Origin of the sequence: Actinopolyspora mortivallis DSM 44261 (assembly GCF_000384035.1) — a bacterium.
In the GTDB taxonomy this organism is placed as follows: Bacteria; Actinomycetota; Actinomycetes; order Mycobacteriales; family Pseudonocardiaceae; genus Actinopolyspora; species Actinopolyspora mortivallis.
Genome location: NZ_KB913024.1, coordinates 113,605 through 169,524, shown reverse-complemented (window position 1 = coordinate 169,524; position 55,920 = coordinate 113,605). Strand labels below are relative to the sequence as shown.

The 55,920-nt window shown below is 68.4% G+C and carries 54 protein-coding genes and 4 tRNA genes (2 of these 58 cut by a window edge); 14 read left to right on the top strand and 44 right to left on the bottom strand.

The genetic code is table 11. The annotated features are described in order from the left end of the window. Both secE and ACTMO_RS0100925 read right to left on the bottom strand, forming a co-directional pair. Window positions 1-298 carry the 5' portion of a preprotein translocase subunit SecE gene (secE, locus tag ACTMO_RS0100930; protein WP_026448747.1) on the bottom strand. 92 nt of this gene lie to the left of the window's left edge, so 298 of the gene's 390 nt are visible here — the first part of the coding sequence; its start codon is at window positions 296-298; the stop codon falls past the left edge of the window. Window positions 299-411: 113 nt separating this feature from the next. Next, window positions 412-484: transfer RNA gene (locus ACTMO_RS0100925), tRNA-Trp, on the bottom strand. A 206-nt stretch (window positions 485-690) separates the two neighbouring features. Between ACTMO_RS0100925 and ACTMO_RS0100920 the strand changes: the two genes are divergently transcribed. Next, on the top strand, window positions 691-1,923 hold the full coding sequence (locus tag ACTMO_RS0100920) for a pyridoxal phosphate-dependent aminotransferase (RefSeq protein ID WP_019852769.1): 1,233 nt from the start codon (window positions 691-693) through the stop codon (window positions 1,921-1,923). 445 nt (window positions 1,924-2,368) lie between these two features. Here the strand turns inward: ACTMO_RS0100920 and ACTMO_RS0100915 are convergent, their stop codons facing one another. From ACTMO_RS0100915 to ACTMO_RS0100885, 7 genes are all read right to left on the bottom strand, one after another. Continuing rightward, the gene (locus ACTMO_RS0100915) at window positions 2,369-2,791 is read right to left on the bottom strand and encodes a MaoC family dehydratase (RefSeq protein WP_019852768.1); all 423 of its coding nucleotides are present in this window, start codon (window positions 2,789-2,791) and stop codon (window positions 2,369-2,371) included. Further along, window positions 2,788-3,252, bottom strand: coding sequence for a MaoC family dehydratase N-terminal domain-containing protein (locus ACTMO_RS0100910; protein ID WP_019852767.1), 465 nt, complete (start codon window positions 3,250-3,252; stop codon window positions 2,788-2,790). The genes ACTMO_RS0100915 and ACTMO_RS0100910 overlap by 4 nt, the downstream gene beginning before the upstream one ends. 130 nt (window positions 3,253-3,382) lie before the next feature. After that, window positions 3,383-3,553 (bottom strand): 50S ribosomal protein L33, encoded by a 171-nt coding sequence (gene rpmG / locus ACTMO_RS0100905; protein WP_019852766.1) that lies wholly within the window; start codon window positions 3,551-3,553, stop codon window positions 3,383-3,385. 100 nt (window positions 3,554-3,653) lie between these two features. Continuing rightward, a tRNA-Met gene (locus tag ACTMO_RS0100900) sits at window positions 3,654-3,725 on the bottom strand. A gap of 83 nt (window positions 3,726-3,808) precedes the next feature. After that, window positions 3,809-3,884 (bottom strand) — tRNA-Thr (locus ACTMO_RS0100895). Window positions 3,885-4,081: 197 nt separating this feature from the next. Continuing rightward, window positions 4,082-6,739 carry a putative bifunctional diguanylate cyclase/phosphodiesterase gene (locus tag ACTMO_RS0100890; RefSeq protein ID WP_019852765.1) on the bottom strand — a complete coding sequence of 886 codons (2,658 nt, stop codon included), beginning with the start codon at window positions 6,737-6,739 and terminating at the stop codon, window positions 4,082-4,084. Between the two features lie 321 nt (window positions 6,740-7,060). Further along, entirely contained in the window at window positions 7,061-8,044 is a 984-nt protein-coding gene (locus tag ACTMO_RS0100885; RefSeq protein WP_019852764.1) for an alpha/beta hydrolase, read from the bottom strand. 28 nt (window positions 8,045-8,072) lie between these two features. Here ACTMO_RS0100885 and ACTMO_RS0100880 point away from each other — a divergent pair, with 28 nt between their 5' ends. Together ACTMO_RS0100880 and ACTMO_RS0100875 are read left to right on the top strand one after the other, a co-directional pair. After that, window positions 8,073-8,498, top strand: a complete 426-nt coding sequence (locus ACTMO_RS0100880) for a TIGR03668 family PPOX class F420-dependent oxidoreductase (protein ID WP_019852763.1) — start codon at window positions 8,073-8,075, stop codon at window positions 8,496-8,498. 318 nt (window positions 8,499-8,816) lie between these two features. Then, the gene (locus ACTMO_RS0100875; protein ID WP_019852762.1) at window positions 8,817-9,146 is read left to right on the top strand and encodes a hypothetical protein; all 330 of its coding nucleotides are present in this window, start codon (window positions 8,817-8,819) and stop codon (window positions 9,144-9,146) included. Window positions 9,147-9,254: 108 nt separating this feature from the next. Here ACTMO_RS0100875 and ACTMO_RS0100870 read toward each other — a convergent pair whose 3' ends face one another. Genes ACTMO_RS0100870 through ACTMO_RS0100855 form a run of 4 tightly spaced genes read right to left on the bottom strand, consistent with a single transcriptional unit; the run spans window position 9,255 to window position 14,380 of the window. Continuing rightward, window positions 9,255-9,857 (bottom strand): ATP/GTP-binding protein, encoded by a 603-nt coding sequence (locus ACTMO_RS0100870; RefSeq protein ID WP_019852761.1) that lies wholly within the window; start codon window positions 9,855-9,857, stop codon window positions 9,255-9,257. Then, window positions 9,838-10,476 (bottom strand): DUF742 domain-containing protein, encoded by a 639-nt coding sequence (locus ACTMO_RS0100865; protein ID WP_019852760.1) that lies wholly within the window; start codon window positions 10,474-10,476, stop codon window positions 9,838-9,840. The genes ACTMO_RS0100870 and ACTMO_RS0100865 overlap by 20 nt, the downstream gene beginning before the upstream one ends. Before the next feature lie 7 nt (window positions 10,477-10,483). Beyond that, the gene (locus tag ACTMO_RS0100860) at window positions 10,484-10,924 is read right to left on the bottom strand and encodes a roadblock/LC7 domain-containing protein (protein WP_019852759.1); all 441 of its coding nucleotides are present in this window, start codon (window positions 10,922-10,924) and stop codon (window positions 10,484-10,486) included. A 57-nt stretch (window positions 10,925-10,981) separates the two neighbouring features. Continuing rightward, entirely contained in the window at window positions 10,982-14,380 is a 3,399-nt protein-coding gene (locus ACTMO_RS0100855) for a nitrate- and nitrite sensing domain-containing protein (RefSeq protein ID WP_019852758.1), read from the bottom strand. A gap of 882 nt (window positions 14,381-15,262) precedes the next feature. Here ACTMO_RS0100855 and ACTMO_RS0100850 point away from each other — a divergent pair. Beyond that, entirely contained in the window at window positions 15,263-15,685 is a 423-nt protein-coding gene (locus tag ACTMO_RS0100850) for a DUF485 domain-containing protein (RefSeq protein ID WP_019852757.1), read from the top strand. Next, window positions 15,682-17,292, top strand: a complete 1,611-nt coding sequence (locus ACTMO_RS0100845; RefSeq protein ID WP_019852756.1) for a solute symporter family protein — start codon at window positions 15,682-15,684, stop codon at window positions 17,290-17,292. Before ACTMO_RS0100850 ends, ACTMO_RS0100845 begins: the two co-directional genes overlap by 4 nt. 41 nt (window positions 17,293-17,333) lie before the next feature. On the opposite strand, the gene ACTMO_RS0100840 is transcribed toward ACTMO_RS0100845, so the two are convergent. After that, the gene (locus tag ACTMO_RS0100840; RefSeq protein WP_019852755.1) at window positions 17,334-18,248 is read right to left on the bottom strand and encodes a haloalkane dehalogenase; all 915 of its coding nucleotides are present in this window, start codon (window positions 18,246-18,248) and stop codon (window positions 17,334-17,336) included. Window positions 18,249-18,661: 413 nt separating this feature from the next. On the opposite strand from ACTMO_RS0100840, the gene ACTMO_RS0100835 reads away from it, so the two are divergent. The 3 genes from ACTMO_RS0100835 (at window position 18,662) to ACTMO_RS0100825 (ending at window position 21,353) form a co-directional block, all read left to right on the top strand. Next, window positions 18,662-20,038 (top strand): SUMF1/EgtB/PvdO family nonheme iron enzyme, encoded by a 1,377-nt coding sequence (locus ACTMO_RS0100835; RefSeq protein ID WP_084791986.1) that lies wholly within the window; start codon window positions 18,662-18,664, stop codon window positions 20,036-20,038. A 32-nt stretch (window positions 20,039-20,070) separates the two neighbouring features. Continuing rightward, the gene (locus ACTMO_RS0100830) at window positions 20,071-21,051 is read left to right on the top strand and encodes a hypothetical protein (protein WP_019852753.1); all 981 of its coding nucleotides are present in this window, start codon (window positions 20,071-20,073) and stop codon (window positions 21,049-21,051) included. Window positions 21,052-21,140: 89 nt separating this feature from the next. Continuing rightward, complete coding sequence (locus ACTMO_RS0100825; RefSeq protein ID WP_019852752.1) at window positions 21,141-21,353, top strand: hypothetical protein; 213 nt, start codon at window positions 21,141-21,143, stop codon at window positions 21,351-21,353. A gap of 222 nt (window positions 21,354-21,575) precedes the next feature. Here ACTMO_RS0100825 and ribD read toward each other — a convergent pair whose 3' ends face one another. The 10 genes from ribD to ACTMO_RS0100770 form a co-directional block, all read right to left on the bottom strand. Continuing rightward, window positions 21,576-22,427 (bottom strand): bifunctional diaminohydroxyphosphoribosylaminopyrimidine deaminase/5-amino-6-(5-phosphoribosylamino)uracil reductase RibD, encoded by an 852-nt coding sequence (ribD, locus tag ACTMO_RS21790; RefSeq protein ID WP_342670116.1) that lies wholly within the window; start codon window positions 22,425-22,427, stop codon window positions 21,576-21,578. Between the two features lie 170 nt (window positions 22,428-22,597). Then, window positions 22,598-22,954 (bottom strand): MazG nucleotide pyrophosphohydrolase domain-containing protein, encoded by a 357-nt coding sequence (locus ACTMO_RS0100815; RefSeq protein ID WP_019852750.1) that lies wholly within the window; start codon window positions 22,952-22,954, stop codon window positions 22,598-22,600. A 9-nt stretch (window positions 22,955-22,963) separates the two neighbouring features. Further along, window positions 22,964-24,463, bottom strand: coding sequence for a bifunctional lysylphosphatidylglycerol synthetase/lysine--tRNA ligase LysX (gene lysX, locus ACTMO_RS0100810; protein ID WP_019852749.1), 1,500 nt, complete (start codon window positions 24,461-24,463; stop codon window positions 22,964-22,966). Window positions 24,464-24,496: 33 nt separating this feature from the next. Continuing rightward, complete coding sequence (locus ACTMO_RS0100805) at window positions 24,497-24,790, bottom strand: PqqD family protein (RefSeq protein WP_019852748.1); 294 nt, start codon at window positions 24,788-24,790, stop codon at window positions 24,497-24,499. A gap of 4 nt (window positions 24,791-24,794) precedes the next feature. Beyond that, window positions 24,795-25,793, bottom strand: coding sequence for a radical SAM protein (locus ACTMO_RS0100800; protein ID WP_019852747.1), 999 nt, complete (start codon window positions 25,791-25,793; stop codon window positions 24,795-24,797). Between the two features lie 64 nt (window positions 25,794-25,857). Next, window positions 25,858-25,980 (bottom strand): hypothetical protein, encoded by a 123-nt coding sequence (locus tag ACTMO_RS23840; protein WP_019852746.1) that lies wholly within the window; start codon window positions 25,978-25,980, stop codon window positions 25,858-25,860. 248 nt (window positions 25,981-26,228) lie between these two features. Beyond that, window positions 26,229-26,552: a hypothetical protein gene (locus tag ACTMO_RS0100790; RefSeq protein ID WP_157062758.1), complete on the bottom strand. Its 324-nt coding sequence runs from the start codon at window positions 26,550-26,552 to the stop codon at window positions 26,229-26,231. Window positions 26,553-26,611: 59 nt separating this feature from the next. Next, on the bottom strand, window positions 26,612-26,770 hold the full coding sequence (locus ACTMO_RS23205; protein WP_019852744.1) for a hypothetical protein: 159 nt from the start codon (window positions 26,768-26,770) through the stop codon (window positions 26,612-26,614). 714 nt (window positions 26,771-27,484) lie between these two features. Further along, window positions 27,485-27,835 (bottom strand): hypothetical protein, encoded by a 351-nt coding sequence (locus ACTMO_RS0100775; protein ID WP_019852743.1) that lies wholly within the window; start codon window positions 27,833-27,835, stop codon window positions 27,485-27,487. After that, entirely contained in the window at window positions 27,819-28,073 is a 255-nt protein-coding gene (locus ACTMO_RS0100770) for a hypothetical protein (protein WP_245555985.1), read from the bottom strand. Before ACTMO_RS0100770 ends, ACTMO_RS0100775 begins: the two co-directional genes overlap by 17 nt. Window positions 28,074-28,619: 546 nt before the next feature. On the opposite strand from ACTMO_RS0100770, the gene ACTMO_RS0100765 reads away from it, so the two are divergent. Both ACTMO_RS0100765 and ACTMO_RS0100760 read left to right on the top strand, forming a co-directional pair. Beyond that, on the top strand, window positions 28,620-29,489 hold the full coding sequence (locus tag ACTMO_RS0100765) for a helix-turn-helix domain-containing protein (RefSeq protein WP_157062757.1): 870 nt from the start codon (window positions 28,620-28,622) through the stop codon (window positions 29,487-29,489). Between the two features lie 13 nt (window positions 29,490-29,502). Beyond that, entirely contained in the window at window positions 29,503-29,694 is a 192-nt protein-coding gene (locus ACTMO_RS0100760) for a DUF397 domain-containing protein (protein ID WP_019852740.1), read from the top strand. Window positions 29,695-29,905: 211 nt separating this feature from the next. Here the strand turns inward: ACTMO_RS0100760 and ACTMO_RS0100755 are convergent. After that, window positions 29,906-29,987 (bottom strand) — tRNA-Tyr (locus ACTMO_RS0100755). A 126-nt stretch (window positions 29,988-30,113) separates the two neighbouring features. Here ACTMO_RS0100755 and ACTMO_RS0100750 point away from each other — a divergent pair. Further along, on the top strand, window positions 30,114-30,605 hold the full coding sequence (locus tag ACTMO_RS0100750) for a YajQ family cyclic di-GMP-binding protein (RefSeq protein WP_019852739.1): 492 nt from the start codon (window positions 30,114-30,116) through the stop codon (window positions 30,603-30,605). A gap of 70 nt (window positions 30,606-30,675) precedes the next feature. Beyond that, window positions 30,676-31,566, top strand: coding sequence for a glucose-1-phosphate thymidylyltransferase RfbA (gene rfbA / locus ACTMO_RS0100745; RefSeq protein WP_026448742.1), 891 nt, complete (start codon window positions 30,676-30,678; stop codon window positions 31,564-31,566). Window positions 31,567-31,582: 16 nt separating this feature from the next. Here the strand turns inward: rfbA and htpX are convergent, their stop codons facing one another. Beyond that, entirely contained in the window at window positions 31,583-32,452 is an 870-nt protein-coding gene (gene htpX, locus ACTMO_RS0100740) for a zinc metalloprotease HtpX (protein ID WP_019852737.1), read from the bottom strand. A 424-nt stretch (window positions 32,453-32,876) separates the two neighbouring features. Here htpX and ACTMO_RS0100735 point away from each other — a divergent pair, with 424 nt between their 5' ends. Then, a complete protein-coding gene (locus ACTMO_RS0100735) occupies window positions 32,877-33,764 on the top strand; it encodes a YceI family protein (RefSeq protein ID WP_019852736.1) in 888 nt (295 codons plus the stop codon). 115 nt (window positions 33,765-33,879) lie between these two features. Here the strand turns inward: ACTMO_RS0100735 and ddaH are convergent, their stop codons facing one another. Further along, entirely contained in the window at window positions 33,880-34,752 is an 873-nt protein-coding gene (gene ddaH / locus ACTMO_RS0100730; RefSeq protein WP_026448741.1) for a dimethylargininase, read from the bottom strand. A gap of 74 nt (window positions 34,753-34,826) precedes the next feature. On the opposite strand from ddaH, the gene ACTMO_RS0100725 reads away from it, so the two are divergent. Beyond that, window positions 34,827-35,267, top strand: a complete 441-nt coding sequence (locus tag ACTMO_RS0100725) for an Lrp/AsnC family transcriptional regulator (RefSeq protein WP_026448740.1) — start codon at window positions 34,827-34,829, stop codon at window positions 35,265-35,267. Window positions 35,268-35,290: 23 nt separating this feature from the next. On the opposite strand, the gene ACTMO_RS0100720 is transcribed toward ACTMO_RS0100725, so the two are convergent. The 17 genes from ACTMO_RS0100720 to ACTMO_RS0100640 all read right to left on the bottom strand — a co-directional run. Further along, complete coding sequence (locus ACTMO_RS0100720) at window positions 35,291-36,640, bottom strand: sunset domain-containing protein (RefSeq protein ID WP_019852733.1); 1,350 nt, start codon at window positions 36,638-36,640, stop codon at window positions 35,291-35,293. An 87-nt stretch (window positions 36,641-36,727) separates the two neighbouring features. Continuing rightward, window positions 36,728-37,765 (bottom strand): polyprenyl synthetase family protein, encoded by a 1,038-nt coding sequence (locus tag ACTMO_RS0100715; protein WP_245555982.1) that lies wholly within the window; start codon window positions 37,763-37,765, stop codon window positions 36,728-36,730. A 47-nt stretch (window positions 37,766-37,812) separates the two neighbouring features. After that, window positions 37,813-39,387 carry an NADH-quinone oxidoreductase subunit NuoN gene (gene nuoN / locus ACTMO_RS0100710; protein ID WP_051099134.1) on the bottom strand — a complete coding sequence of 525 codons (1,575 nt, stop codon included), beginning with the start codon at window positions 39,385-39,387 and terminating at the stop codon, window positions 37,813-37,815. A gap of 71 nt (window positions 39,388-39,458) precedes the next feature. Then, window positions 39,459-41,042, bottom strand: a complete 1,584-nt coding sequence (locus ACTMO_RS0100705) for a complex I subunit 4 family protein (protein WP_019852730.1) — start codon at window positions 41,040-41,042, stop codon at window positions 39,459-39,461. A gap of 52 nt (window positions 41,043-41,094) precedes the next feature. After that, a complete protein-coding gene (nuoL, locus tag ACTMO_RS0100700) occupies window positions 41,095-43,065 on the bottom strand; it encodes an NADH-quinone oxidoreductase subunit L (RefSeq protein ID WP_019852729.1) in 1,971 nt (656 codons plus the stop codon). 67 nt (window positions 43,066-43,132) lie between these two features. Then, the gene (nuoK, locus tag ACTMO_RS0100695) at window positions 43,133-43,432 is read right to left on the bottom strand and encodes an NADH-quinone oxidoreductase subunit NuoK (RefSeq protein ID WP_019852728.1); all 300 of its coding nucleotides are present in this window, start codon (window positions 43,430-43,432) and stop codon (window positions 43,133-43,135) included. Then, the gene (locus ACTMO_RS0100690; protein WP_033401609.1) at window positions 43,429-44,463 is read right to left on the bottom strand and encodes an NADH-quinone oxidoreductase subunit J; all 1,035 of its coding nucleotides are present in this window, start codon (window positions 44,461-44,463) and stop codon (window positions 43,429-43,431) included. Before ACTMO_RS0100690 ends, nuoK begins: the two co-directional genes overlap by 4 nt. Beyond that, complete coding sequence (gene nuoI, locus ACTMO_RS0100685; protein ID WP_026449433.1) at window positions 44,463-45,029, bottom strand: NADH-quinone oxidoreductase subunit NuoI; 567 nt, start codon at window positions 45,027-45,029, stop codon at window positions 44,463-44,465. The genes ACTMO_RS0100690 and nuoI overlap by 1 nt, the downstream gene beginning before the upstream one ends. After that, on the bottom strand, window positions 45,016-46,350 hold the full coding sequence (nuoH, locus tag ACTMO_RS0100680; RefSeq protein WP_019852725.1) for an NADH-quinone oxidoreductase subunit NuoH: 1,335 nt from the start codon (window positions 46,348-46,350) through the stop codon (window positions 45,016-45,018). Before nuoH ends, nuoI begins: the two co-directional genes overlap by 14 nt. 2 nt (window positions 46,351-46,352) lie before the next feature. Further along, window positions 46,353-49,040, bottom strand: coding sequence for an NADH-quinone oxidoreductase subunit G (locus tag ACTMO_RS0100675; protein ID WP_019852724.1), 2,688 nt, complete (start codon window positions 49,038-49,040; stop codon window positions 46,353-46,355). Continuing rightward, window positions 49,037-50,383: an NADH-quinone oxidoreductase subunit NuoF gene (gene nuoF, locus ACTMO_RS0100670; RefSeq protein WP_019852723.1), complete on the bottom strand. Its 1,347-nt coding sequence runs from the start codon at window positions 50,381-50,383 to the stop codon at window positions 49,037-49,039. Before nuoF ends, ACTMO_RS0100675 begins: the two co-directional genes overlap by 4 nt. An 8-nt stretch (window positions 50,384-50,391) precedes the next feature. Beyond that, entirely contained in the window at window positions 50,392-51,183 is a 792-nt protein-coding gene (gene nuoE, locus ACTMO_RS0100665) for an NADH-quinone oxidoreductase subunit NuoE (protein ID WP_019852722.1), read from the bottom strand. Beyond that, entirely contained in the window at window positions 51,184-52,536 is a 1,353-nt protein-coding gene (locus tag ACTMO_RS0100660; RefSeq protein ID WP_019852721.1) for an NADH-quinone oxidoreductase subunit D, read from the bottom strand. It lies immediately after the preceding gene. 64 nt (window positions 52,537-52,600) lie between these two features. Further along, on the bottom strand, window positions 52,601-53,335 hold the full coding sequence (locus ACTMO_RS0100655) for an NADH-quinone oxidoreductase subunit C (protein ID WP_026448736.1): 735 nt from the start codon (window positions 53,333-53,335) through the stop codon (window positions 52,601-52,603). A gap of 6 nt (window positions 53,336-53,341) precedes the next feature. Then, window positions 53,342-54,043 (bottom strand): NADH-quinone oxidoreductase subunit NuoB, encoded by a 702-nt coding sequence (locus tag ACTMO_RS23575; RefSeq protein ID WP_019852719.1) that lies wholly within the window; start codon window positions 54,041-54,043, stop codon window positions 53,342-53,344. 75 nt (window positions 54,044-54,118) lie between these two features. Beyond that, window positions 54,119-54,484: an NADH-quinone oxidoreductase subunit A gene (locus tag ACTMO_RS0100645; protein ID WP_019852718.1), complete on the bottom strand. Its 366-nt coding sequence runs from the start codon at window positions 54,482-54,484 to the stop codon at window positions 54,119-54,121. Window positions 54,485-54,643: 159 nt separating this feature from the next. Continuing rightward, on the bottom strand, window positions 54,644-55,920 hold the 3' portion of the coding sequence (locus tag ACTMO_RS0100640) for a geranylgeranyl reductase family protein (RefSeq protein ID WP_026448735.1). It continues 22 nt past the right edge of the window; only the last 1,277 of its 1,299 coding nucleotides appear in the window; its start codon lies beyond the right edge, outside the window — the gene reads right to left on this strand; it ends in the stop codon at window positions 54,644-54,646.

Sequence of the window (55,920 nt, the reverse complement as noted above, 5' to 3'; positions counted from 1 at the left end):
CCGCAGTATAAGTCAATAGCTGCTTGCGCGTCGGCCAGATGACCTTACGGAGCTCAGCGACCACCTCACGAAGGAAGCGACCGATCCTGCGGAACAGCGAAACACGTTCGCTTCGACCGTCCCGTTGGGGAGTCGCCCTCCCTTTGGGAGCGGAAGCGTCTTTCGAGCCGTTACCACCGCTCTCCTTGCGAGAGCTGGAACGTCCCGAAGCCCGACGCCCACGGCGCGCGGCGGCACTGGTCGGACGGGCCTGCTCGTCGCGGTCCTCACCCGACTCCTGCTCGCGGTCCTCGCTCACGCCCCCTCCTAGCTGGCGCTCGTCGGACGCGTGAGCCCGCCCGTGGTGGGACTCGCCGAGTGTGAGCCCGGCGATGTCCTCCACATCCTGCTAGCTCACCGTCTACGTCGACGCAGGGGTGACAGGACTCGAACCCGCAACCTGCGGTTTTGGAGACCGCTGCTCTGCCAATTGAGCTACACCCCTTCATGATCGGATCCCCGACCACGCCGGGACACCCTACTCGCCGCCCGCCTCCGCCGAAAGGGCGGGGTGGCGGAAGGTCCGTGTTGGTGTTCCGGTTCAGGAAGTATACGGCACGGCGGAAGTCGATTTTCAACCGACTCCCCCTGAGGCCGTTGTCGGTGGGCACGGCTCGTCACGTCCGGGGTCTCGTCTGCGACGATGACCACATGGCCGCACCCGAAACACCAACGACTCCCGACGGAACACGTGTCTCCGCCCGCGTCGGCTCGATCGCCGAGTCGGCCACCCTGGCCGTGGACGCCAAGGCCAAGGCGCTCAAGGCCGAGGGCCGGCCGGTGATCGGCTTCGGCGCCGGGGAACCCGACTTCGCCACGCCCGAACCGATCGTGCGCGCCGCCCAGCAGGCCTGCGCCGATCCCCGCAACCACCGCTACAGCCCGGCGAGCGGGCTGCCCGAACTGCGCGAGGCGATCGTCACCAAGACCGCCCGCGACTCGGGCTACGAGATCCGACCCAACCAGGTGCTGGTCACCAACGGCGGCAAACAGGCCGTCTACCAGACCTTCGCCACGCTGCTCGACCCCGGCGACGAGGTGCTGCTGCCCGCGCCCTACTGGACCACCTACCCGGAGGCCATCGCCCTGGCCGGGGGGAAACCGGTGGAGGTTCCCACCGACGAGTCGAGCGGGTACCTGGTGACCCTGGAGCAGCTGGAGGCGGCACGGACTCCGCGCACCAAGATGCTGCTGTTCAACTCCCCCTCCAACCCCACCGGTGCGGTGTATCCGCCCGAGAGGGTGGCCGAGATCGGCCGTTGGGCGGCCGAGCGGGGGCTCTGGGTCGTCACCGACGAGATCTACGAGCACCTGGTCTACGGCGGTGCCGAACACGTCTCCATGCCGGTGGCGGTGCCCGAGCTGGCCCAGCGCTGTGTGGTGCTCAACGGGGTCGCCAAGACCTACGCCATGACGGGGTGGCGTGTGGGCTGGATGATCGGCCCCGACGACGTGATCAAGGCAGCCGCCAACCTGCAGTCCCATCTGACGTCCAACGTGTCCAACGTGTCCCAGCGGGCCGCGTTGGAGGCGGTCAGCGGTTCCCTCGACGCGGTGGCCGAGATGCGGGAGGCCTTCGACCGGCGCAGGCGCACGATCGTCGAGCGGCTCTCGGAGATCCCCGGTGTCACCTGCCCCGAGCCCAAGGGCGCCTTCTACGCCTACCCCTCGGTCAAGGGACTGCTCGGCAGGGAGATCCGGGGCCGCAGGCCACAGAGCAGCGCCGAACTGGCCGAGGTGATCCTCGAACAGGCCGAGGTGGCCGTGGTTCCCGGGGAGGCCTTCGGCACGCCGGGCTATTTCAGGATGTCCTACGCCCTCGGTGACGAGGACCTCGCCGAAGGGGTGCGCCGGATGGCCGAGCTCCTCTCCGAGGCGAAGTAGCGGAGACGAGACCGCCGCGTGGCGGCACACGCGGCGGGACCCTTCCGTCCGTTCTCGTGCCGGAGGTTCCGCCACCCACACCGTCGGGAATCTCCCCGGCGCGTGAGGCGGAGGCCTTGCCAGGCCGAGCCGTTCGCAAGCCCACACGAGACCCCTGACGAACATGACCAGCCACCGGCACCGCTGCGGGTTCTCCGGTGTCGGCGCCGCGAGGACGGTGGGCACGTGGTGTAGGTCGCTACTCGATGTGCCCACTCCCGCAGCGCCGTCGACACCGGAGGTTCCGCCACCCGCACCGCCGGGAATCTCCCCGGCGCGTGAGGCGGAGGCCTTGCCAGGCCGGGCCGTTCGCCGCGTAGTCCCTACTCAAGAACGGCCCAACGCCGCAAGGCGCCGCCTCACGTGCCGGCTACGCGACCACGTCGGGAAAGCACACCCAACGCTCTCAGGGAAGGTGGACGAGGGCGTAGGCCCCTCCGAGCACCCCCTGTCCCGCGCACTTGGCGGTGAGGGTGAGTTTGACGGTGCCGTCCTCGTTCACGGCGGTGACCTTGCCGGACAGTTCCACGAGGGCTCCCTCGTCGTCGTCCGGAACCACCACCGGACGGGTGAAACGCACGCCGTGCTCCACGATCCGGCCCGGGTCCCCGACCCAGTCGCTGACCAGGCGGGTGGCCAGCGCCATCGTCAGCATCCCGTGGGCGATCACGTCGGGCAGTCCGACCCGCCGCGCGAACGACTCGCTGTAGTGGATCGGGTTGAAGTCGCCGGAGGCCCCCGCGTAGCGCACCAGATCGCCCCTGGTGACGCGGACGCTCGTCGCCGGCAGCTCGTCCCCCTTGTTCACCTGCGCCAACGTGACTGTCACGCCTGCTCTCCCTCCTCGGCGGTGCCCCGGGCCACCAGGGTGGAGGTGGCCGTGCACACCGGCTCGCCGTCCACGGTGCCGATCTCGGCGCGCACCGTGAGGAAGTCGTTGCCGGCACGGGACTTGATGTCGTCCACGTGCACCACGGCGGTGAGCACGTCGCCGGCTCGGATCGGGCGGTGGTGGCGGAAGGCCTGGTGCCCGTGTACCACCCGGTCGTAGTCCAGTCCGAGCTGTTCGTCGCCCACCACGGCGTCCTGGGCGGTCATCGCCAGTCTCATCGCGAACGTCGGGGGTGCGATCACGTCCGGATAGCCCGCGGCCCGGGCGGAGTCGGCGTCGCGGTACAGCGGGGAGTCGTCCTTGACCGCGTGCGCGAACTCGCGGATCTTCTCCCGGGAGACCTCGTACGGACTGCTTGGCGGGTACTCACGTCCGATGAATCCTTCGTCGAGCGGCACGCCGGGCAGACTATCGCAGGACGAAATCAGGCCCGCCCCGGCCGTTGCCGGGGCGGGCCTGCACGTCTCGACGAACCCTTGGTCGACCTCGGTCGGCGGCGAAGCCGCCCGCCGGGAACCCGCTAACCGCTCAGCGGGTCTCCTTGTGCACCCGGTGCGCGTTGCACCGCGGGCAGTGCTTCTTCAGCGACATCCGGTCCGGGTCGTTACGCCGGTTCTTCTTGGTGATGTAGTTACGCTCCTTGCACTCCTCGCAGGCGAGAGTGATCTTGGGGCGAACATCGGTGGGCGTCTTAGCCACGGGGGACCTCTCTCTCGTGTCTGGAACCGGGCGAGCCCGGTCGCCCGGTTCGCTCCACGTGGATACCGCCCCGGGCCGGGCGGCATCTCTGCCGCAAGAGTAGCGGTGGCCGGATTCGAACCGGCGACACAACGATTATGAGCCGTTTGCTCTGCCCCTGAGCTACACCGCCTCGCGGACAATCCCGCAGGGATACATCGTACCCTCACAAGACAGCCGCAGCACCCAGTTTACCGAGTACCGCGGCCGCCCTTGTGGAGCCCCAATACGGACTCGAACCGTAGACCTTCGCCTTACCATGGCGACGCTCTGCCGACTGAGCTATTGGGGCGTGCCCTCGCGGAGCGGTTACTACTCTACACAACATCCACGAGCCGGTTTCACCGGGGGGTGGGTCTCGACCTCTTCGCAGGTCACGAGACCCCGCACCGTGCAGTGGGCGTTCGTTCACCGACGGCGGGAGGCTGCCCCTCCCTCCGCGTGGAACGCACGGTCCCGGCGGCCTGTTCCCACCGTGAGCGAGAATTCCTAGATCACGTGCAGGGCGGTCTCACCCGAATCGTCGTTGCGCTGACCGTGGGATGTGCCGCTGGTGCGTGCCCACAGCCACGCCTCGAAGCGGTCCTCGGACAGCGGCCGCGAGATCAGGTAGCCCTGCGCCGTGTCACAGCACATCCGCACCAGCTGGTCGCGCGCGGCGTCGTCCTCCACCCCCTCGGCCACCACACTCAGTTCCAGCGAGTGCCCCAGCTCCACGATGGAGCGCACCACGGCCATGTCGCTGAGGTCGGTGCCCATACCGAGCACGAAACTCTTGTCGATCTTGACTTCGTCCACCGGCAGCTGCCGCAGGTAGGCCAGCGAGGAGTAGCCCGTGCCGAAGTCGTCCACGGCCAGCACGACCCCGAGGGCCCGTAGGCGGCGCAGCACGGGAAGCGACCGGTCCGGGTCGGCCATCACGCTCGACTCGGTGAGCTCGAAGGTCACCAGTTCGGGAGGCACCCCGTGCCGCTCGAAGGCCTCCCGCACCCGGTCGGGGAAGGTCTCGTCGGCCAGGTTGCGCACCGAGAGGTTCACCGCCACCGACAGCCGCAGCCCCCGGTCCAGCCACCCCCGGATGCGTCCGAGGGCGCGTTCCAGCACGAAGGAGGTGAGTGCGTCCACCAGGCCGGTGGCCTCCACCACGGGGACGAACTCGTCGGGGGACAGCCGCCCGTACTCCGGGTGGGACCAGCGCACCAGTGCCTCGGCTCCCACCACGCGTCTGCTCGGCAGGGCCACCTTGGGCTGGTAGTGCACCTCGACCTGCCCGCTCTCCAGAGCGTGGCGGAACTGGGTCACCAGCTGGAAACGGCGCAGGAATATCTGCCCCATGCTCGGGACGTAGCCCCGCACCCCGTCCTCGCCGTTGCGGGCCGCGCGCACGGCCACGTCGGCGCGCTGCAACAGCACGTCCACATCGCCCTCGGACTCGTCCTCGGCCGGGACCGAGGAGACGTAGCCGACGAAGGCGGTGGCCTCCACCACCAGCCGGTCCAGCGGATAGGGTTCGGCGACGAACTCCCGCAGCCCCGTGGCGACCTCGGCGGCCTGTTCCTCGGTGTGCCCGCCCAGCAGCACCGCGAAGGAGTTGGCCTCCAGCCGCGCGACGGGCACGTGCCCGCCGAGGTACTCGCGCATCCGTCTGCCCGCGGCGACGATCATCCGGTCGCCCCAGGCGTAGCCCAGCGCCTCACTCACGGTGGTGAGCAGTTCGAGGTCGATCCGCAGCACCACGGCGGTACCGGTGTCCAGGGCCTCTGCCGCCATCTGCCGGAAACCCGTCCTGTTGAGCAGGCCCGTCAGCGGGTCGTGGTAGGCGTCGTGGCGGAGCTGGGCGAGCAGCCTGCGGTTGTCCATCGCCGTGGCGAGGTGGCTGGCCAGGGTGTGCAGCAGCCTGATGTCGGCGCGCCCGAAACCACGCCACCGGCTGACCCTGTCGTGCACCTCGATCGCACCGAGCAGCTGGTTCGTCCCACGCAGCGGCACCACCAGCGCCTCGTGGGCTCCTCGGAGGCGCAGGGCCCGGCTGATCTCCTCCGGGGCGTCACCGCGTCGGAACGAGCGCACGTGCGTGCCCGGAAGCTGGAGCAGGGGGCACTCGCGCAGCAGGGTCGCGCCGTCCGTGGCGGTCTCCTCCTGACCGGCACCCGCGACCAGGGTGCTCACCCCGCCGCGCGGGTCCAGGGACAGGCGCAGCACCACGCGGGTGGCGTTCAACTGTTCCCGGATGCGCTCGGCGACCGGTTCCCACTCCTCGACCGAGACCCGCTCCCCGATCGCACTGACCGCGGAAGTGTCCGAGGTGGGCAGGTTGCGGGTGGTGTGCTGTCCGGATCGGGCCACGCGCAGGCTGACGTCGCTGAGCGCCTCCAGGTCACGTTGCTCCCGCAGCAGTCCGGAGTAGGCCCGGTACAGTGCGAGCACCCCCACACCGACCACTGTGACCAGTGCCCACCCCCACCGGGTGTTGACGGCCAGTTCGTAGCCGGCCAGCCCGATCGAGGTGTTGAGCAGTCCGACCACGAAGGTACGTCCGCCGAGCAGCAATCCTGCCGAGGGCCGCATCCCGTTGCCCAGCGCGGACAGTGCGGCCACCGCACAGCCGCAGCTGATCAGCGAGGAGCTGACCGCGCCGATACCGGCGCAGAGCCAGCCCGGGACCGTGTCCCCGAACAGGTTCCCGCAGGCACCCGCGACCAGGAAGGGAACGGCTATCTCCCAGCACAGCACTCCCGCGTTGTAGGAGACGTGGGTGGCGGCGCGTTTGCCGATCTGGGCCACGAGCCCGGCGACCAGGTTGGCGGCCAGCACCACTTCGAACGGTGCCGTGAGCAGCCCCACGATCAGCGGGATCTCGGTGAAGGAGATCGTCCAGCCCACTCGCTTGGCGTCCACGTCGATGGTCAGCTGCTCGACGAGCAGGAAACCCGCGGCCAGCAGAGGACCGATGACCAGCAGGTCGGGCTCGTACCGGAAGGGGAGCAGCCACGAGGTGACCACCGAGACCAGCACGCCGGTGCCCAGCACGGCGGCGGAGAAGACCGCGAAGATGCGGCGCCGCCGCGGAGAGACCTCGGAACGCACCGGCGGGCGCGGTACCTCCGAGTCCACGGTCGCTCCCGAAGAGCGGTGATGCTCGATCATCCACGCTCCTCCCGCCAAGCGACCCGTCGGAGTCGCGTTACTCAGCGTCGATCGTGACGCACGACAGCCCTGCTTGGCCAGTCTCGGATTGGTGCCATCGTGGGTGACACGTCAAACAGATTACTAGAGGTGGCCACTCGTCGTGGCCGGATCTCGTGGTACGAACCCGATCAGTCGGCAGGCTTCTCGCTCAACCGCACCAGAAAACGGAAACAGGAGCGGTTCACACTGAGCAACCACCAGCCACTGTGAACATCGCCGCAGCAACCCCACGGGCCCAGCACGGTACGCCACGAGCCAACACCGAGCGTGACTTCGCGGTCAGTGCGGGATGTCGAACTCCTCGAAGAAGTCCCGCACGGAACGGTCCAGTTGGGTCAGTCCGCTCTCCTCGGTCGGCAGGTGTCCGGAGCGGGTGAGCGGCACCGAGCGTTTCGGAGCGCCGAGGCGGGCGAAGAAGCGTCGCGAGTGCTCGCCCGGGATCCACCGGTCCTCCTCGGGAACGGCCAACAGCACCGGTGGGGAGGTGAAGCGCTCCGGCGGAACGGCCGGGGGCAGTCGCAGGTAGGAGCGGAAGAGTTCCAGTTGGATCCGGCGGGCCCCGCCCAGCCCGTCGGCGGTGAACGCCGCCGCGAAACGCGCGTGGTTGGAGACGGCCGTGACGTCGAGCAGCCACCGCAGCGGGACGTCGTGCACCGGCGGTATGAGCGGGACACCGGCGAATATCCCGGAAAGCACCCCGGCTCCGGGGTTGGCCACCAACCCCTGCCGGACCTCCTCGGTGCGCGGATCGGCCAGCCCGGTGGTCAGCAGGGCGGCGACGTGGTGGGGGATCCGGGCGGCCACCTGGTAGGCGAGCCAACCGCCCGTGCCGATGCCGAACAGCACGACCGGCCTGCCGTCCCGGGCCCGTTCGGCTTCTATCAGGTCGAGCACGCAGTGCACCCACCCCAGGTAGGTGATCCGGAAACCGGCCGAGCTCAACCCGTGCCCCGGAAGGTCCGGAGCCAGGTACTCCAGGTCGGTGAGGGTGGGAAGTCGGGAGTAGGGGGCGAGCATCCTCCCGTAGCCGCCGATGCCGTGCAGCACCAGGAGTTTGCCGGCGGCGTGGGGGCGACGCACGATGTCCAGGTGTATGGGCACACCACGCCAGGACCACCACCGCTCCTCCGGGGCCTCCCGCTGCCTGATGCGCAGCCCTCCGGGGAAGAACTCCTGGTAACGCGTCCACTGCGTGTGTTCCGAGTAACCGGCGGCGGTCCCGGTGCCCCGCGCGAACGACGTTGATCGCGAACCGAACCCCACATCACGAACATACGGAAGCGAATCGGACATGCGCATCGACCGACAGCAGGCAGCCCAGCGGCTCGAACGGGCGCGCGTCGCCCGACTGGCCACTGTGGGCCGGGACGAGCAACCCCATCTGGTTCCGGTGACCTTCGCCGCGGTGGGGGAAGGCGTGGAACGGATCGTCACCGCCGTGGACCACAAGCCCAAAACCACCACAGCGTTGCGCAGGATCCGCAACATCGAACGGAACCCGAGGGTGTGCCTGCTGGCCGACCACTACGAGGAGGACTGGCAGCGACTGTGGTGGGTGCGCGCGGACGGGCGGGCCCGGACCCTGGCGGCCACGCGGGCCCCGGAACTGGTGCGGGCGTTGGGCGCGAAGTACGAGCAGTACCGGCGGCACCCCCCGGAGGGGGCCCTGATCGTGATCGAGGTCACCAACGTGACCGGTTGGTCGGCCGGGCAGTGAGCGGACCGGGCGGGAAAGCCCCCCAGCGGCCGCGCGGTGCGACAGCCCACTTCGAGGTGTTCGTGTTCGAACGCGGCACGGGGCTCCGCGACCGTTCCGACACGGCACGCCGTCTCCCGACCCCACGGCAGCACGAGGTGTCGGACCGGCCACGGGAAGCGCCCCGCGCTCAACCGGCCTGGGGGTCACCGGGAGCGCGGGGCGCGCCACCGAGCCTACGCACCGAACCGAAGGGCTGTCGAGCCGTCGGTGCGGGTGCTCCCGGCGAAGCCGGAGTCTCCGCGCGGGCGCCGAGCGGAGGTGCATAGGGTTCTCGGTGTGCAGCAGCAGGATCCCTACTTCGTGCGGGTGCCGACCGAACGGCTGTCCCCGCTGGCCCGGGCACTGGACGTGGTCGACCGGCACGCCGAGATCAACGACCGCTACCGCGCGCTCATCCACGACTCCAGACGACTGCTGGCCCAGACCGACGTGCGGCTGACCCAGGCCCGTGGCATGGGCAAGAAACTCATGGTGCTCGTTCGTCGCGGTGCCGGGGAGGGATTCCGGGAGAGCCTGCCCCAACGGGAACGGGAGGAGTTGGACGCCGGGCTGCGTCAGGCCGACGACCTCGTGTACGGCGACACCCCGGACCGGGGGAGTTCGTGAGCCCGGACGGACGTGCCGCGCCGCGGGAAGGGGAGGTGGACAAGGCCGTGCGGAACGTGCCCGGCGCCGAGGAGCACGGCATCCTCGGCGGAGCGGGCACGTACTCCCTCAGGTTCCGCGACCGGCCATCCACTTGCTCATCGCGTACTCGACCAGCGCGATCAGCGCCTCCTTGGTGGAGGACTGGTCCCTGGCGTCGCAGCTGAGCAGCGGGACCTCGGGGCCGACGGCCAGCGCCTCCCGCACTTCCTCCAGGTCGTGCTGGAGTTTGCCGTCGAAGCGGTTCACCCCGATCACGTACGGCGTTCCCCGGTCCTCGAAGAAGTCGATCGCGGAGAAACAGTCCGCCAACCTGCGGGTGTCCACCAGCACGACCGCGCCGATGGCACCACGTACCAGGTCGTCCCACATGAACCAGAAACGCTGCTGCCCCGGTGTGCCGAACAGGTAGAGGATCAGGTCCTCGTCCAGCGACAGGCGACCGAAGTCCATCGCCACCGTGGTGGAGTTCTTCCCCGGGGTGGCGGCCAGGTCGTCGATGCCTTGGCTGGCCTCCGTCATGACCGCTTCCGTGGTGAGCGGAACGATCTCGGAAACCGAGCCGACGAAGGTCGTCTTGCCCACCCCGAATCCACCCGCGACCACGATCTTGGCCGAACTGGTGGACGACTTTCCGGTCTGCTGGGGCGCCTTAAAGCCGGCGGAGTCCACTCAACACCCTTTCCATCAACATCATGTGCGGTTCACTGCCGCTGTCGGTCACGGTCTGGTGAACCTCGACCAGACCCTGTTCGGCCATGTCCGCCAACAGGACCTTGGCCACACCGAAGGGCACACCGAGCAACGCCCCGACCTCGGCCACCGAACGGGGCTGACCGCACAGTTGCACCACTGACTGATACTCCTGCCGCAACGGCATGTCCGGGCGGTAACCGGCGCCGGTGGAGACCAGGGTCTCCAGTTCGAGTTCCACGTTGGTCCTGGTGCGGCCACCCGTCCAGGCGTAGGAACGAATGCTGGCCGCGGGTGCGTCCGCCTCGGCGGCGGGCTCCGGTCCACCGCCCTCGGCCGGTGCGGGGAACCCGTCGTCTCCGGTCCGGCCGACCGGTGGCGGGGTCACGGACTGTTCCCGCGCGGACCGCTCGCGTGCCGAGTCCGTCTCGTGCTCGGCCGGTTTCCGTTGCTTCCGACGACCGCGTCTGCTGCCGAAGTTCAGCCCGTTGTACACGTCGGCGAAGGTGGCTTCGTCGACCTCGTTGTCGTCATCCCACCCGTACCGTCGCCCGACCTCGTCCTCGCGACGTCCGTCGTAGTCGGAGTTCCTGCTCATGGTGGCCTCACACCAGCTGTTCTGACACGGAGTTCCCCGCACCCTGCAAATGTGAACGCAGTTCGGGCGTGAGGATGCGACCGACGCGTTCGACCAACATCGCCATCTCGTAAGCGATCAGACCCATATCACACTGCGGAGCGGCCAGGACCGTCAAGCAGGAACCGTCGCTGATGGACATCTGCAGCATCATGCCGCGGTCCATCTCCACGATGGTCTCCTTGACGGCCCCAGCCTCGAAGCAACGAGCAGCGCCCTGGGTGAGGCTTAACAACCCCGAGGCCACCGCGGCGAGCTGTTCGGCCCGGTCCTGCGGCAACTTGTTCGAAGCCGTCAGCAGCAGTCCGTCCGCCGACACGACGATCGCGTGTGCGACTCCGCTGACACGCTCGGTGAAGTCGGTGATCAACCAGTTGAACTGGTCGATCTTCGCCTGCTGGGATGACATCGCGCCTCCTTAGATCGATCCGGCGGCGGCAGAGCGGGCGTAACTCGGCCCCACCTACTACTCCCCAGCGCTGTGCCTACCCCTGCGCACACCCTGCTGGAAGCTGGACAGCCGACCCCGTGTCTCGTCCGGTGCCGGTGTGTTCTGCGTGGTGGTCGACTCCGACCTCCCGGAGGGAGGGGCGCTTCCCGGAGCAAGGTGCTGCTTGGGAACACGTCGGGGCAGACCCGCGGAGGTGTACTCCGCGGGCTGCGGGTCCGAAACCGCCGAATCCTGGTGGGCTCGGCCGGTCGAGAAGTTCCACGCGGCGGACTCGTCCATCGGCGACTCCGATCGAGCTGTCCCGTCCTCCTTCCCGGACGACGGGGTCTGCCGTCCTTCGTTGCCCGCGGCCGCGCCGAACAGCCCGTTGTCGGCCCGCCCCGGGTGTTGGGAACGCCCGGCGTCCCGGCGGGGCAGTCCGGATCCGGTCCGCCCCCCGCCGAAGGCCGCGTTGGCGGTTCCCGCCGGGCCCCGCTCGGGCGATGCCGGAGCACCGTCCGAGGGGACACCGTTCGAGGACTGCTGGGTGGCTTCCTCCATCCAGCTGAGGCCACGCCCACCGGAGGCGCCCGCGCCCCCGCCCGTTCCGGAGCCAGCGCCGCCCTTGCCGTTCAGCCCGGCTCGCGGAGTGCGGCGCGGCAGCCCCGAGTCCGTGTACCCACCGGCACCGCCGTGCGGGGCGGGTCCGGCCGGGGCCTGCCCACCGCGGGCGTCCGCCCCGGCGGCGGGAGCCCCGGAGGGCAGGTCGCCGACCTGTGCGGCGGCCTCCTCGTCGCTCGGCCACTGCCACTGTTCGCTGTCGGGGCGGTACCCCTCCGCCTGGTAGGAGGCGTTCTCGGGAGCGGGCGCGAACCACTGCGCCCCGGAGTTCCCGCTCGGTGCCGGAGGGAGCGGCTGCACCACCGTGGGGGCGCTGTCCGAGTAGCGCTGCTCCGGCCTGCCCTCCGGGGCGAGCCCGTCGAAGTACAGGCTTCCCTCGTCGGCGTCGTCCTCGGGGGTCTCGTGGTACTCCTGCCCCTCGGGAGGCTCGAACAGTCCCCGCACCCGACCCTCCGGTTCCAGGTCCGGGAAGGCGGGCACCTGTTCGTCGGGCTGTTCGGTGGGCCACTGCTCGGGGGCGGGCTCACTCCGGTTTCCGGTGCCCTGCTGGACCGGGATCTCCGGGGAGTGCTCGGGGCCGGTCGACTGCTCCCGCCGCTGTTCACCGTCACCGGGCGAGTGGACCGTCTGCCGGGTGTCGGAACCTCCGGGCGGTGCCCCCAGGTCGAAGCCGGCTAAACCGCCCTGCAGTACCTGACGGCGGTGCTCACCGTTCACCCGGGAGGAGTCGGAGCGCTGCTCACTGCCGTTGTTCGACGGATGCGGGGCGGACTCCTGCCCGAAGGTCGAACTCCGGTGCTGGGAGGGTCCGGCGGGCGCCGTGGACGGGCCCGAGGGGACGACGGAGGAGGAACCCGACGGCCCGGTCGCCGGAGGGGGTGCCGTCGGCACCGAGTGCTGCGGGATCCGGGAGGTGCCGGATCCGCCCCGCTCCGGGATCACCAGGTCCGGCGGAACGTGGACCGTGGCCCGCACACCGTCCACATCGTCCCCACCGTGCAGCCGCACGGTGATGCCGTGCCTGCCGGACAGCCGCGCCACGACCAGCAGACCCATCCGGCGCGACATGGACAGGTCCTCCTCGTCGAAGGAGGCGAGTCGCTCGTTGGCCTCGGCCAGCTCCCGCTCGCCCATGCCGATGCCGTGGTCGAGCACGTCGATGGTCAGCGAGGAGTCCTCGGACTGGCGGCTGGACACCGTCACCGAGGTCTCCGGGGAGGAGAAGTTGGCCGCGTTGTCCAGCAACTCGGCCATCAACCGGACCAGGTCGCTGCCCGCGTAGCCCACCAGTCGGGCCTCCGGCGGGGACTGCACCACCACGCGCGGATAGTGCTCGATCTCCGACACCGCGGCGCGCAGCACGTCGGCCAGCTGGACCGGCTGGGTGAACCGGCGGGCGATGTCGCTTCCGGACAGCACCATCAGGTTCTCGTTGTTGCGGCGCATCCGGGTGGCCAGGTGGTCCAGCCGGAACAGGGTCGCCAGCTGGTCGGGGTCGTCCTCGTCCTGTTCGAGTTCCTCGAACAGGCGCAGCTGCCGTTCCAGCAGGCTCTGACTGCGCCGGGAGACGTTGACGAACGACTCGCTGTAACCCCGGCGCAGGGCGGCCTGTTCGGAGGCCAGCCGCAACGCCTGCCGGTTGACCTCGTCGAAGGCGCGGGCCACCTGGCCGACCTCCTCGGTGGTCTCCACCGGCACGGCGTCCACCTCGGTCTCGACGTCGCTGCCCTGGCGGATGCGCGCCACCGCGCGGGGAAGCTGTTCGTTGGCCGCCTCCAGGGCACCCCGGCGCAGCTTTCCGAGCGAGCCGAGCAGGTTCCTGCCGATCACGAAGATCACGCCGGCGGCGAGGATCAGCGCGGTGACCATCAGCACCGTCGTGGCTCCGGCGCGGTCGCTGGCCTCGTCGTAGAGGTCGTAGGCCCGTTCGTTGAACTGCTCGGACAGCTGGGAACGGACCCGCACCGTCCGTGAGATCAGCTCGTCGGAGAGCCCGTTCCACTGGTCCAGGGTCAGCGAGGTGTGGACTCCCTCCACGCGGATGGCGCGCATGAGCTCGTCCTCGGCGGCCATCCAGCGCTCCATCTCCTCGCTGTTGACGACCTCCCTGGCCTGGCGCGGCTCGGCGTTGGCCACGGTCTGGAAGCTGCGCACGCGGGAGTCCAGCCGGGCCCGGGAGTCGTTCAGCGCGTCGCTCAGCGCGGGATTGAAGTCGCTGCGCGGCAGCGCGGCGTCCACCAGCGCGCGCTGGATGCGGATCTCGTCCTCGGCGCGGGACAGCTCGTGCAACGCGTTGATCATGGTGTACAGCTGCGAATCGTCGATGGTGTTGATGACGGCCCGTTCCATCGACAACAACGAGCTGATGATGTCGTTGTAGCGCCCGATCGCCTCCACCGGCGGCAGTGAACCGGTCAACACGCCCTTGCGCAGTTCCTTCAGCGCGGCGAGACTCTCGCGCAGCTCGTCGAACTGGGCCGAGGTGACGGGGCTGAACTTCTGGACGTCCTCCAGCACCCGGGGTGCCTGTTCGACGTAGCCGGTGACCTTCTCGTACTGCTGCCGGTACTCCCGCCCGGCGCCGGGGGCTCCGCCCAGCAGCTCGGCCGCCTTGGTCCGCTCGGCCTGGAGTCCGGTCAGCAGCGGCTGGATCCGGTCACGTGCCGTCGCCAGACGGCTGATTTCCTCGTAGCGGTTGGCCTTCGAGACCTCGGCATGGATCTGGAAGGCGCCGAGCGTGAGCACGAAAACGATCGGCACCAGAACCACCGCGCCGAGCTTGACCGGGATGCGCCAGTTGCGCCAGTCAGTCAACGCCGCCCGTCGGGTTCCCCTCGACCTGTTCCGCGCGGTCGAGGCATCCGAGTCCTGTTCCCGGTTCGCCCGTCCTGCCGCCGCGCTCACAAAAGCCCCCGGAGGTCACGTCGTTCGTCCTGCTCTGTCACGGTGCGGGCCCCTTCCGAACGAACAAATCGTAGGAGAACAGCGTCTGCCACTCGGCCGAGTGAAGGCTTATCTACCTGTGCGCCGAGCGGATCTGAGCTCATCGCAGATCGTTCCGGTTCGCAATATTCTCGGCGAAGGACCCCCCGGCAGTACTCTCCGTCATCAATAGTCGCGTACCGCAAGGAGCGACTCCACCGGCCTTTTCAAACAGGTGACACGCAGCCTGTGGCCACCCTGGATTGTAAGGATGCCGATCAAGGTACCGAGCGTGGGGCGCGTTTTCCAAACTCCGGTACTCGGAGGGTGAAACCGATTGTCATCAAGATCATCCTTCGTGGGCCGACGCGTCCGCCCTCCCCCGCCGAGGGGTGTGGTACAGCAGGAAACCCACTGACTCTAACCCGTGGCGCGCGAGATGAAAACAGGTACGGTCACCGGACCGTCGTCGCTTCGTGGTACTCATCGGTAATGGCCCATGAGCTGCGTACATCGCACAGTGAGCAGTCGCGGCCCCGCATCCGGACACCTCCTCGGGAACCCGGGTGGGGCCAACACCGGCAGTACCGGGCGCTCCTCCGTTAGCAGGAGCGGTCCGTAGTATGTTCCGCCGAGTCGGTCGGATCCTGTGGAGCACGGCGACTCCCCACGGAGGACCCGGTCGGACCTGCTCGCCGACGCGGTTACGCCGACGCGGCACCGAATCGGAACAATACTCCTCGACACGGTTCACCGACTTCGGAAGAAGGGCGCATGAGCAACACGACCCCGCCACCGCTCCGGACCCGTCACGGACAGCGCAGCGACAAAACACACGCCTCCTTCGGAGGGATCGACAAAAGCGCCGCGCGCAATATCGGCAGCACCGGCCCGGATTTCGTCGGAATCGCACGCTCCGCCGAATTCGGTGAACTGCGTTCACGTACGAAGTGGTTCGCCCTGTCGATGACGGCATTGTTCCTCGCCCTGTACACCGGGTACGTGCTGCTCGCCGCCTACGCACCCGATTTCATGGGCGAACCCGTGTTCGGACACGTCAATGTGGGCCTGCTGCTCGGAATCAGTCAATTCGTCTCCACGCTTCTGATCACCACGTTATACGTCCGCTTCGCCGCGCGGAGAATCGATCCCGAGGTCGACCGGATCCGGGAGACCGCCGCAGGAGGTCAGCAATGATCACACTGGCTCAGGAGGGCTCGCCACTGGGCGACAGCAGCCCCGCCGTGAACATCACGGTGTTCGCGGCGCTGATCGTGCTCACCCTGTTCGTCACCTACCGCGCCAGCAGCCGAAGCGACACCAGCGACTACTTCGCGGCCGGCGGGACCTTCTCCGGGGCGCAGAACGGAATCGCCCTCTCCGGCGACTTCCTCTCCGCCGCGTCGTTCCTCGGCATCGCGGGTGCCATCGCGGTGCACGGCTACGACGGTTTCCTCTACTCCATCGGCTTCCTCGTGGCGTGGTTGGTCAATCTCCTGCTCGTCGCCGAACGCCTGCGGAACACCGGGCGTTTCACCATGGGCGACGTGCTGAGCTTCCGGATGCGGCAGCGTCCCGTGCGGGCCGCGGCGGCCATCTCCACCCTGTTCATCACGATCGTCTACATGATCGCCCAGATGGCCGGGGCCGGGGACATCGTGGCCCTGCTGCTGAACGTGCGCAGCTCCTCCGGACAGGCCCTGGTCATCACCGTCGTCGGCGTGGTGATGGTGCTCTACGTGCTCATCGGTGGCATGAAGGGAACCACCTGGGTGCAGATCATCAAGGCGGCCATGCTGCTGCTCTCCGTGTCGCTGATCACGCTGTTCCTGCTCGGCAAGTTCGGTTTCAACATCAGCACGCTGCTGGAACGGGCCGCCGACAACAACCCGCTCGGTGAGCGGGTGCTCGCCCCCGGTGCCCAGTACGGGGAGAACGCGGTGACCAAACTGGACTTCATCTCGCTGTCGATGGCCCTCGTCTTCGGCGTGGCCGGGCTGCCCCACGTGCTGATGCGCTTCTACACCGTCCCGAACTCGCGGGAGGCCCGCCGTTCGGTGGTGTGGGCCACCTGGCTGATGTCGGGGTTCTACCTGTGCACACTGGTCATCGGCTTCGGCGCGGCGGCGCTGGTCGGTGTGGAGACCATCCGGAACGCCCCCGGCGAGGAGAACTCCGCGGCGGCCCTGCTGGCCCACGAAATCGGGGGGACGGTGCTGCTGGGAGTGATCTCGGCGGTGGCCTTCGCGACGATCCTCGCGGTGGTGGCCGGGTTGACCCTGACCGCCTCAGCCTCCTTCGCCCACGACTTCTACGCCAACGTGGTGCGCGGCGGGCGCGCCGACCCCGAGTCCGAGGTCCGGGTCGCCCGCATCACGGCCCTGGTGATCGGCGGGGTCGCCATCATCGGCGGGATCCTGGTCAACGGGCAGAACATCGCCTTCCTGGTGGGGCTGGCCTTCGCCATCGCGGCCTCGGCGAACCTGTCCACCCTGTTGTTCACCCTGTTCTGGAAACGGTTCAACACCACGGGAACGCTGTGGGGCATGTACGGCGGGCTCGGTTCCTGTCTGCTGCTCATGCTGTTCTCGCCGGTGGTCTCGGGCGAGCCGGACTCCATCGCACCCTCGGTGGACTTCAGCTTCTTCCCGCTGAGCAACCCCGGGCTGGTGTCCATTCCGATCTCGTTCCTGTGCGGGATCATCGGCACCTTCCTGCACCGGGACAGCGCCGACCGGAAGGACTTCGCCGAGATCGAGGTGCGCTCGCTCACCGGGATCGGCTCGCGCGACGTCGTGCTCTGAAGTCCCCGTGGGTGCGGGACACCGCCCGCACCCACGAGAGTTCATCCGCAGAGTCTGCTCACGAACTCGGCCACCACCCGGCCGAGTTCGGTTCCGGCGTCCTCCTGCAGGAAGTGCCCCGCGTTCTCCAGGGTGGTGTGGGGCTGTCCGGTCGCCCCGGGAACCTTCCTCCGCAGCACCGGCCCCATGGGGCCCGTGATGGGGTCGCTGTCGGAGAACGCGGTCAGCAGCGGGACGTCGCTGCGGGCGAGCACCTCCCAGGCCGCCCGGTTGGCCTCGGTGGCCGGGTCGTCCGGGGTGGTCGGCACGAGCGTCGGCATCACACGCGGACCGGCCTTGTAGGACTCGTCCGGGAACGGCGCGTCGTAGGCGGCGCGGACCTCGGGCGGCATGGGGCGCGCACAGCCGCTTTCGACCAGCCGCCCCACGTCCAGGTTCTCCGCCTGTTCGACCGTGCGGCGGAACCGCCACCACACCTCGGGCATGTCCCGGTCACCGGTGGGCATACCGGTGTTGGCGGCCACCGCTCCGAGGAAGCCGTCCGGGTTCTCGGCCAGCAGCCGCAGCCCGATCAGCCCGCCCCAGTCCTGCCCGACCATCGTCACCTCACGCAGCCCCAGCACGTCGAACACCAGGGAGCGCACCCACTCCACATGCCGCGCGTAACTGTGGTCGGACCGGTTCACGGGTTTGTCCGAACGGCCGAATCCCACCAGGTCCGGGGCCACGACGCGGATCCCTGCCTCGGCCAGCACGGGCAGCGCCTTCCGGTACAGGAAGGACCAGCTCGGTTCGCCGTGCAGCAGCAGCGCCACCGGCCCGTCGGCGGGTCCGGCGGTCACGTAGGCCATGTTCAACGCGCCGCCGTCCTGGTCGGGCACCTCGACACGGTGCACCGGATAGTCGAAGTCGACGACGTCGGCGAAGGCCTCTTCCGGGGTGGTCAACACACGCATGGGCGGACGCTACAGCACCGGCCCGTCGAGTGTTAACGGGAAACGAGGACTCCTTCCGAGAAGATCACCGCACCGTCCGGCTGCGGAAACGGAGTGGCGTCCGCGCGCTTGGTGGTCGTCGATACCACGACCTGTCCCGTCGGTTCCGTGGGTGATCAACCACCCATAACGCAAGTTTGCTTCATAAAAACTGTTCACGCCGCTGTTCCGCGCCGTCAACGACGAAGGAAATCCGCGCCCAGACACGAACCTCCTCGAACCGAGGTCGAAAAACACTCACACCGCCACTCACCGCGTGAAAACCGGTGTCCGCCCACGAGCGAACCTCACACGGGCGCCGAACGTCCTGCGTCGCCCGGAATCCACTGATACCCTGACGGCGGTTAGCCGTCTTCGGATAGTCGGGGGCCTCAATGCCCGAGCCTTCTGTCGTTCGTCCCGTGGGGCAGCCGCCGCTTCGCGAGTTGTCGCGAGAGCAGCTTGCGCGGTATTTCACCACCACGTGGGAAACCTACGAGACACTTTTCCGCGGTGTCACCGATTCGGCCGAGTCGTACTGTGCGCGCGTACACCCGTTCCGGCTTCCCCTCGTCTTCTATCTCGCCCACACGGCATCGTTCTACGTGCAGAAACTCAAGCTGGTCGGTCTCGTGAACGGAAGTGGGATGCCCGAGCTCGACGAACGCATGGAGCAAGGCGTTTCCCCCGAGCACCCCGACGAGCTCGCCGAACTCACCGACTGGCCGGATCCGGAAACGGCGTGGTCCTACCGGAAACAGGTCCGCGACATCGTTCTGCGGGTCATCGAGAACATCCCACTACCGACCACAGTCGAACCTCAGTCACCCGTTCGGGCCCTGCTCATGGGAATCGAGCACGAGAACATCCACCTGCACACGTCGATTCCCCTCATTCGCATGCTGCCGGCCCGACTGAAGGAGGCACCGCCGGGATGGCCCACCACCGTGAACGAACGCACGATTCCACCGACGGAACGCGGCCACGGGGATTACGCGTATTGTCGGGGCGGTCTGGTCCGGTTCGGTGACACGCGGACAGAGGCGGACCGGTTCCAGTGGGACAACGAGTGGGGCCGCCGCGAAGCGGAGGTTTCGCCGTTCATGGTGGCACCGCATCCGGTGACCAACAGGCAGTTCCTGGAATTCGTGGAGGACGGGGGATACCACAACCCCGGACTCTGGACGACACACGGAGCTTCCCTCTTTCTGTCCGAAGTCAGCAGGGGGCACCCCAACTCCTGGTTCCGCGCCGACGACGGTTCGTACCGGTATCACGGAATCTTCGACAACATCGACATGCCCTGGGACTGGCCCGTGGAAGTCAGCCGGCACGAGGCGGTCGCCTATGCCAACTGGGCCGGGCAGTCGCTCATCTCGGAAGAACAGTTCCACGCGCTTTTGAACCACGAGTTCGGCGGGGTCGAACGGGTGGCGGACAGAATCGACGAATTCAACGTGGGCCTCCGGCACGGCAGCCCGCGGCCGGTGCGCGGCCGGGGAGCCGATTCCGACGGCGGCGCGGTCGACTTCGTCGGCAACGTCGCCCTGTGGCTGAAGGACGACTTCACACCCCTGGACGGGGAATCGTTCCGTCCCGACCCGCTCTACCCGGACTTCTCCGAGCCCTGGTTCGGAGCGGAGACCGGCCTGCTCGCCGGTGCCAGCTACGCGGCACGGGGACACATGGCCGATGTCGGGGTCATGCGGGACTTCATGCAGAACCACATGGACCAGCTCGCCGGTATCCTCCTGACGCGGCCGACCTCATGACCGGTGGACGACACGCGCGTCAGGCCCATCTCATGCGCGCGGCATCCGAGTTGGGAATCGAGGTGCACGACCGCATGCCGGAGCTCGGTGTCGACCTGGTGGTCTACAGCCACGGCACGAAGTCCGTCCCCGTGCTGGAAGGCCGTTACGACCACGAGCTCCGAGCCCGTGACTTCTTCCTCACCGAGGACAAACACGCCACGAAACTCCTGCTCCGCCAGGCGGGGTTCACCACTCCGCGAGGAGTCGCCCTCACCTCCGGCGACCTCGAGCACCCCGCCCGGGACGGGGACACGCGGGAGAGCCGTCGTCTGCCGCGTCTCGCCACCGAGGCTCTCGCCACGCTGGGCGAGCCCCCCGTGGTCGTCAAGCCACGGGCGGGGATGCGCGGTGACGCCGTGCGCACGAACCTCGTCACCGCGGAAGCCATCAGCACGCACATCAACAGATGGCGACACCTCTTCCGGGACTGGATCATCGAGGAACAGATCGACTGCCAGGATCTACGTCTTCAGCTCATCGACTCCGAACTGGTCGCCGCATGCGTCCGCGAGCCCGCCTCCGTCACCGGCGACGGGCGGAGCACGCTCGCGACGCTCGTCGAGCAGCACCGCGCCGAAATCACCGCCGCCAACCCGGACAACCGGCTCGTCATCGACGCCGAGGCGGAGGATCTCCTGAGGGAACAGGGCCTCCGGCTGGACGACGTGCCGGAAGCCGGACGGACGGTCCGGCTGACGAGGACCGCCAACCTGGCGAAGGGGGGCGTCGCGATCGACGTGACGGACCACCTGCACCCGGGCTTTCACGAGTGGGCACCAGCCGTGGCCAAGCTTTTCGACACGAAGATCCTCTCCGTCGACGCGCTGTGCGCCGCCCCGCACAAGCCGCCCGACACCAACGTCACCATCCTGGAGGTCAACGCCGCCCCGGAGTGGGTCCACCACACGTTCTCCGAAAACCGCACCCACGACATCGCGGCACGCATCCTGCGCTCCTGGTTCGACCTGTGAGGCGGGAGGATGACCGTAGCGCACCGATCGCGTCCCCGAGGACGTTTCCCGACAGGTCTGGTCCGGGAAACGTCTGTTTCGCCGAGCTGGTGCGCACCTGGACGCTGAGCCTCACGCGGAACCTCGTCGCCCGGGCCGAGCACGAGCGTCGGCATCGGCTCGAACGGTCGGGTGGTGTCGGTGCGGCACCCGAGTTCCACGTTTTCACGGAGTGCCGGGTGGTCGCCGACCACGCGATCCAGGTGCGCCAGCGACACCGCAACGAACACGACGAGAAGGACGAGTGGAGACACCACACGTGAGTGACCCGAACGAACTGCTCACGGTGCCACGGGAGCTGTTCGTTCCCTCATTGTCTTCTTTGGTGGCCCCGCAAGAGGGTTCCCGACCTGTGGGTCCGACAGGACCTGTCCCCCAGTTGTCGAACCACTGGTGGTCTACGTTGAACAGCGTTGACTCCGCGCGACAGCGGGCGGAGAAACCCGCAGCACGGGTCTGAAAGCCGGTGTTGGTGTTGAGACGGCCTACACTACTCCGTCATCATCGCGGCTCATCGACAGCCACACTCCTTTGGGAAGTCGAGCGGTCCCGGTCAGCCTGTAGCCGTCGGGGAACACGAGTGCGCTCGGCATGTCGGCCGGGACACGGATCTCGATGTGGTCGACGAGATCCGCGTGCAGGTACGGCCGTACCTGTGGCATCGCCACAGCCAGTCCGGCGGTTCGTGTTCCCGAGCGGTACAGCACGTCGAGAGCGTGGCGGGGCTCCTGCGGCAACGAAACCAGTGGTGTGGCAGTGCCCGGTGAACCTGGTTCGGGTACGGCTCCGCCGTCGTGAACGAGGGTGTCGACCTCACGGGGCAGCACCGTGGGCTTGCCTGTCAGGGTTCCCTCCGGAGTAAGGGTGCAGCCCCAGGTGAGCACTGGGCGTTGGTGATCCAGCGCGGTCAGCCAGGGACCGGGTACGAGACGGGCTTCGTCGGCGAGAACGCCCACGGTCACGTCGATTCCGGCTTCACGCGGCAGGGCCGCCCCACCGCGTCCTCGGGAGGTCGGGTCGAGCACGGCGATGACCACACGAGCGATTCCCGCATCGATCAGCGTCTGGTGACAAGGTGGGGTGCGGCCGTGATGGCAGCAGGGTTCGAGGGTGACCACGGCGGTCCCCGCGCGAGCGTGGGAGCCCGCCTGTGCGACGGCGTGGGCTTCGGCGTGCGATTCACCCTTGCGGCGGTGCCACCCTTGCCCGAGCACGTGGCCGTTCTCATCGAACACCACACATCCCACAGGCGGGTTGGAGCTGGTCGTACCGTGCCCCAACGCCGAGAGCGCAATGGCATGGCGCATGGCCCGGCGCTCACACTCAACCGTGGTGATCGTCGTGGAGCTGGTCTAGCAGCTCGGAGACAGCGGCGACACGGCGATGACGGTGCATTCGGCTGGCCAGGGTTCGAAGGTGTTCGTGAACTCGGGGGGTCCTGGTTTCTCGGGCGAGTGTGGGGTGACGAAAGCGCCGTGTCCGTGCCGGGGTGTCGGGCGACTTCCGGTTACACCGGGTGCTCGGTGGTGGCCGGTTCTCGCGGAGCCTCGTCCCAGACGCGTGTCTCGTTGACGCGTTCCTTGGCCCGTAGGGCTTGGTCGAGGTCGGTGTCGAGACGGTTGGCGATGGCACAGAGGTAGATGAGGATGTCGGCGAGTTCGGCGTCGACGTTGCCCGTCGCCGAACCGGCCTCGATCGAGAGGCCGGAGCTTTTGCGGATGGCCTTACACAGCTCCCCGTACTCCTCGCCGAGTTTGAGGGACTGCTCCAGCACGGTGCTGTCGGCGAAGCCGCGTTCGAGTTCCATCTCGGCGACGTAGCGCTGGATCTCGGCCAGGCTCGCCTCGGCTGGGAGTGGTCGCATCGGTATGGGTCAGTTCGGTTTGACGAGGGGGAAGAGGAGGGTTTCTCGGATGCCGAGTCCGGTGAGTGCCATGAGGAGTCGGTCGATGCCGATTCCGGCTCCTCCGGTGGGTGGCATTCCGTACTCCAATGCCTGAAGGAAGTCCTCGTCCAGTTGCATGGCTTCGGTGTCGCCGCCCGCAGCGAGCAGAGACTGTTCGGTGAGGCGGCGGCGTTGTTCGCGGGGGTCGGTGAGTTCGGAGAAGCCGGTTCCCATTTCCATGCCGAAACCGATGAGGTCCCATTTCTCGGTCAGGAGAGGCTCGTCGGCGTGTTGTCGGGCGAGGGGGCTGGTTTCGGTGGGGAAGTCGTAGACGAAGGTGGGCTGCGCCAGGGTGGGTTCGACCAGTTCCTCGAACAGCGTTTCGGTCAGCTTGCCCGGTCCCCAGTCGGGGTTGTGGGAGATGTCGAGGCGGCTGGCGATTTTGCTCAGCGTATCGGCGTCGGTGTGCGGGTCGATTTCCTCACCGACAGCGTGGGAGACGGCCTCGTGCAGTCGCGTCCAGGGCCAGTCTCCGCTGATGTCGATCTCGGTGTCACCGCGACGGACCACCGGACTGCCGTAGACGCTGGTAGCGACGTGTTGGATCAGTTCGCGGGTGAGCGCGGCGACGGTGTTGTAGTCGCCGTGGGCCTGGTAGAACTCCAACATCGTGAACTCGGGGTTGTGCGTGGAGTCCGCGCCCTCGTTGCGGAAGTTGCGGTTGATCTCGAAAACCCGTTCCATACCGCCGACCACGAGCCGTTTCAGGTACAGCTCGGGGGCGATGCGTAGGTACAGGCGCAGGTCGTAGGCGTTGATGTGGGTGATGAACGGGCGTGCTGTGGCCCCGCCGTGGACCTGTTGCAGCATCGGGGTTTCCACTTCGGTGAATCCCTGCTGGTGCAGGGTGTCGCGTAGTGCGCGTACGGCGGCGGGACGACGAACGGCCATTTCACGTGAGTCGGGATTGACCAGCAGGTCCAGGTAGCGTTGCCGCAGTCGTGCTTCCGGGTCGGTCAGGCCGTGGTGTTTTTCCGGCAGGGGGTGGAGGCATTTCGCCAACAACGACCACTGGTCGACCAGCAGGGACAGTTCTCCTCGGCGGGAGGTGATGATCTCGCCTTCGACGCCGATCTGGTCCCCCAGATCCACGTCCGATTTCCAGTCGGCCAGGGATTGTTCTCCGAGTCGGTCCAGCGAGAGCATGAGTTGGATCTCGCCGGATTGTTCGCTCAAGGTGGCGAAGCAGAGTTTGCCGCTGTTGCGGGAGAGCATGATCCTGCCCGCTAGGCCCACTCGTGTGCCGGTGTGCTCGTCCGGGCCGAGGTGCCCGTGGTGGCGGCGCACCTCGGCGACGGTGGTGTTGCGGTAGGTCCGTGTCTGGTACGGGTTGATCCCGGCCGCGTGCATCCGGTCGAGCTTGTCGTGCCTGACGCGAACCTGTTCGGGCATGTTCGAGGACTCGGCGCTGGTCTCACTCACGGTCATCGAGTGTATCCAGCTCGCCAGCGGTGCGGACGGTTACCCGCTCCGTTGCGAGCACGGTGTGCTGTGCTCGGTGAGTGTGACGAGTCCGCAGCGGTGCACGTGGTCGAGGAAGGTACTGACCTCGTTCTCGGTGATGTTCGTACCAACAGCGATGGTCTCGGTGATCTCCCGCAGGGACCGGGTGCCGTCGCACTGGGCCAGGACTCGGTATCCCGTGTCGTTGACGACGACGACAGCCGCCTCGTCACTGTCGGGAATGAGGACCCACTGTGTCCCTGCTGGTGAGGTGGTGACGGGAGTTTGACACGGTCGGGCATCGGGACGCATGGTGCTACCTTTCGGTGTCGGTGGTGAGGGTGTCTTGGGTCTGCCGTAGGACGGCAGCCAAGGCCACGTGGCGGTACTGCTCGGAGGCTAGGGACGCGTTGAGTTCGGCGACCGCCTCACGGTCGTCGGTGATGGCACGGCACAGCGAGCACATCGAGGTGTCCCGCAGGTTCTCGGTCACGCGGGCACGGGTCTCCTCGGAAAGCTGGTCCAGCAGGGAGCGTGGGCCGTGGTTATGGATCACGTTCAGGATCGACGACGTCTCTCCTGAGCCGAGGGCGTCTCCCACCTCGGTTCCCGAGGCTGCGGGAAGTCGCAGCGGGGAGGTGCTGTCAGCGTCACGGGCTGGTCCACAACAGGTGAACAGCTCTCCTTCCGGGGTCAGCACGGGCCGGGTGACTACCCCACAGGGTTCGTTCGGCACGGCATCGACATCGTTGGTCACTGGTGCTGCTACGAGGTCGCGCCCGCGCCCGAACGGCAGCACCTCGGCCGTGGTCAGCTCGATGTCGTAGCGGTCGGCCACGTCACGGGCGGTGTGGTAGGCCGTGTCTTGTCGAGCACCGCAGTACTGGATTTGCAGTTCCATCGAGGTTGCTGCCCCTGCCTGGACGAGCTGCTCCAGCGAAACGGGACTGACCAGCCGGTCGTGGAACTGGTCGTAGGAGACCGCGAGTTTGTCGAGTCCGGCCGCGTCCAGTTCGCCCATGATCCGTTCCGCGGTCTGCCTGGTGCGTGACCAGTAGCCATTGGTGACCATCGAACTGCGCAACCCGAGTTCACGGGTCAATCGGATGATGCCGAAAGTGAGCTCGCGTTTGAGCAGCGGCTCGCCTCCGGTGACGCAGATACCGTCCACATGCGATGCCGCCGAGCGGATGGCCCGCTCGATCTCGTCCCAGTCCAGATCACCCCGCGCAGACGGTGACGAGTCGGTGATGCAGTGCGGACAGGCCATGTTGCAGGTGTTGGTGACCTGGATTCCCAGAGTGTTGTAGCGCATGGTGCGTTCCCAATCCGTTCGGAGACCCAACCCCGCCAGAGGCGGGGTTGGGAAACACCGTTCGTCAACTATTCTGCACAGTGTGAATGTGCGGCGTCACGACCTCGGGAAGATCATTGACCAGGTCCTCCTTGGAAAAGGTCGCCACAACGGCAGGGCGCTCGCTCGGCTCGCTTTCCTCGTGCATTGGACACTCCTTTTCGTGTGATAAGCAAACAAACCGGGGAGGAAACTCCCCGGCATCCAGTTCACCAAAGAAAATACGTGAACTATACCCCCATTCGTGTTCACTTCGCCCGATGGATTCTTTTCGCTTCCAATGTTCGAGCGTTCTTTTGGGCAGAATAACGTGACACCGATCTTCGGTGCGAGTTCGGTGTTCGGAATTGATGGAACGCCTTTGCCGTCTTTGACGGCATTCCACGCGATGTTCCGTTATGCGTAGTGGCCTATCACCCCCACGGCGATCATCTTGATCGTGGAGATGGCGGTGAGTGCCAGGCCGACGGCCACGGGCCAAGTCACCCGCCATCCGGCCAGGCGCAGTCCGCCCACGCCTGCCCACCAGGTGAGGCAATCCAGGGTGGCGAGGAACGCGTGGAGTTCGAGCCGGAGGTCTTCGGGGTGGGTGAGGTGTGAGAGGAGGTCGGCGATGGTGAGTGTGGTGACCCAGCCGCTGTAGGCGAAACCGGCCACGGCCAAGCCGATCCCGGCACACTCGCGCAGCACGATCGTGGTCACCGGAGACCGAGTGGACATAGGAGGTTTCCTTCCACCGAGTAGGGAATCACCGGCCAGGGATCATGCAGGGCACTGTTCTAGTGAATGAGGCGTTCGATCACGACGAGAGTGGTGATGTCCGGTTGCCACGGCGGATAGCCGAGTGAGGCGTTCAGCCCGGTGCAATAGCCGAGGTAGAAGACCGGTCCCACCGTCACCAGTGCTTGAAGCAGGATGAGTACTAACCTCTTGATCATCTCAGTCCTTGGAAAGTGCTTTCGAACGGAACGTCCCGGCCGGGTGGCGCGGGACCCCTGTTTTGGAGCACCCGGCCGGGGTGGTGCCGTGCCGAGCGGGGGGCGGTGATCACGGCACAGCACCGGATGTGGGACGGCCCCTGGCACGCCGTTGTGCCGGGGGCCGGTGCGCACACCCGCCGGAGTCAAGCGGTCAGCGGCGGGCGTGCGTTGTCGTTCAGGCCGCGCGGCGGTGACGTCCCACTGCGGTGGTCCGGTGACCGGTTCCCGCCAGGTATGGGCTGGCGGGGGCATCCCCCGGCTCATCAGGGTCGTCGGGATCGCGGGTGGGCCAGCTCGGAGCTGGGTCGTCTTCGACGCGCACGGGACGCAATCGGTGCACACGCGGCGGGAGATAGCCGATCGCGTGCAGGCACGGCCCGCAGACCGACCGGCCATCTTCGTCCTCGGGCGGTGCGGGGCTGGCTCGACCGCGGAACGGGCCGTGTCGGGCACGATGCCCGCACAGAGCTCGAAGACTGTCCGCGGCCTCGGTGTTGAGCGGGCAAGCGTGCCACTGGGCCTCATACATGCTGGCGAACCAGGCGTTCCTGCCGCTGATGGTTACCGGGTGGGGCCCCAGGCCAGCCGTGCCAGCAGCAGGGCCAACACCGCCAGCAGCAGCACCGCGATCTCGGACTCGGACACCACGCCTCCCGAACGCCAGCCGCAGGATCACTGTGAGGACGGAAAAGAGCACTGTTCCTCCTCTGCTTCCCTCGTAGCGACGGCCCCGCCCAGCGCGGCCAGCTCGCACAACCAGGGTTCGTAGACCTGCCGGGGGCTCGACGGGTGTGCGGTGGCCGCGATCAGATACCGGGTACACACCGGGCAGTAGTGGTGCCAGCCCGGCACGATCCGTTGCGGGGGAGACTGCGGCAGCCGGATGCGAACCCCGCAGAAGCAGGCCAGCAGCCCGCGCCCGGCCCGGGCGCATTCGGCACGTCGTTGCATACCGGTGGCGTGGATGATTCGGGAATCCACCCCCACCACGAAGCGGCAGCGGGACTCACTCGGCCACGGCATGGGTCACCACCCGCCCCCGGAAGCCGGCCACCGCGATCGTGTAACAACACGGGGCACACACCTCAGGCTCGGCATCCGGCCCGGTGATGTCGGTGATGGTGGCCAGCTCGAGCCGCACCAGACACAACGTCAACACCCAGGAATCCGAGTAGCTGGCCGGGTGGTGTTCGAGCGCGTGCAGCCGGGGTGTCTGCCCCCACCGGTGGTCGGCCTCGATGGGGGCCCGCACCAGAAACACCGGACTCCGCGGATACAACGGCCGCACTCACACCACCCCCAGCGCAGGGTGGTGGTGGCGCAGGGATCGCCGACGCGGGAACACGCGTCTTGCACACAGCGCTAGCATGAGCAACGCTCCACTTCAGTAGAAACGGCTGAGGGAGTTACCCCACGTCCAGGCTTCCAACCACAGGGACGGGGGAAGGGCTGTTCGTTCGGTGGTGGCCGCCACCGAACGAACGGTCAGAAATCCAAGAGCCTCATACCGGGTGATGCCGCCCAAGCTCAGCCCGAACATCCGTATCCATGTACCTCACCTGCTCTCTCATCCCGTCAGACACGTTGTCCGACGGAACTGTCTCTGCGTTCGTGTAGCTGCTTCGACACCCAACGCCGCTGGGAAGACCCCGACGCAGAAGAGCTGTTCACGCAAAGTATCGTCGCAACTACCCTCTCTTCAAGATCGAACACTATCGCGAAAGTTTCGCGTTGACAACACACTATTAGGTACGATCGTCTATTGCGGAGTGAGCACTATGTTCACTGCGTAGATGAGGAGGTACGGGTGGCTACAGACGATCCACAGGTCGTGCTGATCCAGTTGGGGATCCTGCTGCGACGACTTCGGGAGGAGGCGGACCTGACCGCTTCCGACGCCGCTGAGCATCTGGGATGTTCCACGGCCAAGATCTCCAAGATGGAGAACGGCAAGCAGGCCATCAAGTCCGATGAGGTCAGTGCCCTGCTGGAGCACTACGGTGCTGACGACGCCCAGACAGCGGAAGCGCTACGTCTGGCTGCGGTGCCGAAGCCGCGCAAGAAGGGTACCTACCGGGACAGCGTTCCCGACTGGTTCCGGCGTTTCCTGGTGATGGAGTCCGAAGCCACCGAACTCTCCATCTACGAGAGTGAGATCGTGACCGGTCTGCTGCAAACCGAGGACTACGCGCGTGTCCTGCTGCGAGCGGGATACCCACTCGCTTCGACTCAGGAGCTCGAACAGCAGGTCAAGACGAGGATGAACCGGAAAGCCGTACTCACCAAAGAGGACGCTCCCAAGGTCAGTGTCGTGCTGCAAGAGACGGCACTTCATCGCGTCATCGGGGGTGACGCGATCATGCACCAGCAGCTCACACACTTGAACGAGCTTTCAGAGCTGCCGCACGTGAGCCTGCATGTTCTCCCGTTTCGGCCCAAGTCAACGCCGAATCACGACGAGGCGTACATAGCCAAGGCAGCGTTCGTGCTCTTGCGCTTGGATTCAACCGGTGTTATGGCCTACGTCGAGGACGTGGCCGGAGCGAACTACCCCGAAGAGAACTCAGTCATCCAGACCTACGCGACCGCCTACCAACGCCTCCGCAACGCAGCACTGCCTGAAGACGAATCACGCGACCTCATCGATAAGGTGAGGCGCAGCTACAACCACCCCTGATGAAAGGTTCGACATGCTTACGGACGTACAGCATTTCACTTGGCGCACGTCGAGCTACAGCGGCAACACCGGCAACTGCGTCGAGGTCGGCAACGCCACGAACGTGGTCGGCGTTCGTGACACCAAGGACCGCGACGGTGGCACGCTCATCTTCACTGAAGACCAGTGGGGAGCGTTCCTCGGCGCGATCAAGTCCAGCTACTGATGCTCCTCCCCGGACATAGCCAGCCGTGATGGCTACGTCCGGGGCTCATAGCTGAACATAGCGCACTGCGTAGCAAAACGTTCCGAGACCGTCCGAGGCCGGAACACTATGAACGTGTGTGGTTCAGAACACACCCGGTGTGTGGATGTGTCCGACACGCAAAACCGCCCCCTGTCCTGTCTTCGCAGGTCAGGGGGCGGTTATCCCAGTGTGCCGGGTAGAGGATTCGAACCTCTGAAGCATAACGCGGCTGATTTACAGTCAGCTCCCTTTGGCCGCTCGGGCAACCCGGCTTTTGTCCGCAAGCCACCCTTCGTTGGCTTGCACCGAAATCATACACATCGGCGCGCGCGCCCTCGCAACGGGGGGAGGTAGCGTGTCCGGGCACCATCCCTACCCCAGGTGAGAAGGAACCGAGCATGGCGGACCCGTCGTTCGACGTCGTGAGCAAGGTCGACCGCCAGGAGGTGGACAACGCGCTGAACCAGGCGGCCAAGGAACTGGCGACCCGCTTCGACTTCCGGGGCACCGGCACCGCGATCAGCTGGTCCGGGCAGGACGCCGTAACCCTGGAGTCCGAGACCGAGGAACGCTGCAAGGCGGCCATCGACGTCTTCAAGGAGAAGCTCGTCAAACGCGGCGTCTCGCTGAAGGCGCTGGACATGGGCGAGCCCACCCGCTCCGGACAGGTCCACCGGGCCAGCGGCACCCTCAAGCAGGGCATCGACCAGGACACCGCCAAGAAGATCTCCAAGAAGATCCGGGACGAGGGCCCCAAGGGCGTACAGGCCCAGATCCAGGGCGACCAGCTGCGGGTCTCCGGCAAGAAGAAGGACCATCTCCAGGATGTGATCTCCCTGCTGAACAACAGCGACTTCGGGGTGGCCCTGCAGTTCGAGAACTATCGTTGACACCGTGATCGCCCGCCTCCGCCCCCCGGGCGGGACGGGCCCGAACCTGCTGTCCACGGGAAGGAACGGTGTGAAGGGGATCGTGCTCGCCGGAGGCAGCGGAACCAGGCTGCACCCGATCACGCAGGTCGTGTCCAAACAACTGCTGCCCGTCTACGACAAGCCGATGGTGTACTACCCGCTGTCGGTGCTGATGCTGGCCGGAATCCGGGACGTCCTGCTGATATCCACCCCGGGCGACCTCCCGCTGTTCCGCAGGCTGTTCGGCGACGGCAGCCACCTGGGGCTGCGCATGGAGTACACCGTGCAGCCCGAACCCAACGGGCTGGCCGAGGCGTTCGTGCTCGGCGCCGACTTCGTGGGCGAGGACTCGGTGGCCCTGGTGCTGGGCGACAACATCTTCTACGGCCAGGGATTCTCGAAACTGTTACAGCGCAGCGTCGCCGAGCTGGAAGGATGCACCCTGTTCGGCTACGCGGTGCGCGACCCGCAGCGCTACGGCGTCGGGGAGACCGACTCCGAGGGGCGGCTGGTCTCCATCGAGGAGAAACCCAGCCATCCCCGCTCGAACAAGGCCGTCACCGGCCTGTACCTCTACGACAACGAGGTCGTGGAGATAGCCCGCTCCCTGCGCCCCTCGGCCCGGGGGGAACTGGAGATCACCGACGTCAACGCGGAGTACCTGCGAGCGGGCCGAGCCCGGATGACCGAACTCGGACGCGGCTACGCCTGGCTGGACACCGGCACCCACGAGTCCCTGCTGGAGGCGGGCCAGTTCGTCCAGGTCCTGGAAAACCGCCAGGGGGTGCGCATCGCCTGTCTGGAGGAGATCGCGCTGCGGATGGGCTACATCTCCGCCGAGCAGTGCTATGAGCTGGGCCGGGGGCTGGCCAAGTCCGGCTACGGGCACTACGTCATGGAGGTGGCCCGTGGCTTCGCCGAGACCGCCCCGGGGAACTGAACCGCCCCGGGAACTGTCAGTGGGGCAGCCTGCGTCCGGCCATCCCCTCCAGCCGCTGCACCCGGTCGGAGATCGGCGGGTGGGTGGAGAACATCCGCGCCATGCGCTCACCGGGGCGGAACGGGTTCGCGATCATCAGGTGGGACTCGCTGACCAGCCCCGGCTCCGCGGCGAGCGGGGCCTGTTGGGTGCCACGCTCCAGTTTGCGCAGCGCCGAGGCCAGCCCCAGCGGATCCCCGGTGAGTTCGGCCCCCGAGGCGTCGGCCTGGTACTCGCGGGAACGGCTCACCGCCATCTGGATCACCGCCGCCGCTATCGGACCCAGCAGGGAGACCAGCAGCATCGTCCCGAGACCGGGACCGTCCTCGTCGTCCCCGCCGGCACCGGCGAAGAAGATCCCGAAGTTGGCCAGGAAGGTCACCGCGCTGGCCAGCGCACCGGCGACGCTGGAGATCAGGATGTCGCGGTTGTACACGTGGGAGAGCTCGTGGCCCAGCACCGCCCGCAGCTCGCGTTCGTCCAGCAACTCCAGGATCCCCGCCGTGGCACACACCGCCGCGTTGCGCGGGTTACGGCCGGTGGCGAAGGCGTTGGGGGCCCTGGTGGGGCTGACGTACAGCGCGGGCATCGGCTGCTTGGCCGCGGTGGCCAGTTCGCGGACGATCCGGTACATCGTCGGCTGCTCCGCCTCCGAGACCGGGCGGGCCCGCATCGAACGCAGTGCGAGCTTGGCCGAGTTGAAGTAGGCGTAGCCGTTCATGCCCAGCGCGATCAGCAGGGCCACGACCATGCCGAACCGCCCGAACAGCGCCCCGACCATCACGATGAGCGCGCTCATGCCTCCCAGCAGGAGCGCCGTCTTGACTCCGTTCCACTGCCTGTGCACTGTGCTACCGCCTTCGTCCGGATGTCGAACCGTTCGGCGAGGACCCTGTTCCGGAGCGCTCCCTGGCCTCCGGGAACCGGTGCGGTCGCGGGCCCCGACACGGCCTTCGCGGTGCCCCGCCCGGCGTCCGGGAGGCGCGTCCCGACCCGGAGATCTCGCGGAGAACTCACCCGGTCAACGTAGCCGCGGCTCGTCCAGTTCCGCAGGGCGGCACGACGAATACGTCACACGTGCCCTCCGTCGATCACCGCTGTCGGAACCACCGTGCGTGCATCCTCTTGCGCGCGAACTAAACTGGCTGATCAACCACGGGTTCGTCCGTCGTGAACGCACGTCACGGGATCGTGTCCACGAGCTGACGAACGGACTCCTGCGTACTGCTGCCGAGCGCCGTACGGCGAACGGCGGAGAGGACTCTTCCCGAATGATCTTGTCCAAACTGCGTCAACTCGGTCACAACCGCACTCGGAAACCGGGCGGGGCGGCCACGGGGGCGCTGCCGCCCACCCCCCTCGACGGGGGAACGCTGAGCTGCCAGGTGCACGACGAGGCGGAACGCCCGCTTCCCGAGGCCACCGTCACCGTGGTGAACCGGCTGAACCAGCAGGTCGCGGTGGGAAGCACCGACGGGTACGGCTTCTTCCTGGCCACCGTCCCTCCCGGCCAGCACAAGGTCTCGGTGACCGCGGGCGGCTACCAGCGGCTGGGGACCCGGGTGGAGGTCCGCACCAACAGGCACACCCCCATCGGGGCGGTGCAGCTGCGGCGCGACCCCGAGAGCACGCTGCCAGAACCGGGGGTGTGGACCTTCGACCCGGACCACACCGAGATCCGGTTCATCGCCCAGCACATCGGCATGTCGAAGATCCACGGTGCCTTCCGGGACGTGGAGGGCCGCGTGCTGGTGCGCGATCCCTTCGAGGACTCCCGCGTGGAGGTCGCCATCGACGCCGCCAGCATCGACACCGGCGTACGGATGCGGGACGAGCACCTGCGCTCGGCGGACTTCCTGGACGTGGCCAACCACCCGAAGCTGTACTTCCGCAGCGACCGGCTCACCCAGGTGCGCGGCGACCGCTGGCAGGTCACGGGCAACCTCAGCCTGCGGGGCACCACCAGCCCCGTGGTGCTGGACACCACCTATCTCGGCACCAGAAGCTGGAACGGGACCCGCGCGGCCTGCCACTGCACCACCGAGCTGCGCCGGGAGGACTTCTCGGTCAACTGGCAGCAGCTGCTGAGCAAGGGCATCGGGGTGGTCGGGCCCACCGTGCGGGTGGAGCTGGACATCCAGGCCGTGCTGGAGGAGTGAGCACGCGGTGCCGGGGCGCGCGGGCGCCCCGGCACCCAGCCCAGCCGTGCACGACCCCGCCGCGGGCACGCACCGGCCGGGCGGGTGAACACCGTTTCCGCCGCGCGGCGGCGACTCACTCGGCGTGCAATTCCATTGTGCAGCACTTCGGTCCGCCGCCGGACTTGCGCAGCTCCGAGACGTCGGTCAGCACCGGCTCGTAACCGCGCTTCTCCAGGCTGCGGGCCAGACCGGTGGCCTCGCGCGGCAGCACCACGTTCCTGCCGTCGGAGACCCCGTTCAGCCCGAGGCACTCGGCGTCGGACGCGTCGGCGATCACCGCGTCGGGGAAGAGCCTGCGCAGCACCTGCTGCGAACCGGCGGAGAAGGCCTCCGGGTAGTAGGCCACCCGGGGGTGCTCGCCCTTGTTCAGCACGAACAGCGCGGTGTCCAGGTGGTAGTAGCGCGGATCGACCAGTCTGAGCGAGACCACGGGCACCCCCAGCACCTCCTGGGCCTCGGGATGCGCGCCCGGGTCCGTGCGGAACCCGCTGCCCGCCAGCAGCAGACTCCCGGTCCAGGCGAAGTCGCCCTCGGCCTCGTTGACGCTGGAGGGCATCACCAGGTCTCGGTAGCCGTTGGTGGAGAACCAGCGGCGGAAGTGTTCCGCCTCGGGGGCTCGCTCGTCGGTGCGGAAGCGGGCGCCGAGGACCTTTCCGCCGATGACGGTGCCGGAGTTGGCCGCGAACACCATGTCCGGCAGTCCGGGCTGGGCGGGCACGACGTCGACGGTGTGCCCCAGCCGGAGGTAGATGTCCCTGAGCCGCTGCCACTGGGACATGGCCAGTTCGGTGTCCACCGGGGTGTCCGGGTCCATCCACGGGTTGATGGAGTACTCCACGGTGAAGTACTCGGGCGGGCACATCACGTAGTGCCGACGGGTGGCGACTTTCTCGCCCTCGTCGTGCCGCGGGACGAACTGGGGAGCAGCGACAGCAGACACCGACATGATTCGCAATCTAATCGCTGCTCAGACAGTATTCAATGCGTCTTTGTTGCGGTGAATACGGCAGAATGTTGCACATGGACCCTTTGGACCAACGAATCGTTTCGCAGCTGGTCACCGACGCCCGAGCCAGCTACGCCGAGATCGGCCAACAGGTGGGGTTGTCGGCCCCGGCCGTCAAACGGCGGGTGGACAAACTGCTGGACACCGGCATCCTCCAGGGGTTCACCGCCGTGGTGGACCCGGAGGCCCTCGGCTGGGGGACCGAGGCCTTCGTCGAGGTGCACTGCCACGGAAACGTCCCCACGGACAGGCTGCTGGCCGGGCTGGAACCGCTGCCCGAGGTGGTGCGGGCCTACACGGTCTCCGGCGAGGCCGACGCGATCGTGCACCTGCGCGCCGCCGACATCCACCACCTGGAGACCGCCCTGGAGCGGCTGCGCGGGGTGGAGTTCATCAACAGGACGGTCTCCACCGTGGTGCTGTCCCGGCTGCTCGACCGCCCACCCCAGGCCTGAACCCCACCGGAGTGGCTCCGCCCTCAGCCCCGCCGCTGCCCGTCCCAGGCCTCGAACCCGGCCTGTTCCGCGTCGGCGGCGGTGCGGAACCAGACCTCGGCGACCACGTGCTCGAAGTACGGCGAGTCGGGGGTGTGGTACTGCCGCGAGGCGAACTGCCCCTTGACCGTGTAGCTCTCGTCCGGCCGTTGCCGCTCGGGGTGCTCCTCGTCGGGGTACCACTCCTGCGGCGGGTTTCCCCCCTCCTCGGTGGACTCCCGGGAAGTCCGCGCGGGGGCCTCCTCCGAGTGCGGGACGCGTCCGGCCATGACCGGGCGCGCGCGGGGAGGAGTGCCCGGGCGGGTGGAGCTGCCCGGCACGCGGCGGGGCAGCTCCGCGCCCGCGGTGCCCTCCCCCGAGGCGTTCGCACTCCCGTCGCCGGGGGTCCCGTCCTTCTCCGGCTCGTCCACCGGGTGCTCCCGCTGTTCGGAGGTGGTGGGCGGCAGCTCCGCCCCCTGCTGGTCCGGGGAGATCCCGGGGGTGGACAGCGGCTCGAACAGCGACCGCAGCCTGCCGGTGAGCTCCCCCTCCGTCTGCGGCTCCTCCCCGGCGGGGCGTGTGGCGGAGGACGGTTGCCCCGCCGGGCTCTCCGCCCCGGAAGGGCGCTCGCTCCACCGGGGGGAGGTGTCGGTCTCGGCGGACTCGTACTGCCGCCGGTCCGGGCTGTCGGTGTCGTACATGTCGAAGTCGGTGGCGGTGAACCACGTGTTCTCACCGGGTGCGGAGAACTCTGCCCCCGGGGCCAGCTCGGCGGGAGCCGAGGGTGCCTCGGCCCAGGGCTCCTCGGGGAGGTCGTCACGACGCTGCCGCGAGGAGGTCTCCCGGTGGTGTTCCGGAGTCAGTTCGTCCCCCTGCCCCGGGGCGGAAGCCCCGGCGACGGAGTCGGTGTCGTCCACGGCGGTGACCCCGGGGCGGGTGTCCGCGCCCTCGGCGGCGAAGACCTCACCACCGAAGTCCCGCTGCGCCCGGCGCATCCAGCTCCCCCGCACCCGTGGGTCCGGGGTTTGCTCCTCGGAAAGGACCCGTTCGGTGGGCCACTCCTCCGGCTGCGCGGCGGGCGCCGACGTCCGGAAGGGCCGGTCCGCGGCGGGCACGGTGCCCTCCTCGTCGGTGTCCAGCAGGTCCCACACGGCGGTGTCCGTGTCCTGCTCGGGAAGTTCCGAGGTCCGCTCGGCGGCGGTCTCCGGCGGGGACCGGTCGACCGTGGAGAGCCGTTCCCACAGCGCACGCAGCCGCTGGTGGGCGGGACGGACGAACAGCATCCAGGTCAGCAGCACGCCGCACAGGAACCCGGCGAAGCTCCACAGCCAGACCTGGGTAAACAGCCACGTCACCGCTGTCGTCCTTTCTCTCGCGACGCTGCCGGGCCACGAGTATGACCGCGTTGCCCCCGTTCGCGGTAGCCGGAGGCGTGCGGCGGGTCACCGGGTGCGGGCCACCACGTAGTCGACCAGCGCGTAGAGCGCCCGGCGGGCAGGCACGTCGGGCAGCCCGGCGATCTCCTCGTTGGCCCTGGCCGCGTAGTCGTCCAGAGCCGCGCGGGCCCGTTTCAGCCCCACCGAGTCGTGTAACCGCCGCAACGCCTCCTGGACGTCCTCGTCCTCGTCGAGGGTGCCCGCCAGTAACTCCCGCAACCGGGGGTCCCCGCCAGGAGCGGTCAGCTCGTACAGCATCGGCAGCGTACGGACCCCTTCCCGAAGATCCGTGCCCGGGGTTTTGCCGGACTCGTCGGGTGGGGAGGCGATGTCGATGATGTCGTCGGAGATCTGGAAGGCGGTGCCGACGATCTTGCCGACGTTCTCCAGCACCGCGACCTGCTCGGGATCGGCCCCGGAGAAGGACGCCCCGAAACGCCCGCAGGTCGCGATCAGCGAGCCCGTCTTCTCGTAGATCACTTCGAGGTAGTGCTCGACACGGTCCTCCCCCGCATCGGGCCCCACGGTCTCGCGCATCTGGCCGGTCACCAGTGCCTCGAAGGTGCGGGCCAGGGTGCGCACCGCGTCACCGCCGAGGTCCGCGGCCATCCGGGAGGCCTGGGCGAAGAGGAAGTCGCCGGTGAGGATGGCCACCGAGTTGTTCCACCTGGCGTTGGCGCTGGTCGCACCCCGACGCATCGTGGCCTCGTCCATCACGTCGTCGTGGTAGAGCGTGGCCAGGTGCACCATTTCGAGCACGGCCGCCGACGTGATGACGGCTTCCCGGTCCGACTCGCCGAACTCCGCGCTGAGCAGCGTGAACAACGGACGGAACCTCTTGCCGCCGGCGTCGACGAGATGCAGCGATGCGCGGGTGGCGAAGTCCAGGTCGCTTTCCACCGCCTCGTGCAGCAGACGCTCGACCCGGCTCATCCCCCCGCGCACCGACTCCGCGAGTGTCGAATCGGCTATGTCGAAACCGCCGACCACGGTGGCCGCTTCCCACGGCGCACCGTTCGTCGGATCACCAACTGGGCTGGTCACGTCACCGTCGCCTTCGTCTCCCCCGAACATGCTCTGCGAGGGACACCCTACGACACGAAGCCACCGACACTCGCCCAGTCCAGCGCCAGCATCGGAACCACCCCGAGCAGCAGGGTCACCACCACGCCCAGGGTGACGGCCGCCGTGGTGAACGGCCCCGGCACGCTGACCGTCGGCCCCTCGGGATCCGGCTCGTGGAAGAACATCAGCACGACGAGACGGATGTAGAGGTAGGCGGCCAGCGCGCTGGCCAGCAGGGCGATCACCACCAGCGGGCCCATACCGGCGGAGAAGGCCGCCGAGAACACGACGAACTTGCCCATGAAACCGCTGGTGGCCGGGATGCCCGCCAGGGCGAGCAGCAGGAAGGTGAACACCGCGGCCACCAGGGGCGAACGCCTGGCCAGCCCGGCCCAGTCGGACATCCGGGTGGCCTCACCCTCCGAGGTACGTACCAACCCGAGCAGGCCGAACACGGCCAGGGTGGTGAAACCGTAGGCGAGCAGGTAGAACAACGTGGCCGCCAGCCCACGCTCGGTCAACGTGATGGAACCGACCATGAGAAATCCCGCATGGGCGATCGACGAGTAGGCGATCATGCGTTTGACGTCCTGCTGGGTCAGCCCCAGCACCACGCCGACCACCATGGAGACCACCGCCACCGTCCAGAGCACCCAGTGCCACTCCCAGCTGGAGGCCTGGAAGGCCACGTGCAGCAGCCGCAGCAGCGCGCCGAAGGCGGCGACCTTGGTGCAGGCGGCCATGAATCCGGTGACCGCCGTCGGCGCCCCGTGGTAGACGTCCGGGGTCCACAGGTGGAACGGGGCGACCGAGCCCTTGAACAACAGTCCCATCACCACGAGACCGAGACCGGCGAACAGCAGGGTGTCCGAACGCAGGCTGCCCGCCGTGGCCGCCGCGATCTCGGACAGCCGCACCGATCCGGAGTAGCCGTACAGCAGCGCCAGCCCGTACAGGAAGAACGCCGAGGCGAAGGCCCCGAGCAGGAAGTACTTGACCGCCGCCTCCTGGGACAGCAGCCTGCGCCGCTTGGCCAGCCCGCAGAGCAGGTACAGCGGCAGACTGAGCACCTCCAGTGCCACGAACATCGTGAGCAGGTCGTTGGCGGCGCAGAACACCATCATCCCGCCGAGCGAGAACAGCGCCAGCGGGAACACCTCGGTCCGCATCCCCACCCCGCCGGGGGCGGAGCGCTGCATCACGGCGGCCGAGGCCGCACCGGGGGCGTCCACCGGCGTGCCGGCCGACTCACCGGGCCGGGCGAGGGTGTTCGACTCGGCGACGAAGGCCCCGCCCGGCTCCACCGAACGGTCCGCCAGCAGCAACACCGCCCCGAAGGACAGCGCCAGCAGGGTTCCCCACAGGAACAGGGCCGCCGGACCGATCGCCAGGGTGCCCGCCAACGTGGTCGCCCCGGTGTTGATCTCCTGGGCGTGCATGCCCAGGAACACCCCCGCGAGCAGCACGGCCAGCAACGTCAGTCCCACCTGGACCGACCACCGCCGGTGCGCGGGAGCGAAGGCCTCGACGAGCACGCCGAGGCAGGCGGCCCCGAACACGATCAGCAGGGGAGCCACCGCCCCGTAGTCGATCTGGGGCATCTCGGCGGACTGGGCCAGCACCCGGCCGCCGCCGAGCGGCGCGGTCTGCGATTGCGTCAGCACTCCCACTGTCAGTTACCTCCCTGCGAGGTCACGGGATCGGTAACGCCGACCTCGCTCATGGTTGCCTCCACCGACGGCGTGATCACGTCCAGCATCGGCGCCGGATAGAGGCCGAGGAACAGCACCAGCACCACCAGCGGGGCCAGCACCCCGATCTCCCTGCCGTCGAGGTCGCGCGGTGTCGTCCGGTTCCCGCCGTCCACGGCCGACTCCGGGTCGGTGGCGGCACCGGGACCGCCGAGCGTGTCCAGCACGGCCGTCCCGGAGGGCGGGCCCTGCATCACCCGCTGGTAGAGCCGCAGCACGTAGGCCGCCGCCAGCACCAGCCCCACCGTGGCCAGCACCGTGTACACCGGCCTGGTGGTGAAGGAGCCGAGCAGCACGAGGAACTCGCTGACGAACGAGTTCGTGCCCGGAAGCGAGAGCGTGCTCAGTCCCGCCACCAGCAGCATCCCCCCGAGCAAGGGGGTGATCCGGGCCATGCCGCCGTAGTCGGCGATGCTGGTGGAACCGCCCCGGGCGATGATCATCCCGACCACCAGCACCAGCATTCCGGTGGCGATGCTGTGGTTGACCATGTACGAGGCCGCCCCCACCTGGGCCTGCGAGGTGAACGCGAAGATCCCCAGGGCGATGAAGCCGAAGTGCGCGATGGAGACGTAGGCCAGCAGCCGCTTCAGGTCGGTCTGGCCCAACGCCTGCAACGAGCCGTAGAGCACCCCGACCACACCCAGGGTCAGCACCAGCGGAGCCAGCATCCGGGAGGCATCGGGGGTCAGCGGCAGGCTGTAGCGCAGGAAACCGAAGGTCCCCACCTTGTCGAGCACGCCGACCACCAGCACCAGCACCCCCACCGGCGCCTGCTGTGCCGCGTCGGGCAGCCAGGTGTGCAGCGGAACCAGCGGGGCCTTGACCGCGAACGCGACGAAGAACCCGAAAAACACCCACACCTGGACCTCCAGGGGGGCCTCGGAGAGCACTCCGCGCAGCGTCGCCCAGTCGAAGGTGCCGACCCCGGTCGTGCTGGCCGCGTAGGTGTAGGCACCGATCGCGGAGGCCAGCATGATCAGTCCACCGAGGAAGGAGTACAGGAAGAACTTCACCGCGGCGTAGCGGCGTCGCTGTCCCCCGTAGCCGCCGATGAGGAAGTACATCGGGATCAGCATGAGCTCGAACAGCACGTAGAACAGGAACAGGTCGGTGGCCGCGAACACCGCCACCGTCAGGGCCTGTTGCAGCAGCAGCAGCGCGAAGAAGCCACCGCGGCCACGTCCGTCGGGCAGTCGCTCGTTCCAGCTGAAGCCCAGCACCAGGGGCATGAGCAGCGCGATCACCGCGACCATGACGAGCGCGATCCCGTCCAGTCCGAACGAGAGGCTCACCCCGTACCGCGGGATCCAGTCCACCGAACCGGCCAGTTGCAGGCGCGCGGCACCCGGTTCGTAGACCCCCCACGCCGCGGCGGCGAGCACGAGTTCGAGTAGCGCGAACCCCAACGCGGTCCACTTGGCCGCGGGCTCGTTGCCCCGTGTCAGCGCGACGACGACCGCGCCGAGCAGCGGCAGCAGGATCAGCGCGAGGAGCAGGTTCATCGCGTCCCCTCTTCTCCGGCAGTTTCGCGAGAGTTCGAGCGGCGGGCCACCGTCACAGGGTCCCCACCGACATCAGTGCGGCGACCAGCAGGACACCGCCGAGCAACATGGACATCGCGTAGGAGCGGACGAAGCCCGTCTGCCACCTGCGCAGCACCCGCGAGGTCGCGCCGAGCGTCAGGGCCAGGCCGTTGACCGCACCGTCCACACCGGCCCGGTCGAAACGGGACAGTCCGTTCGCCAGCCCCACGGTCGGACGCACCGCCACCGCGTGGTTCAGCGCGTTGCCGTACAGGTCGGCGCGGGCGGCGCGGACCAGCGGCGAGACCCGCTGGGGCCGGGCCTCCGGCACGGGGCGACGCCCCACCACCAGCCAGGCCGACAGCACGCCCAGCGCGGAGAGTCCCAGGGTCAGCACCGGTATCACCGAGTGCGGCAGCACCGCGTGCCCCTCGTGCAGCTGCCCGAGTGTGGGCTCCAGCAGACGCACCAGCCGGTCCCCACTGGTGAACACGAAACCGGCCGCCACCGAACCGACGGCGAGCACGATCATGGGTCCGGTCATGACCGGCGGCGACTCGTGCGGGTGGAAACTCCGGCCGTCCGCCGTGGTGCGGTTCTCCCAGCGGCGCTCGCCGAAGAAGGTCATCAGCATCAGCCGGGTCATGTAGAAGGCGGTCAGCCCGGCACCGAGCACCGCGGCCCCGCCGAACACCCAGCCCCGCCAGCCGGGTTCGCCGAAGGCGGCCACGATGATGGCCTCCTTGGAGTAGTACCCGGACAGGAAGGGGAAACCGATCAGCGCCAGGTAGCCCAGGCCGAAGGTGACGAAGGTGATCGGCATGTGGCGGTACAACCCGCCGAAACGGCGCATGTTCACCTCGTCGTTCATGCCGTGCATGACCGACCCGGCGCCGAGGAACAGCCCGGCCTTGAAGAAGCCGTGGGTGAGCAGGTGCATGATCCCCAGCGCGTACCCGGCCGGACCGAGCCCCACCGCCAGCATCATGTAACCGATCTGGCTGACCGTGGAGTAGGCGAGCACCTTCTTGATGTCGTCGTAGGCGCAGCCGATCACGCAGCCGACCAGCAGGGTGACCGCCCCGACCAGGGCGACGACCAGCTGCCCCGTGCCGGTGAGACTGTAGAGCGGATTGGCCCTGGCGATCAGGTACACCCCGGCGGTGACCATCGTCGCGGCGTGGATCAGGGCCGACACCGGAGTGGGGCCCTCCATGGCGTCGGGCAGCCAGGCCTGCAACGGCACCTGGCCGGACTTGCCGCAGGCGCCGAGCAACAGCAACAGGGTCACGGCCAGCAGCGCTCCCGAGGGCAGTTCACCGGCGCGGGCGAAGACCTCGGCGTACTGCGTGGTGCCGAGATGGGCGAACATCAGGAAGATCGCCAACGCCAGTCCCACGTCGCCGACCCTGTTCATGACAAAGGCCTTGGTGGCTGCTCCCGCCGCCGAGGGACGCTGCTGCCAGAAACCGATCAGCAGGTAGGAGGCCAGCCCCACGCCCTCCCAGCCCAGGTACAGGGTCACGAAGCTGTTGCCGAGCACCAGGACCAGCATCGCCGCGACGAACAGGTTCAGGTAGCCGAAGAACCGGCGGCGTTCGGTGTTCGCGCCGCCGGTGCGCCCCTGCTGGTCGTGGGCCATGTAGCCGATCGAGTAGATGTGAATCAGCGCGCCGACACCGGTGATCAGCAGCACGAACACCAGCGACAGCGGGTCGATCCGCAGTCCGAAGTCGACCTGCAGGGCGTTGACCGGGATCCAGGAGAACAGGTGCAGCGACCGCGCCGGCGGTCCCTCTCCGGTCACCGAGGCGAACAGGGCCAGGGAGTACCCGAAGGAGGCGATCACCGTGGCGCAGCCCAGCAGGTGTCCCCACCCGTTGGCGCGTCTGCCCGCCAGCAGCAGCACCGCCGCACCGAGCAACGGGACCGCGATGATCAGCCACGCGTTGTTCTGAATCGCCCCCTGGGCCGTCTGCACCGGCTCCGGAGCGGCCAGCATGGAAGTCGTCACGCTGTCTCCCCATCCGTTCCGTGGGTTCATGCGCTGTGCGTCCGTTCGGTGTGGGCTAGTACTTCAGCAGGTTGGCGTCGTCGACGGACGCGGATTGGCGGGTGCGGAAGATGGACATGATGATCGCCAGCCCGACCACCACTTCCGCGGCGGCGACGACCATCACGAAGAAGGCCATGACCTGTCCGTCGATCGTGCCCTCGACGCGGGCGAAGGTCACCAGGGAGAGGTTGACCGCGTTGAGCATCAGCTCCACGCACATGAACAGCACGATCGCGTTGCGCCGTATCAGCACCCCGACCGTGCCGATGGTGAACAGCAGTGCCGAAAGCAGCAGGTAGTGGGTGGGGGTCACTGCCTGACCTCCTCGGGTGAGTCGGCGCCGGGGTTCTCGGGGACGTCACCGTCCACGGTGGGCACGGAACCGTTGCCGCCGTGGTCGTCACCGTCACCGCCCCGCGCGGAACCGGAAGCCTCCGCGGAGGAGTGCTCCTCGCCCCGTTCCCGCTGTTCGGAGGACTCCTCGGAGCCGCTCCACCGGGGGGAACGGCCGGTCAGCGCGTGCGGGTCGGGGGACTCGACCTCGCCGGATACCGCCTCGCGGTCGGGCCGCAGCCGCTCCACCGGAGTGTTGTCCAGAATCTCCGACAGCGAGTCCTCGGCCACCGAACCGTCCGGCAGCAACGCGGGGGTGGCCACCGAGTTCGCCGTGGCGTACACACCGGGACCCGGCAACGGGGAGGGACGGGCGTACTCGCCGCGGAACCGCGCCCGCACCGTCTCCCGCTGGCTCATGCGGGGCTTGCGCCCCTTGCCGCCGTAGGCCAGCACCATCGCCCCGAGAGAGGCGGTGATCAGCAGCGCCGAGGTGAGCTCGAACGGGAACAGGTAGTCGGTGAAGATCACCTGGCCGAGTCCGCCCGCGGCTCCCCCGCCCGGGGCCCACGGGTCCAGCGGGGCGGCCGGAACCACCCCTTCCAGCGACCGGGCCAGCCCGGCGGTGAGCAGCACCGCCAGCGCCACCCCGAGCACCCCCGCGACCAGCCGCTGGCCGCGCAGCACCTCCACCACCGAGTCGGAGGCGTCCCTGCCGACCAGCATCAGCACGAACAGGAACAGCATCATGATCGCGCCGGTGTAGACGATGATCTGGGTGAACCCGAGGAACTGCGCGTTCTGGGCCATGTAGAGCACCCCGAGGCTCAGCATCGTCAGCACCAGCCACAGCGCCGAGTGCACGGCGCTGCGCGCGAACACCATGCCGAGCGCGCCGAGCAGGGCCAGCGGCCCGAGAATCCAGAACACCACGGTCTCGCCGGTGCCGATGACGCCCTGCTGGGCCAGCGGCGTCTGCGCGAGCACCGTGCCGGCTGCCGTCAGGATCATCACCGCACGGCCTCCTCGTCACCGGTCTCCACCGTCGTGTTCTCGGGGACACCCTGACGACGGGCGAGCTCCGGACCGTTCACGTAGTAGTCCTGCTCGTCCTCACCGAGCCGCATCCCGTGCGGCGGCTGCTCCATACCCGGCAACAGCGGGGCGAGCAGGTCCTCCTTGGTGTAGATCAGGTTCCGTCGGTCGTCGTCGGCGGTCTCGTACTCGTTGGTCATCGTCAGCGCCCTCGTCGGGCAGGCCTCGATACAGAGTCCGCAGCCGATGCACCTGAGGTAGTTGATCTGGTAGTCGAACCCGTAGCGCTCCCCCGGGGAGTACCGCTCCTCCTCCGTGTTGGTCCCGCCCTCGACGAAGATGGCGTCGGCGGGGCAGGCCCAAGCGCAGAGCTCGCAGCCCACGCACTTCTCCAGCCCGTCCGGGTGCCTGTTGAGCTGGTGCTTGCCGTGGAAACGCGGCGCGGGGATCTTCTTGACCTCGGGGTACTCCTCGGTGAGCACCGTCTTGAACATCTTGGACAGCGTGACCCCGAAGCCCTTCAGCGGATCAGTCATTCCCATCGGGATCCTCCTTCGTCGATCCGGTGGACTCCTGGCCGGACTCGGGCAGCCGCGCGCGCCCGCCCGAGGTGGCCGAGACGGTGGTCCCGCGTGGGCTCTCGGGAACCCGCAGGTCCACGGGCGGTACCGGGTATCCCCCGCCGGTCAGCGGCACCTCGTCCTCGTCGTGCTCGGCCGGTTGCGGTTTCCGGTCCGGTACCAGGAAGGCGAGCAGTAGCAGGGCCACCACCACTCCCCCGCCGATGAACAGGAACTCCCGGGAACCGACCAGGTCGGCGTTGCGCACCCCCCGGATGGCGGTGACGGCACAGATCCACACCAGACTCAGCGGGACCAGCACCTTCCACCCGAGGTTCATGAACTGGTCGTAGCGCAGCCGAGGCAGGGTGCCGCGCAGCCAGACGAAGACGAACAGGAACGCCATCGTCTTGAGCAGGAACCACAGCACCGGCCACCACCCGGTGTTGAGCACCCCGTCCCCGACCAGGTAGAGCGGCCACGGCGCGTGCCAGCCGCCGAGGAACAACGTGGTCGCCAGCGCCGAGACCGTGACCATGTTGATGTACTCGGCGAGGAAGAACAGCGCGAACTTCAACGAGGAGTACTCGGTGTGGAACCCTCCGACCAGCTCGGACTCCGCCTCGGGAAGGTCGAAGGGGGCGCGGTTGGTCTCGCCGACCATCGCGATCGCGTAGACCACGAAGCTGAACGGAAGCAGCGCGAAGAACCACCCGTTCTCCTGGGCCGCCACGATGCCCGATGTGGACAGCGTGCCCGCGTAGAGGATGACCGCGATGAACGACAGCCCCATCGCGATCTCGTAGGAGATCACCTGCGCTGCCGAACGCAGCGCCCCCAGCAGCGGGTAGGGGGAGCCGGAGGACCAGCCAGCCAGCACGATGCCGTAGACCCCGACCGAGGCGCTGGCCAGCACCACCAGCAGGCTCACCGGCAGCTCGACCAGCTGCAGGGCGGTGCGCTCGCCGAGGATGGTCACCTCCCCGCCGACCGGGATCACCGAGAAGGCCACCAGCGCGGGGGTCGCCGAGACCACCGGGGCGAGGACGTAGATCCACTTGTCGGCCAGCACCGGGCGGATGTCCTCCTTGAAGGCGAGCTTGAGCCCGTCCGCCAGGGACTGGAGTATGCCGAAGGGCCCCGCCCGGTTCGGGCCGGGGCGCTGCTGCATCCTGCCGATGACCCGGCGCTCCGCCCAGATGGTCAGCAGGGTCATCACCACCAGGAACGCGAAGGTTCCCACCACTTTGAGCAGGATCAGCCAGATGGGGTCGTCGGCGATCAGGCGTGCCGTCTCGTTCATGGTTACGCGCCTCCCCCGTCGGCCTGGCGGGATCCGCCGTCGTTGTCGGCCCGGCCGTTGCCGTTGGGGCCGCCGTGTCCGGCGTGCCCGTTGGTGCGGTACCGCTCGTGCACGGCCGTCAGCGGGATCTCCCGCTCACTCGTACCGGCCGGGACCTCCGCCCCGGCGGCGTCCTCCGGATCGGTCACGCCGCCGCGCGGGGGCGCGGAGCTGGCTGCGATGTCCACCACCGCTCCGTGTCCGAGGCCGAGCTTCCGGTTGATCCGGGACTCCCCCGAGTTGCCGGGCACCCAGACGACCCCGTCGGGCATGTCCACCACCTCGGAGTCGAGGGTGAGCTCCCCTCCCCCGTCGGTGGTGATCACCACAGGTTGGGGAGCGCTCACCCCCAGCTGACGCGCGGTTTCGGCGGAGAGCCGGGCGACGGGGGGACGGGCCGTTCCGGCCAGGTGCGGCTCCTCGTCCTGCAGGCTCCCGTTGTCCAGCAGGTGTCTCCAGGTGGCCAGCAGTGCCCGTCCCGGGCCGGGGCGCGGCGGGGCCTGCGCGGACACGTCCGGCGGCTGGGGACGTACCCCCGGATTCGGGCCGAGCCGTTCGATCTCACCGGCCACCGCGGCCGGGGTCTGGGTGAACAGGTCCACGTCCATCTCCACGGCCAGCGTGTCCAGCACCCGGCAGTCCGGCACCGCGCCGGTTCCCTCGATGGTGATCTCGAACTCCCTGGGCCGCCCCTCCCAGTTGAGGAAGGTGCCGGACTTCTCGACCGTGGGGGCCACGGGCAGCACCACGTCGGCGTGCTCGGTCACCCCGGTGGGGCGCAGTTCGAGGCTCACCAGGAAGTCGACCGCCCGCAGGGCGCGGTCGGCCCGGGCCGGGTCGGACAGGTCCTCCGGGTCCACCCCGCCGACCAGCAGGCCGGACAGTTCCCCCGACTCGGCGGCGGCGAGGATCCCGTCGAGATCCCGTCCCGGCCGCCCCGGGATGGTGCCCTCCTCGGCTCCCCACTGCCGTTCCAGGTCCGCGCGGACCACCGGGTCCGTGACCGGGCGGCCGCCCGGCAGCAGCGTCGGCAGGGTTCCCGCGTCCACGGCCCCGCGCTCCCCGGCGCGCCGGGGGATCCAGGCCAGTCGCGCGCCGGTGCGTTCGGCGGCGCGCATCGCGGCCGAGTACAGCCCCGGGATCCGGGCGCCGCGCTCGCCGACCACCAGCACCGCTCCCGGTTCGCTCAGCCCGCGCTCCACCTCCTCGGGAAGTTCGGACAGCGCCACGGCCTCCTCACCGGGCAGGCAGCGCAGCAGCTCTCCGCTGTGGACGGGGCCCCCGGCCCCCATGACGTCGGTGGTCTTCTCCACGCCGGGCGAGTACCACTGTCCGAGGTGGAACACCCTCGTCCCCCCGTTGCGGGCCGCCTTGCGCAGCCGCAGGAAGACGATGGGCGACTCCTCCTCCGGTTCGAAGGCCACGCACAGCACCGTGGGCGCGGCCTCCAGGTCGGCGTAGGTGACCGCCCCACGCTCCGGGCCGGTGCCGACGACGGCCGCGCCGAGGAAGTCCAGTTCCTCGGGGGAGTGCGGGCGGGCACGGTGGTCGACGTCGTTGGTGCGCAGCGCCATGCGGGCGAACTTGCCGTAGGCGTAGGCGTCCTCCCGGGTGAGCCTGCCGCCGGGCAGCACCCCCACACCGCCCGAGTCGCGGGCGTCGAGCAGCCCCTCGGCGGCCACCCGCAGCGCCTCGGTCCAGGAACTCTTGCGCAGCCGCCCCGACTCGGAGTCCCGCACCATCGGTGTGGTGAACCGGTCGGCGGCGGTGGCGTAGCGGAACGCGAAACGTCCCTTGTCGCAGTTCCACTCCTCGTTGACCTCGGGGTCCTCCCCGGCGAGCCTGCGCATGACCTTCCCGCGCCGCCAGTCGGTGCGCTGGGAGCACCCCGAGGAGCAGTGCTCGCACACCCCGGGGGTGGAAACCAGGTCGAACGGGCGGGAGCGGAAGCGGTAGGCGGCGCTGGTCAACGCCCCCACCGGGCAGATCTGGATGGTGTTGCCGGAGAAGTAGGACTGGAAGGGCTGCTCCTCCCCGGTGCCGATCTGTTGCAGCGCCCCCCGTTCGAGCAGTTCGATGAACGGGTCACCGGCTATCTGCTTGGAGAACCGGGTGCAGCGCTGACACAGCACGCAGCGCTCCCTGTCCAGCAGGATCTGCGAGGAGATGGACACGGGCTTGGCGAAGGTGCGCTTCTGGTCCACGAACCGCGAGTCGGCACGCCCGTGCTTGAGGGCCTGGTTCTGCAGCGGGCACTCCCCGCCCTTGTCGCAGATCGGGCAGTCCAGCGGGTGGTTGATCAGCAGCAGCTCCATCACGCCCTGCTGGGCCTTGTCCGCCACCCGCGAGGTCCGCTGGGTCCGGACCACCATCCCGTCGGAGACGGCCAGGGTGCAGGAGGCCGCCGGTTTGGGCATGGGCTTGCCGTTGACCTCGACCTCCACCAGGCACTGTCGACACGCGCCGGCGGGGTCCAGCAGCGGATGGTCGCAGAAACGCGGGATCACGATGCCCAGCCGTTCCGCCGTGCGGATCACCAGTTCCCCCTGGGGGGCGTCCACCTCGATCCCGTCGATGGTCAGCCGGACGTGCCCCTCGGGCACCGGCCGGGGTTCTGCGGTGTCGTTTCCGGACGCGGATGCCACCGTCATCGGGCCACTCCTGCCAGTGCGGATTCACGATCCTGTGTGTTGTCCTGACCGCGGTTGCTCTCGCACAGGGCGAGGAACTCCTCGCGGAAGTACTTGATGCCGCTGGTGATGGGGCTGACCGCGCCGTCGCCGAGAGCGCAGAACGAACGACCCAGCACGTTGTCGCAGACGTCGAGCAGCGTGTCGATGTCCTCCTCGGTGCCACGTCCGGCCACCATCCGTTCCAGCACCTGGGCCATCCAGAAGCAGCCCTCCCGGCACGGGGTGCACTTGCCGCAGGACTCGTGCTCGTAGAACTGGGTCCACTTCATCACCGCCCACGGCACCGAGACCGTCTCGTTGAAGATCATCAGGGCCGTGGTCCCCAACATCGACCCGGCCTCGGTGGCCCCCTCGAAGTCCAGCGGCACGTCGAGGTGGTCGGCGGTGAACAGCGGCGTCGAGGAGCCTCCGGGGGTCCAGAACTTCAGCGGGACGCCGTCCTTCATGCCCCCGGCGAGGTCGAGCAGCTCCCGCAGCGTCGTCCCCATCGGGGCCTCGTACTGCCCCGGGCGTTCGACGTGTCCGGACAGCGAGAAGATCTTGGGTCCCGGGGACTTCTCGCGGCCCATGGAACGGAACCACTCGGCGCCACCGTTGACGATGTAGGGCACCGAGGCGATCGTCTCGACGTTGTTGACCGTGGTCGGGCAGGAGTACAGCCCGGCCTGCGCGGGGAAGGGCGGCTTGAGCCGGGGCTGGCCGCGTTTGCCCTCCAGCGAGTCCAGCAGCGCGGTCTCCTCGCCGCAGATGTAGGCCCCCGCCCCGGCGTGTACCACCACGTCCAGGTCGAAGCCGGAGTCGAGGATGTTGCGGCCGAGGTAGCCCGCCTCGTAGGCCTCGCGTACCGCGTGGTGCAGCCTGCGGATGCAGTGCAGCGCCTCGCCGCGCACGTAGATCATGCAGTGGTTGGCACGCATCGCGTAGGCGGCGATCACGCAGCCCTCGATCAACGAGTGCGGGTCGGCCATCATCAGCGGGACGTCCTTGCAGGTGCCCGGCTCCCCCTCGTCGGCGTTGATGACCAGGTAGTGGGGTCGGGAGCGCTCCTTGGGCATGAAGCCCCACTTGACGCCGGAGGGGAAACCGGCCCCGCCGCGTCCGCGCAGCCCCGCCGACTTGACCAGTTCGGTGATCTGGTCGGGATGGGCGGCCAGGGCGGTGCGCAGGGCGGTGTAGCCCTCCAGCTGCTCGTAGGTGCGCAGCGACCAGGACTCGGGGGACAGCCAGCGCCTGGTCAGCACCGGGGTGAGCGGGGCGGAACCCGCGCTGGCCGTCGTGCCGTGGGTGTTCGCTTCACTCATCGCCCGCCTCACTTCGTGTCCGGGACCGGCGGAAGGTCGACCTCGTCGGGCATGGGCGGCGCGGTCCAGCCCTCCTGCCGGGCCAGTTCCGCACCGCGCACCGTCTCCGGGGCGGACGCGGAGGCGGTGGCCCCCTCCCGTGCCCCGGGTCCGTCGAAGAACCCGGCGAGTTGACGCTCGGTGTCCTTGAAGTCGGTCAGCGGCGCCCCCCTCGTGGGGTGGGGAGGCTCCCCCCGGCGCAGCGCGCGCACCGTCTCCAGCGCGCGCTCGGCGGTCTGGTGGTCGAAGTACTCGTAGTTGACCTGCATCACCGGGGCGAAGTCGCAGGCGGCCAGGCACTCCGCGTGTTCGAGGGTCACCGAGCCCTCGCTGCCCGGCGTGCCCGCCGTCTCCTCGTGGCCGACCCCGAGCTCCTCGGACAGGGCCCGGTAGGTCTCGTCCCCGCCCATGGCCGCGCACAGCGTGTTCGTGCACACGCTGACCAGGTACTTCCCGCAGGGCTCGCGTTTGTACATGGTGTAGAAGGTGACCACCGCGTTCACCTCGGCGGTGGACAGTGCCAGCTGCTCGGCGCAGAAACGCATCCCCTCCGTGGTGACGCACCCCTGCACCGACTGCACCAGGTGCAGCATCGGCAGCAGCGCCGAACGCGAGTCCGGGTAGCGCTCGATGATGGCCCCGGCCTCGGCCCGCACCCGTTCGTCGAACACGTCCGCGTCGGATCCGGCGTGTTCGGCGGGGGTCGGTCCGCTCGGGTCGAGCACGTGCTCGGTTCTGGTGTAGTCGAACTGCTCGGTCATTTAACGATCCACCCCACCCATCACCGGATCGATCGAGGCGACAACGGCGATCACGTCCGCGACCAGACCGCCTTCGGCCATCGCGGGAAAGGCCTGCAGGTTCACGAAGCTGGGGTCCCGCACGTGGACCCGCATGGGTCGGGTTCCGCCGTCGGAGACCATGTGGTAGCCCAGTTCGCCCCGGGGTGCCTCCACCGGCACGTAGACCTGCCCCGGGGGCACGTCGAAGCCCTCGGTGACCAGCTTGAAGTGGTGGATCAGCGACTCCATCGACTGGCCCATGATCTTGCGCACGTGCTCCAGCGAGTTGCCCATGCCGTCCGGGCCGACGGTCAGCTGCGCGGGCCAGGCGATCTTGGGGTCCTCCACCATGACCGGGCCGGACTCCAACTTGTCCACGCACTGGCGGACGATGCGCAGCGACTGCCGGATCTCCTCGACCCGCAGCAGGAACCGGGCGAAGCAGTCGGCGTCGGTGCTGGTGGGGACCTCGAAGTCGTACTCCTCGTAGCCGCAGTACGGCTGGATCTTGCGCAGGTCCCAGCCCAGACCGGCCGAACGCAGGATCGGCCCGCTGGTTCCCAGGGCCAGACAGGCGTCCAGCGGGAGGTGGCCCACCCCCTGCAACCGCTGCTTCCAGATCGGCTGCCCGGAGAACAGCTTGTCGTAGTCGGTCAGCCTGCTGTCCATGACCTTGCAGAACTCCAGGATCTTCTCCCGGTGGTTCTCCGGCAGGTCCTGGGCCACCCCTCCGGGTCGGATGAAGGCGTGGTTCATCCGCAGCCCGGTGAGGAACTCCAGCAGGTGCAGCACCTCCTCGCGGTCGCGGAAGCCGTAGGTCATCCCGGTGGTGGAACCGAGCTCCATGGCCCCGGTGGCCAGGAACACCAGGTGCGAGGAGATGCGGTTGAGCTCCATCAGCAGCACCCGGATCGTCTCCGCCCGCTTCGGCGCGGAGATCCCCAGCAGCTTCTCCACTCCCATGCAGTAGGCGGCCTCGTTGTAGAGCGGAGCCAGGTAGTCCATCCGCGTGACGAAGGTGACGCCCTGGGTCCAGGTGCGGTACTCGGTATTCTTCTCGATCCCGGTGTGCAGGTAGCCGATCACCGAACGGGCCTTGGTGACCCGCTCGCCCTCCAGTTCCAGCACCAGCCGGAGCACGCCGTGGGTCGAGGGGTGCTGCGGTCCCAGGTTGATGACGACGCGTTCCTCCCGGTCGGCGTCGTCGAGGAAGTCGTCCCAGTCCCCTCCGGTGACCGTGTAGACCCTTCCCTCGGTGGTCTCCCGTGCCTCCGCCGAGAACGGGTCACCACCGGAACGGGAACCGGCGGCCTGGTCGGCGTCGATGCTCATGAGTCCTCCTCGAAGGGCGCTGCCCGACCGCCACGGCGGGCGCGCCCGACGGATTCACAACCGCTCACGTGTAGGACCTGCGCTGGTCGGGCGGGGGCACCTCGGCGCCCTGGTACTCCACCGGGATGCCGCCGAGCGGGTAGTCCTTGCGCTGCGGATGTCCGTGCCAGTCGTCCGGCATGAGGATGCGGGTGAGCCCGGGGTGTCCCTCGTAGACGATCCCGAACATGTCCCAGGCCTCGCGTTCCTGGAAGTCGGCCGTGGGGTAGACCTCCACCACGGACGGAACCCGAGGTTCCTCCGCGTCGACGGCCACCTCCACCCGGATCCTCCTGCGGTAGGTCATGGAGGTGAGGTGGTAGACCGAGTGCAGGCGACGCGGAACCTCGGGTCCGTAGTCCACACCGGACACGCTGCTGCAGAACTCGAAGCGCAGCCGCTGCTCGTCGCGGAAGATGCGGCAGATCTCCACCAGGTACTCGGGGTCCACGTAGAAGGTGATCTCCTCGCGGTCCACGGTGATCCGCAGCACCGCCTCCGGGGGAACACCCCTGTTGTTCATCCCCTCGAACAGCCCGTCGGCGACCTCGTCGAACCAGCCTCCGAAGGGCCGCTCGGCGGCGGGCGGCACGTAGGCGGGCAGCCGCAGGCCGCCGTAACCGGAGGTGTCACCGGTGCCGGTGACACCGAACATGCCCTTGCGGGGACGACCCGCCACCACCTCGCGTTCCTCGGTGTCGGGACCGGTGTGCTCGGCCGCCGTCTCGGGAAGGCCGCCCGAGGCCTGTTCACCGCTCATCGACAATCACCTGCCAGTCGATATCTCGTCGCGCCGCCCGGAACCACCGGAGCCTGCCGGCGGCAGGCTCTCCACACCGGCGGCCCCGAGTTCGCCCTCCGCGCCCATCTCGCGGCGCTGGGCCCGCTGCTGGCGCTGGGCCATCCTGCGTTTGCCCGCCCGTTTCGGCGCGTACTTCTCGGAGGAGGCCGTCAGCTCGGTGCGTTCGCCCCGCTCGGCCCGCAGCTCCGCGCGCTTGGCGTTGATCGGCTCGTCCATGACCTTGGCGTGCAGCTTGAGGATCGCGTCGAGCAGCATCTCCGGGCGGGGTGGGCAGCCGGGCAGGTACATGTCCACCGGCACCACGTGGTCCACGCCCTGCACCACCGCGTAGTTGTTGAACATCCCGCCGGTGGAGGCGCACACGCCCATGGCCAGCACCCAGCGCGGTTCGGGCATCTGGTCGTAGATCTGGCGCAGCACCGGCGCCATCTTGTTGGTGACCCGGCCGGCCACGATCATCAGATCGGCCTGGCGCGGGGTCGCCGAGAACCGCTCCATCCCGAACCGCGCGATGTCGTAGCGCGATCCGCCGACCGTCATCATCTCGATCGCGCAGCAGGCCAGACCGAACGTCGCGGGCCACATCGAGGTCTTGCGGGTCCAGTTGACCAGCTTCTCCACGTTGGCCAGCAGGATGCCGTTCGGCAGGCTCTCCTCAAGCCCCATCTCGGCACTCCCTTCCACGAGCAGCCCCGACCGGCGAGGCAGTGATCCGGGCGTTGTCCCAGCGCGGCGTCATGGTCACTCCCAATCGAAGCCACCACGCCGCCACACGTAGAGGTCGGCGAAACCGAAGGTGACGATGAACAGGATCACCGCGACCACGCCGTAGAGCCCGAGCGCGTCGGCGGAGACCGCGTACGGGAACAGGAAGACCATCTCGATGTCGAACAGGATGAACATCATCGCCGTCAGGTAGTAGGCGACCGGCATGCGACCGCCACCGCCGACCGGCTGCGGCGATGGTTCGATGCCGCACTCGTAGGCGTCGAGCTTGGCGCGGTTGTACCGGCGCGGGCCGACCAGCGGCGCGATCGCGACGGAGAACACGGCGAAGCCGAACGCCAGCGCGAACATCAGCACCAGCGGGATGTAGGGATCCAGCACTGTGCCTGCCTCCTTACTCCGGTTCCCGCGGCCCTCCGAGCCGATCCGGCGGCCGCATCCCGGACTGTATGCGGTCGCCCGAATCCACCCTGTATTGAGGTGAACCTAACTTTATGAGTTACGGCACACGGTCGCCGGAATCTGATCAGACGCGCCCCCTCAGGCGCTAGGCGTGAGCCGAGTAGTGGCACTTATCACACGGTCCATGGCGTCACCTCCCCTGCGGTCGTAGAGGTTCGCCAGCAGCTTGAGCACGAAGCGCATCAGCGTCACCCGGGGCAGGCCGTACCTGGTGGCGGTGCGCATCACCGTCGGGTGGGCGATGAGCCTGCTGAACACGGTGCCCATGCGGAAGTAGCCCCCGAGGGACTCGGCGACCGCCTCGGGGTAGCGCCGCAGCGCCCGCTCCCGGGACGGCCCCTCGGGTCGGGCCCGGGCGCGGACCACGCACTCGGCGGCCAGCCGGGCCGACTCCATCGCGTAGGCGATGCCCTCCCCGTTGAAGGGGTTCACCATTCCGCCGGAGTCGCCCACCAGCAACAGGCCGGAGCCGTAGTGCGGCTTGCGGTTGAACCCCATGGGCAGCGCGGCCCCGCCGATCCTGCCCGTGGCGTTGTCCTCGCGCAGCCCCCATTCGTCGGGGGTACCCTCCAACCAGGTGCGCAGTAACGCGCGGTAGTCGGTCCTGCCGTAGGCCTTCGAGGTGGACAGCACGCCGAGTCCCACGTTGGCCGTGCCGTCCCCCATGCCGAAGATCCAGCCGTAGCCCGGCAGCAGCTTCGGTTCCGCCGGGTCGGAGTGATCCCACAGTTCCAGGTGGGACTCCAGGTACTCGTCGGTGCTGCGCGGGCTCGCGTAGTAGCGGCGCACGGCCACCCCCATGGGGCGGTCGGCGCTGCGCTCCAACCCCATCGACAGGGCCAACCGTCCGGAGACCCCGTCGCAGGAGACCACCAGCGGCGCCCGGTAGGTCACCTCGGCCCGCTCCGGGCCCGACTTGGCGCGCACCCCGGTGATCCGTCCGGTGCGTTCGTCGGTCAGCGCCTCGGTCACCGAGGTGTGCTCCCGCAGCCGGGCCCCGGCGCGCTGGGCGTGCCGGACGAGCAGGTCGTCGAAGTCGTGGCGGGGGCGCACCAGGCCGTAGGGCGGATAGTCGGCCAGGTCGGGCCAGTCCAGTTCCAGGCTCACCCCGCCGCCGACCACCCGCAGGCCGCGGTTGTGCAGCCATCCCGCGTCCCGGCCGGTGTCGACCCCCAGGTCGACGAGCTCCTTCACCCCCCTGGGGGTGATGCCGTCCCCGCAGACCTTCTCCCGGGGGAAGGTGCTCTTCTCCAGAACGAGCACGTCCACTCCGGCGCGGGCGAGGTAGGTCGCCGCGGTGGCCCCGGCGGGGCCCGCCCCGACGACGATCACCTCCGCGTCCTCGGCGGGGCGCT

Coding starts and splice junctions, on each gene's coding strand:
- ACTMO_RS0100920 (WP_019852769.1), top strand. CDS start 691: ATGGCCGCACCCGAAACACCAACGACTCCCGACGGAACACGTGTCTCC.
- ACTMO_RS0100890 (WP_019852765.1), bottom strand. CDS start 6,739: ATGATCGAGCATCACCGCTCTTCGGGAGCGACCGTGGACTCGGAGGTA.
- ACTMO_RS0100880 (WP_019852763.1), top strand. CDS start 8,073: ATGCGCATCGACCGACAGCAGGCAGCCCAGCGGCTCGAACGGGCGCGC.
- ACTMO_RS0100865 (WP_019852760.1), bottom strand. CDS start 10,476: ATGAGCAGGAACTCCGACTACGACGGACGTCGCGAGGACGAGGTCGGG.
- ACTMO_RS0100860 (WP_019852759.1), bottom strand. CDS start 10,924: ATGTCATCCCAGCAGGCGAAGATCGACCAGTTCAACTGGTTGATCACC.
- ACTMO_RS0100850 (WP_019852757.1), top strand. CDS start 15,263: ATGAGCAACACGACCCCGCCACCGCTCCGGACCCGTCACGGACAGCGC.
- ACTMO_RS0100845 (WP_019852756.1), top strand. CDS start 15,682: ATGATCACACTGGCTCAGGAGGGCTCGCCACTGGGCGACAGCAGCCCC.
- ACTMO_RS0100840 (WP_019852755.1), bottom strand. CDS start 18,248: ATGCGTGTGTTGACCACCCCGGAAGAGGCCTTCGCCGACGTCGTCGAC.
- ACTMO_RS0100835 (WP_084791986.1), top strand. CDS start 18,662: ATGCCCGAGCCTTCTGTCGTTCGTCCCGTGGGGCAGCCGCCGCTTCGC.
- ACTMO_RS0100830 (WP_019852753.1), top strand. CDS start 20,071: ATGCGCGCGGCATCCGAGTTGGGAATCGAGGTGCACGACCGCATGCCG.
- ACTMO_RS0100815 (WP_019852750.1), bottom strand. CDS start 22,954: ATGCGACCACTCCCAGCCGAGGCGAGCCTGGCCGAGATCCAGCGCTAC.
- lysX (WP_019852749.1), bottom strand. CDS start 24,463: ATGACCGTGAGTGAGACCAGCGCCGAGTCCTCGAACATGCCCGAACAG.
- ACTMO_RS0100805 (WP_019852748.1), bottom strand. CDS start 24,790: ATGCGTCCCGATGCCCGACCGTGTCAAACTCCCGTCACCACCTCACCA.
- ACTMO_RS0100800 (WP_019852747.1), bottom strand. CDS start 25,793: ATGCGCTACAACACTCTGGGAATCCAGGTCACCAACACCTGCAACATG.
- ACTMO_RS23840 (WP_019852746.1), bottom strand. CDS start 25,980: ATGCACGAGGAAAGCGAGCCGAGCGAGCGCCCTGCCGTTGTGGCGACC.
- ACTMO_RS0100790 (WP_157062758.1), bottom strand. CDS start 26,552: ATGTCCACTCGGTCTCCGGTGACCACGATCGTGCTGCGCGAGTGTGCC.
- ACTMO_RS23205 (WP_019852744.1), bottom strand. CDS start 26,770: ATGATCAAGAGGTTAGTACTCATCCTGCTTCAAGCACTGGTGACGGTG.
- ACTMO_RS0100775 (WP_019852743.1), bottom strand. CDS start 27,835: ATGCCGTGGCCGAGTGAGTCCCGCTGCCGCTTCGTGGTGGGGGTGGAT.
- ACTMO_RS0100760 (WP_019852740.1), top strand. CDS start 29,503: ATGCTTACGGACGTACAGCATTTCACTTGGCGCACGTCGAGCTACAGC.
- ACTMO_RS0100750 (WP_019852739.1), top strand. CDS start 30,114: ATGGCGGACCCGTCGTTCGACGTCGTGAGCAAGGTCGACCGCCAGGAG.
- ACTMO_RS0100735 (WP_019852736.1), top strand. CDS start 32,877: ATGATCTTGTCCAAACTGCGTCAACTCGGTCACAACCGCACTCGGAAA.
- ddaH (WP_026448741.1), bottom strand. CDS start 34,752: ATGTCGGTGTCTGCTGTCGCTGCTCCCCAGTTCGTCCCGCGGCACGAC.
- ACTMO_RS0100725 (WP_026448740.1), top strand. CDS start 34,827: ATGGACCCTTTGGACCAACGAATCGTTTCGCAGCTGGTCACCGACGCC.
- nuoN (WP_051099134.1), bottom strand. CDS start 39,387: ATGCCCCAGATCGACTACGGGGCGGTGGCTCCCCTGCTGATCGTGTTC.
- ACTMO_RS0100705 (WP_019852730.1), bottom strand. CDS start 41,042: ATGAACCTGCTCCTCGCGCTGATCCTGCTGCCGCTGCTCGGCGCGGTC.
- nuoL (WP_019852729.1), bottom strand. CDS start 43,065: ATGCTGGCCGCTCCGGAGCCGGTGCAGACGGCCCAGGGGGCGATTCAG.
- ACTMO_RS0100690 (WP_033401609.1), bottom strand. CDS start 44,463: ATGATCCTGACGGCAGCCGGCACGGTGCTCGCGCAGACGCCGCTGGCC.
- nuoI (WP_026449433.1), bottom strand. CDS start 45,029: ATGGGAATGACTGATCCGCTGAAGGGCTTCGGGGTCACGCTGTCCAAG.
- nuoH (WP_019852725.1), bottom strand. CDS start 46,350: ATGAACGAGACGGCACGCCTGATCGCCGACGACCCCATCTGGCTGATC.
- ACTMO_RS0100675 (WP_019852724.1), bottom strand. CDS start 49,040: ATGACGGTGGCATCCGCGTCCGGAAACGACACCGCAGAACCCCGGCCG.
- nuoF (WP_019852723.1), bottom strand. CDS start 50,383: ATGAGTGAAGCGAACACCCACGGCACGACGGCCAGCGCGGGTTCCGCC.
- nuoE (WP_019852722.1), bottom strand. CDS start 51,183: ATGACCGAGCAGTTCGACTACACCAGAACCGAGCACGTGCTCGACCCG.
- ACTMO_RS0100660 (WP_019852721.1), bottom strand. CDS start 52,536: ATGAGCATCGACGCCGACCAGGCCGCCGGTTCCCGTTCCGGTGGTGAC.
- ACTMO_RS0100655 (WP_026448736.1), bottom strand. CDS start 53,335: ATGAGCGGTGAACAGGCCTCGGGCGGCCTTCCCGAGACGGCGGCCGAG.
- ACTMO_RS23575 (WP_019852719.1), bottom strand. CDS start 54,043: ATGGGGCTTGAGGAGAGCCTGCCGAACGGCATCCTGCTGGCCAACGTG.